Source organism: Streptomyces sp. NPDC045998, from assembly GCF_056430285.1.
This window is the reverse complement of sequence record NZ_JBWKLJ010000005.1, coordinates 223,000-279,259: the sequence shown is the minus strand read 5'-3', so window position 1 is coordinate 279,259 and position 56,260 is coordinate 223,000. Positions and strand designations below refer to the sequence as shown.

The window sequence follows — 56,260 nt, the reverse complement described above, 5'->3', positions numbered from 1 at the left end:
AGCAGGATCCGCTTGGACGCCTGGTCGGCGAGGAGGACGTCGGGCGTCCCGGCGGGGATCTCGGAAGCGGGAACCGGGACGGAGGCCGACGTCGGTACGGGGGCGGTCAGCGGCAGCGCGAGCGTGACCGCGGTGAGCAGAGCGGACCGGAGCGTTCGTACGGTGGCGATGCGCACGAGAGCTCAGCGTGCCAGAAGCATGCCCAGGAAGTGATGCTCCCCACACCTGCTCTGACAGATCATCACTTCCGGAACCGGAACCGCCGGAACCTACCGGTTTCCTGGTTTCCGATTGCCGGGCTTCCGGGCTTCCGGCTACCGGTTGCCGTACGCCGACTCGTACACCGCCGTCACCGGCGCGTGGTCGCTCCAGCGCTCGCCGTGGGACGCCGCGCGCTCGACCCAGGCCTTGACGGCGCGGGCGGCGAGGCCCGGGGTGGCCACGTGGTAGTCGATGCGCCAGCCGGAGTCGTTGTCGAAGGCGCGGCCGCGGTAGGACCACCAGGAGTACGGGCCGTCCTGGTCGGGATGGAGGGCGCGGACCACGTCGACGTAGCCGCCGTCACCCTCGGCGAGGACGCGCGAGAGCCAGGCGCGCTCCTCGGGGAGGAAGCCGGAGCTCTTCCGGTTGGCCTTCCAGTTCTTGAGGTCGGCCTCCCGGTGGGCGATGTTCCAGTCGCCGCAGATGAGCACCTCGCGCCCCTCGGACGCCGCCCGCTCCCGCAGCTCCTTGAGGTAGGGGAGGAAGGCGTCCATGAAGCGGACCTTCTCGTCCTGCCGCTCCGTGCCGACCTCCCCGGAGGGGAGGTAGAGGCTGGCGACCGTGACGCCCGGCAGGTCGGCCTCCAGGTAGCGGCCGCTGCCGTCGAACTCGGACGAGCCGAAGCCCACGCGTACCGCGTCCGGCTCGCGCCGCGTGTAGAGGGAGACGCCCGCGCGGCCCTTCGCGGCGGCCGGGGCGTGCGCGGCGTACCAGCCCTCCGGCGTGCGGACCGCCTCGGGGAGCTGGGACTCCTCGGCCCGCACCTCCTGGAGGCAGAGCACGTCGGCGGCGGTCCCGGCCAGCCACTCCACGAAGCCCTTCTTCGCGGCGGCACGCAGGCCATTGACATTGGCGGACGTCACAGTGAGCATTCCGGCACGATAACCGAGACCGGACGCCCGCATACATGTACCATCCACCGTATGCTTATCCGCCCGGTCCCCTTCGACCACCCTGACGCCGTCAAACTCAACGACGCCGTCCAGCTCGAGTACGCCGAGCGGTACGGCGACGAGGGCGATCTCACACCGCTCGACCCCTCGATGTTCCGTCCGCCGCGCGGCCTGTACCTGCTCGCGTACGACGAGCGGGACCGCCCGGTCGCGACCGGGGGCTGGCGCACGCAGGACGAGAACGACGAGGGGTACGCCGACGGGGACGCCGAGCTCAAGCGCATGTACGTGATCCCCGAGGCGCGCGGCCTGGGCCTGGCCCGCCGCATCCTCGCCGCCCTGGAGGAGGACGCGCGCGCCGCCGGGCGCACCCGCATGGTGCTGGAGACCGGCGACATGCAGCCGGAGGCGATCGGGCTGTACACGTCGAGCGGTTACGCGCCGTGCGCCAAGTTCGGCTACTACCGCGCGTACCCGAACAGCCGCTGCTTCGCGAAGTCGCTGACGCGCTCCTGACAACGAGGGCCCGCCCGTGGGACCCTGCCTCACGCACGGCACGCACGGCACGCACCGCAGGCACCACACGCGCAGCACGCGCAGCAGGCACCACACGTACCGCAGGCACCACACGCACCGCTGATCCGCACCGCTCTTCGTTCCCCCACCCTGCCCGGCCGCGCGACCGCGCCCGGGCACGGCAGAAGGAGACATGCGTGAGACGCCACCGCACCGCCACGGGCATCCTGCTGACCGTCGGAGCCCTCCTCACCGGCGCCCTGTCCGCCACCGCCGCCACCGCGGCCGCCCCGGCCGGACCGGCGCCCGCCCCGCAGGCCGAGAACGCCCCCTCCGCCCGGACCGTCACCGCCGCCGAGCAGCAGGGCGCCAGGGCCTTCTGGACCGCCGAGCGCATGCGCGCGGCCACCCCGTTGGACCTGGAGCTCACCCCGCGGGCGCTGAAGAAGCTCACGGCGCCGCGGCCGGGCAAGGAGACCACCACCGTCGCGCCCACGGCGTTCCCGCAGCCCGGCGGCGCGTGGACCGGTGGCGGGGCGGTCGTGAAGACGTCCGGGCGGGTGTTCTTCACCTTCCAGGGCCGTACCGCCTCCTGCTCCGGCAACGCCGTGACCAGCCAGAACGCCTCCACCGTCATCACGGCCGGCCACTGCGTGAAGTACCAGGGCAGCTGGCACACCAACTGGGTCTTCGTCCCCGCCTACGACAACGGCCAGGCGCCCTACGGCCAGTGGACCGCCACCAAGACGCTGACCACCCCGCAGTGGGAGGCGAGCGAGGACATCAACCACGACATCGGCGCGGCCGTCGTGGCCCCGCTGAACGGCCAGAAGCTCACCGCCGTCACCGGCGCGCAGGGGATTCAGTTCAACGGCGGCTACAACAAGCCGATGTACGCCTTCGGCTTCCCGGCCGCGTCGCCGTACGACGGTTCCAAGCTGATCCACTGCAGCGGGAACTCCTCCAAGGACTTCCTCTTCTCGCAGGACCACAGCCTGGCCTGCAACATGACCGGCGGCTCCAGCGGCGGTCCCTGGTTCACCGGCTTCAGCGAGTCGACCGGCACGGGACTGCAGGTCTCGGTGAACAGCTTCGGCTACACCTTCCTGCCGAACCGGATGTTCGGCCCGTACTTCGGCGACGTGGCGAAGGCGCTGTACGACAAGGCGCAGGTGTCCTGAGCCCCTGAGGGTCCGGCAGGGGGCCGCCCCGCCGGACCCAGAGCTCGCGGGGTCCGGCACCGCGCCCTGATCCGGCCTGATCCGAAAAGACAGGCCCTACGGCCGAAGACAGGCCCTACGGCCGCAGCGCCGCGTCCACCAGCGCGCGGATCTCGGCGCGCAGCCCACCGGTGCCGGCCTGGCCGGTCAGCCGCTCGAAGACCAGCCCGTCCACGCACGCCAGCAGCGTGACGGTCCGCCCGTCCGGGTCAGCGGCCCCGTGCGCGGCGAGCACCGCCCGTACGGCGTCGCGCGCGGGGTTCTCGCGCGGTAGGAGGACCTCCCGCAGCTCCGGCTGGTGGACGCTCTCCACCGCGCACGCGTACCGGGCGAGCGTCCGCCGCCGGCCCTCGCCGGTCAGGCGCGCCTCACTGAACCGCGCCAGGGCGTCGGCGAGTTCGTCGGGGCCCGCTTCGGGCGGGAGCGGCGCGCGCCCGGCCGCCTCCCTCAGCTCCGTCTGGTCGAGTTCGACCAGTCGTACGGCAAGGGCGGTCAGCAGCGCCTTGCGGGTGCGCAGGTACGCCGACGTCGTACCGGTCGGCAGCCCGGCGGCCGCGTCGACGGCGCGGTGCGTGAGGGCGCGCATGCCGCCGTCCGCGAGGACGGAGAGGGCGGCGTCGGCGAGGACGGTACGGCGATCCCGGGTCATGACCCCTTTCTACACCCGTAGTAGCCTTCTTCTACACCTGTAGAAAGCGCGAGGGGGAACGATGCGGCCTGGACGAGCAGTGGTGATCGGCGGCGGAATCGGCGGGCTGGCGGCGGCCCTCGGACTCGTGCGCACCGGCTGGCGGGTCACCGTCGTCGAGCGCGCCCCGGACGCCCTCGCCGACGCGGGCGCGGGGATCTCCCTCGCCGCCAACGGCATCCACGCCCTGGACGCGCTCGGCGCCGGGCCCGCCGTCCGCGCCGCCGCGCGCCGCCAGCTCACCGGCGCCACCCGCACCCCGGGCGGCCGGACGCTCGCGCGGATGGACGGCCACGCCCTCGAACGCGCCCTGGGCGCACCGATCCTCGGCATCCCGCGCGCCACCCTGCACCGGCTGCTGCGCGCGCCGCTGCCGCCCGGCGCGCTGGTCACCGGCGCGGAGGTGACGGCCGTCGACGACGACCCGGAGGCGCCGCACGCGCGCGTGCGCACGGCCGACGGGCGGACGTACGACGCCGACCTCGTCGTCGCGGCGGACGGCGTCAACAGCCGCGTCCGGGCGCGGCTGCTGCCCGACGCGCCGGGTCCGGCGTACAGCGGCTCCACGGTGCTGCGGGCCATCACGGAGCACCCGGTGGACGTGGGCGGCGCCGACTTCCAGCTGACCTGGGGGCGGGGTGCCGAGTTCGGGCACATCCTCTTCGCCGACGGGCGCGTGGAGTGGCACGCGGTGCTCAACGCCCCGGCGGGCGTGCGCCCGCGCGACCCGCTCGACGCCGTGCGCCGCCGGTTCGCCGGCTGGCACGACCCGATCCCCGCGTTGCTGGCGGCGACCGCGCCGGGCGCGGTGCTGCACCACGACATCAACGAGCTGGTCACGCCCCTGTCCACGTACGCCGTCGGGCGCGTCGCGCTGCTCGGCGACGCCGCGCACGCCATGACGCCGCACCTCGGCCAGGGCGCCTGCCAGGCGCTGGAGGACGCCGTGACCCTGGCCGCCGCGGCCATCGAGGCGCCCGACGTCCGCACGGCCCTGGCCCGGTACGACGCCGAGCGGCGACCGCGCAGCCAGGCGGTCGCGCTGGCGGCCCGCCGCGCGGGCCGGATGGGGCAGCGGCTCGCGCACCCGGCGGCCGTCGCCCTGCGCAACGCGGCGATGCGGCTCACGCCCTCCGGGGTGGCGATTCGGACGATCCTCCGTCATGCGTCCTGGACACCCCCGGAGCTTCGGCCAGAGTTGGCCAACTCGTAGGGGTGCGGGGGTCGAAACGTTCATCCTGCGCATGGACACCGCCGTGTCCCGCCGCAGACTGAACGACGAACGACACCTCCGTGAACCAGGAGTACGCCCATGGCCCCTCACCGCACCGCGGACCTCGTCTTCACCGGTGGCCCCGTCCACACCGTGGACCCCGTGCGCCCCCGGGCGAGCGCGGTGGCCGTCCGCGGCCGGCGCATCGTCGCCGTCGGCGGCTCCGAGGTCCACGGGCTGATCGGCCCGCGCACCGAAGTCGTGGACCTGCGCGGCCGGCTGCTGATACCCGGCTTCCAGGACGCGCACGTCCACCCGGTGGGCGCCGGCGTGGAGAGGGGCCGCTGCGACCTGAGCGGGGCCACGACGGCGGAGGCGTACCGCCGCCGCATCCGGGAGTACGCGGACGCGCACCCGGAGGCGGAGTGGATCACCGGGGGCGGCTGGTCGATGGAGGCGTTCCCCGGCGGCACGCCCGACCGCCGGTTCCTGGACGAGCTGGTCCCCGACCGGCCGGCCTACCTCGTCAACCGCGACCACCACGGCGGGTGGGCCAACTCCCGTGCCCTGGAGCTCGCCGGCATCACCGCCGACACCCCCGACCCTGCCGACGGGCGCATCGAGCGGGACGCCGACGGGCGCCCCACCGGCATGCTGCAGGAGGGCGCGATGACCCTCATCGCCGACCTCGTACCGGCGCCGACGCTGGACGAGCTCACCGCGGGGCTGCTGCGCGCGCAGGAGCTGCTGCACTCGCTGGGCGTCACCGCCTGGCAGGACGCGCTGCTCGGCGACCACGCGGGCATGGCCGACCCGGCACCGGCGTACGCGGCCGCCGCGCGCTCCGGCAAGCTCACCGCCCGGGTCGTCGGGGCGCTGTGGTGGGATCGAGGCCGGGGCCTGGAGCAGCTTCCGGAACTGCTGGCCCGGCGCGAGGAGTTGACGCACGGCAACCTCCGCGCCACCACCGTGAAGATCATGCAGGACGGCATCGCCGAGAACCACACGGCCGCGCTGCTCGGCCCCTACCTGACCTCGTGCGGCTGCGCCTCCGACAACTCCGGCATCTCCTTCATCGACCCGAAGGCGCTCGCCGAGTACGTCACCGCCCTGGACGCCCACGGCTTCCAGACGCACTTCCACGCGCTGGGCGACCGTGCGGTGCGCGAGGCGCTCGACGCCGTGGAGGCCGCCCGCGAGGCGAGCGGCGGCGCCACCGACACCCGGCCGCACCTGGCGCACCTCCAGGTGGTGCACCCCGAGGACGTACCGCGCTTCGCGCGGCTGGGCGCGACCGCCAACATCCAGGCGCTGTGGGCGGCGCACGAGCCGCAGATGGACGAGCTGACGATCCCGTTCCTCGGTCCGGAGCGGGCCGCCCGGCAGTACCCCTTCGGCGACCTGCTGCGCGCCGGGACGCGGCTCGCGGCGGGCAGCGACTGGCCGGTCAGCAGCCCGGACCCGCTCGCCGCGCTGCACGTCGCGGTCAACCGCGTCCTGCCGGAGGACGGCCCGGACGCGCCGGTCTTCCTGCCGGAGCAGCGCATCGGCCTGGACGACGCCCTCACCGCTTACACCGCGGGCAGCGCGTACGTGAACCACCTCGACGACACCGGCGTCATCCGCGCCGGAAACCTCGCCGACCTGGTGGTCCTGGACCGCGACCCGTTCGCCGCGCCGCCGGAGCGAATCGCCGAGACGCGGGTGCTCCAGACGTTCGTCGGCGGGGCACGCGTCTACGCGTACAACTGATCCAGGAAGGCGGCGAGCTTGCCCCGGGTCCGCTCGATCTGCTCCTCCACCGTGAGGCGCTCGTCGAAGCGCGCACCGGACTCGGGGCGCTTCTTGCCGCGCACGTAGAGGGAGCAGTCCAGGTCGGTGCACACGTACAGTCCGACCGAGTTGCCCTCGCGCCCGGCGGCCCCGGCCTTGCGCGCCGTCATCAGCGTGACACCGCTGAGCGGATGGGTGGTCAGACAGATCGAGCACAGACTGCGCCGCAACCCGGCGGCCTGCCGCGAGGCGAGACGCAGCGAGACGCCGACCACCTGCTCGCCGCGCTCGGCGACCAGGTAGGCGCGGTCGGGGGCGGACAGATCACGCCAACCGAGAAAGTCCAGGTCGTCCCACGGCCGCTCGGCGAGATCCCGCGGGAGGGGGAGGCGTGCGGCCTCGCCCTTCGAGCAATTGACGAACGAGGCACGGATGGTGCGCTCAGTGACTGCCTTCATGGTGCAGGACCGTAGCCAGCCTAGGACCATTAGGCAAAGGGTTAATTAGCCTAGGGGCGCCCGCGAGGCGCCCGAGGCGGCCTGGACCCTCGCCCCGGGCGCCCGCAGGCAGCAGGCAGCAGGCAGCGGGCTGGTTTGATCGCCGCATGAGCGATGAGATCGATCCGACCGACGGCAGACCCGAGCGGAAAGGCCCCGTGGTTTGTGGCGGCCTCTCCGTCGCCATCTGGTTCTGCTGCCCCTACTGGATGCTCGTCTGGGCCCTCGCGCTCCCCCTGGGCCTCGTGGGCTTGGTGTGGGGCTGCATCGAACTCCGCACCGCGTCCAGGCTGAACGCCGACCGCTCCCGCGCCGTCACGGCTCTTGCCCTTTCCGCCGTGGGTACGGCGGCGGCCATCGCCTACTTCGTCTTCCTGGCCACGCACCCGGACCTGCCGATTCAGGGATAGGCCAGGGACGGCCGGAACGGAGGCCAGGGCGAACCTTCGGGATCGCCCTGGCGACCGCTTCCGACCGCTGTTGCCCTTGCCCGACGCGCCGCTGGAACGGCACAGCGGTTCCTAGACGGCGATCATGACGCTCGGTGGCGCTTAGGCCCCGCATACCCCAGGCCACCGGCCACCGCAGTGACCACGGCAAGCACGTCCGCGCATAGTCCGAGATGCTCAGGGCTCCCGGGAATTGCGGCAAAGACGATCACAACGACAACGATGACGACCCAGACGGGCGGGCCGGCCCACAACCCTGCAAGGGCACCCTTGGCTGCCGAGAAGGTACTTTGGAGGTAGTTCATCGGTCTCCCTAGGACACGAGTGGACACGGGCGGCTCCTGGGCCAACAGGGGCCGCCCTTCGTTCAACCAGCATGGTTCACCCGCCATTTGACAGTTGTCAGCGTCGTGCTGACAGGCATGCGTCAGGATGCTGGTATGACGCCGCCGCAGCATGACCGGTTGAAGAATCTGCTCCTGGCCCTCTCCGACGCCGCGCTTGATCTAGCGGCTGACGGGGTGGCGCTGGCGGACCCGCGAGAGGGTGCCGCTCTTGCCCTGACGATCGGCCCAAGCCTCCAAAGCAAGGCCGCTCATGTCGAGGTGCTGGCGTGTGCAGTTCTGCGGCATGCAGGTGTGTCGTGGGATGTCATGGCGGGGAGGTATGACGTCACGCGTCAGTCCCTGCACCGGAGACTGTCTGCTCGTGCCGACGAGGCCGCGGAGAATGCCCAGAAGCACGGACACCTTCGTGAGGCGTTTGTTCAGCATGGTCTCGGTCGCCTTAAAGGTTCAGCCGACCGCCTGGTGCGTCGCTTCGAAACGGAACTGGAAGTAGCTCCGGCCATCTGGGAAGCACGCCGGAAGACCCCGGGATGGTGGTGGGGCGAGGGTGATGCCTGAGGTCGGCGCGGGTTTGGCCACACCCGGGTCGGAGCGGGGCCTAAACAGGAGCGCGCAGGCCCGGGCTGAACGGGCCGGCTGATCCTGGTGCTGGGCTTCCGGCGCGGCGAAGTGCTCGGCCGCACGTGAGAGCGTGCGCCTGGACGCCGCGACGAGGAAGGTCTGCACCCACGTGCCATCCGAAGCGGCCCGCAAGGCGCTGCGGAAGCGCGGTAAGCACCTGGGCCGACACGATGTAGGGCAAGACAAAGCCCCCGCCCGGTTTCCCCGGCGGGGGCTTTGATGTGCGTGGACCTGAGGGGATTTGAACCCCTGACCCCCTCGATGCGAACGAGGTGCGCTACCAGTCTGCGCCACAGGCCCTTGCGACGTGTGAAACATTAGCATCCCGATCGGGCTGCTTGGAAATCCGCTCCCCGCCGGCGGCGCCGAAGGAGACCCGCGTCACTCGTTGGCCGCGCGCGGGCGGTCCTCGTCCGCGTACTGGTCGAAGAGCGGCGTGCGGCCGTGGTCGCGCGTGCGGCGCGGTGGGGGCGGCGTCGCGCTCGGGTTCGGGTTCTGGCGGGTGGGCGGGGGCGGGGTCGGCTCGGCCACGGAGGAGCGGGCGGCGCTCCAGGTCTCCGGGTCCGTGACGTCGACGCCGCCCGTGGCCCGGGGGGCCACCGGGGCGGTGACGTAGGTGGGGAGCGGGACGGGGACCGGGTCCCAGCTGTCGCCGCGCGCCGGGCCCCGGTCGCGCTGCTGGTCCACCCACTCCGCGTGGTCCGTCTGCTCCACCAGCGCGCGGCGGCCCGCCTCCTGCGGGGAGACCGCGGGCGCCGGCTCCGGCTGCGGGCCGGCCGACTGCGGATCGGCGGGCTCCTGCTCCGGGGCGGGCCGGGGGCGGCGGCGGCTTTCGCGCAGGCGCTGCGCGGCGGCCTCGGCGCGGCGCCGGTCCATGACGTACACGAAGCGCCGCCGCTCCTGGGCGCGCAGGTGCACGATGTACGCGCTCAGCAGGACCGCCGGGACGCCCGGGGCCCACAGGAACGCGAGGCCGCCGACGGCCGCGACGATCGCGCCGAAGGTGAACGCCAGGAACAGGACCACCGTGGTGCGGCGGCGGCGGGCCAGGACCCGGGAGCGGCGGGCGCGTTCGGCGGCGGCGCCGGCCGCGCGCGGACGGCCCGCCGGGCGGGGCCTGGCGGGCGGGGCGTCGGGGACCTCCAGGCGCGCCTCCGTCAGAGCCGGGGGCGCGGCGAAGGCCCGGACGTCGACGGAGCTCAGATGCTCCGTCTCGGCGTCCGGGTCGGCCTCGGGCCCCACCTGTCCGGCGGTGCGCCGGTCCAGCTCCTTGGCGTACCGGCGCTCCATCCCCGCCCGTCCGGACAGGAGCCGGATGGCGGTGCTGAAGCGTTCCGTCGGACGGGCCTCGTTCAGCTCGTCCTGCCGTCGGAGCCACATCGGCACCAAGTAGGCGGCCCAGGCCCCGACGATGACTGCGTAAATGAGGCCGCTGCTGCTCACATCCCACACCGTAGAGGGGTTCGCAGCAGGCCATCGGCCAATTGGGCCGGTGTGTCGCACGATCTGGCTGATATCACTGAATTTTTTTGTGATTGATCGGACCGGATCTGGTCGCCTCACGCTTTAATTCGAACAAATATTTTATTTAACGCGGTGTTCCCGGTCGGACCCGGTGCCAGCGGCGCAGCAGCCCCTCCGGGACCTCCTCGGCCGTGAGGGCGAAGACGAGGTGGTCGCGCCAGTCACCGTCGATGTGGAGGTAGCGAGGGCGCAGCCCCTCCTCGCGGAATCCCAATTTCTCGACGACCCGGCGGCTGGGCGTGTTCTCGGGGCGAATACAGACTTCGATCCGGTGCAGTCCCACCGAGCGGAAGCAGTGGTCCACGGCGAGCGCCACGGCGGTCGGCATGACGCCGCGCCCGGCGACCTCGCGGTCCACCCAGTACCCCACGTGCCCCGAGCACATCGAGCCCCAGGTGATGCCGGCGACCGTCAACTGGCCCACCAGCCGCCCTTCGTACTCGATCACGAAGGGCAGCATCCGGCCCGCGTTCGCCTCCGCGCGCAGATGGCGGACCATCTGGCGGTACGTGGGGCGCTCCACCAGCGGGCCGCCGGGGGCGGGCGGCGGGATGGTCGCCTCCCAGGGGCGCAGCCAGTCGCGGTTGCGCCGGTTGACCTCACGCCAGGCCCGCTGGTCGCGCAGCTTTATCGGGCGCAGGGCGACCCGTCCGTCCACCAGGGTCACGGGCCAGGCGGGGTTCATGACGGTCTGGGGTGGTCGCCGCCGCGCAGCTGGTCGACCGCGTGGACCAGGATCCGGCCGAGGACGGCCAGGCCGTCGCGCACGCCGCCGGTGGAGCCCGGCAGGTTCACGATCAGGGTGCCGGCGGCGACCCCGGCGAGCCCCCGGGAGAGGGCGGCCGTCGGGACCTTGTCGCGGCCGTACGCGCGGATCGCCTCCGGGATGCCGGGGATCTCGTGGTCGAGGACCCGGCGGGTGACGTCGGGGGTGCGGTCGGTGGGCGAGATGCCGGTGCCGCCGGTGGTGACGATGGCGTCGTACCCGGCGGTGACCCCCTCGCGCAGGGCCGCCTCCACGGGGTCGCCGTCGGGGACGACCACCGGGCCGTCGACGGCGAAGCCCAGCGCGGTGAGGCCCTCGACGATGAGGGGGCCGCCCTTGTCCTCGTACACCCCGGCGGACGCCCGGTTGGAGGCGGTGACGACGAGGGCGCGGTACGCCCGGTCCCCGCCCTCCGGCTCGGGCTGAGGCCGGTGGGCCTCTGGTGCGTCGTGCGCGCCGTGGACGTGGCCGGCCCGCGGGGTCACTGGGCCGCTCCGTCCGCCTCGCCGGCGCGCCGGTAGTCGCCGGACTTGCCGCCCGTCTTCTCCTCCACCCGTACGTCGGTGATGACGGCCGCCTTGTCGACGGCCTTCACCATGTCGATCACGGTCAGCGCGGCCACCGACACGGCGGTCAGCGCCTCCATCTCGACGCCCGTGCGGTCGGTGCTCTTCACGGTCGCCGCGATCTCCACCGCGTCGTCCGCGACCGTCAGGTCGACCTTGACGCCGGAGACGGCCAGGGGGTGGCAGAGCGGGATCAGGTCGGGCGTGCGCTTGGCGCCCATGATGCCCGCGATCCGGGCGGTGGCCAGTGCGTCGCCCTTGGGGACGCCCTCGCCGCGCAGCAGCTCGATCACGCGGGGGGAGACCAGGACCCGGCCGGTGGCACGGGCGGTGCGGGCGGTCACGTCCTTCCCGGAGACGTCGACCATGCGGGCCGCTCCGGCCTCGTCGATGTGCGTCAGGCTGCCTTGCGTACTCACTGCTGAACTCCGCCTCGCGTGTTCCGGCGCCGATTGCCCCGCCACGGCCATTGTCGCGCCGGCGGGGGCCGGGGGTGGTCCCCCGGGAAGGCACAGCGGCAGACACCGTACCGCCACACCCGTCCCGTCAGCCGATGAGGACCACTTCCAGCTCGGCGCCCGGCTCCACGGTGGTGGTGTCCTCCGGGACGACGAGCAGCGCGTCCGCGTGCGCGAGGGCGCCGATCAGGTGCGAGCCGGCGCCGCCCACGGGGGTGACGGTGCCCGCTTCGGCGTCGTACCGGCCGCGGAGGAACTGGCGCTTGCCGGACGGCGACGACAGGGGCTTGTCGGCGGCGAGGGCGGCCCGCACACGCGGGCGCTGGACGTCCGGGCGGTCCTTGAGCCCCATGAGGGCCCGGATGGCGGGGCGGACGAACAGCTCGAAGGAGACGTACGAGGAGACCGGGTTCCCCGGCAGGGCGAGCAGCGGGGTGTGCTCGGGGCCGATGGAGCCGAAGCCCTGGGGCTTGCCCGGCTGCATGGCGAGCTTGCGGAAGTCGATGCCGCTGCCCGGCTCGTCCTGGTCGCCGACCGAGGACAGGGCCTCCTTGACGACGTCGTACGCGCCGACGCTGACGCCGCCGGTGGTGACGAGCATGTCGGCACGGATCAGCTGGTCCTCGATGGTGGCGCGGAGGGTGTCGGCGTCGTCGGTGACGGCGCCGACCCGGTAGGCGATGGCTCCGGCGTCGCGCGCGGCGGCGGCCAGCGCGAAGCTGTTGGAGTCGTAGATCCGGCCGGGGCCGAGCTCCTCGCCCGGCTGGACCAGCTCGCTGCCGGTGGAGAGGACGACCACGCGCGGGCGGGGACGCACCCGCACGGTGCCGCGGCCGATGGCGGCGAGCAGGCCGATCTGCGGCGGCCCGAGGACCGTGCCCTCCTCCAGGGCGAGGTCACCCGCCTGGACGTCGCTGCCCCGCGCGCGCACGTGGGCGCGGGCCTCGACCGGGCGGTGGACACGGACCTCGCCGCTCGCGCCCTCGGGGGCGGCGCTCGCGGCGCGCATGGTGGTGGCGGGCGCGCCGCCGGTGCCGCCGTCGGTCCACTCGACCGGGACGACGGCCTCGGCGCCGGGCGGCAGCGGCGCGCCGGTCATGATGCGGGCGGCCTGGCCGGGGCCGACGGTGGGCAGTCCTCCGCTGCCCGCCGCGACGTCACCGATGACGGTGAGGACGGCCGGGAACTCCTCGCTGGCGCCGGTGACGTCCGCGACCCGTACTGCGTAGCCGTCCATGGAGCTGTTGTCGAAGGGCGGCAGGGCGACGGGCACCATGACGTCCTCGACCAGGACACAGCCCTGGGCGTCGGGCAGCGGCAGCTCGATGGGGTCGAGCGGGCGGATGGCGCCGAGGATGTCCTCCAGGTGGTCGTCCACCGACCAGGTCGTGCTGCTCAATCCCTACATCTCCTCGGTGACGTAACGCTGAAGCCAGGAACGGAAGTCCGGTCCCAGATCTTCACGTTCGCACGCGAGTCTGACAATCGCCCGGAGATAGTCGCCCCGGTCACCGGTGTCATAGCGGCGGCCCTTGAAGACCACGCCGTGGACCGGGCCGCCGGCCTCCTCGTCGGCGACGAGCTTCTGGAGGGCGTCGGTGAGCTGGATCTCGCCGCCCCGGCCCGGCTCGGTCGCGCGGAGTATCCCGAAGACCGCGGGGTCCAGGACGTAGCGGCCGATGATGGCGTAGTTGCTGGGCGCCTCGGCGGGGTCGGGCTTCTCGACGAGGTTGGTCACGCGGACGACGTCGGAGTCGCCGGTCGGCGCGACGGCGGCGCAGCCGTACAGGTGGATCTGGGAGGGCTCGACCTCCATGAGGGCGATGACGCTGCCGCCCTCGCGCTCCTGGACCTCGATCATGCGCTGGAGCAGGGGGTCGCGCGGGTCGATGAGGTCGTCGCCGAGGAGGACGGCGAAGGGCTGGTCGCCGACGTGCGGGGCGGCGCACAGGACGGCGTGGCCGAGGCCGCGCGGGTCGCCCTGGCGGACGTAGTGCATGGTGGCGAGGTCGTTGGACTCCTGGACCTTGCCGAGGCGCTCCTGGTCGCCCTTCTTGACGAGGGCTTCCTCCAGCTCGTAGTTGCGGTCGAAGTGGTCCTCGAGGGGACGCTTGTTGCGGCCGGTGATCATCAGGACGTCGCAGAGGCCGGCGCCCACGGCCTCCTCGACGACGTACTGGATGGCGGGCTTGTCGACCACAGGGAGCATCTCTTTGGGAGTGGCTTTCGTGGCCGGCAGGAACCGGGTGCCAAGGCCTGCGGCCGGGATGACAGCCTTGCTGATCCTGTGGTGCGACTGAGTCATGCGGAGCACCCTATCGGGTTGGTATGGGCGGATGATTAGCGTCCGGTTAACTTCCCTCCCATATAGGCGTATACGAGGGGTTTGAAAGTTCATGATGACCGGCAGCATGTCCGAAAAGACCGCTCTGCGGCGCCAACTGCTCGACGCGCGGACCCTTCTGACCAGTGAGGACGTCGAAAAAGCGGCCTTGGTTCTCGCGGAGCTGGCCCTCAAGCTGCCCGAGCTGCGACGGGCGCGGACGGTCGCCGCATATGTGTCGGTGGGGAGCGAACCGGGCACGCGCGCGCTCCTCGACGCGCTGCGCGCCCGGGGCGTACGCGTCCTGCTGCCGGTGCTCCTGCCCGACAACGACCTCGACTGGGCCCTCTACGAGGGCCCTGAGCGGCTCGTACGGGCCCGGCGGGGGCTCCTGGAGCCATCGGGGCCTCCGCTGGGCGTGGACGCCGTCCTGGAGGCCGACACGGTCCTGCTGCCCGGCCTCGCGGTGGACCCGCGCGGCATGCGCCTGGGGCGGGGCGGCGGTTCGTACGACCGGGTCCTGGCCCGCTTCGTACGGGCCGGGGAGGATCCGTACCTGGTGGTGCTGCTCTACGCGAACGAGGTGGTCGAGCGGGTCCCGGAGGAACCGCACGACCACCCCGTGCACGCGGTGGTGACGCCGGACGTCACGCTCCGGTTCAGGCCCTTCCGGGGCCTGATGGCGTGAGCGCGCCCGGCGCCGCCGTCACGGCGTGAGCGCCCCGCCGCCGTCACGGCGTGAGCGCCCCCGGCGGCGCCGTCACGGCTTGAGCACCAGCCGGTCGACCGTCCCGGCGTCCACCGCCCGGTCGGTGTAGGCCCAGTCGAGCAGCTCGCCCTTCGCCCACAGCTCCGTCTGGTCGGTGTAGTGCGAGCTGTACGCGTGCCCGGAGGCACCGGACAGGTTGATCCACCGGGACTTGTCCCAGTCGCCGACGTTCACCACCATCCGCATGGACGGGACCCAGACGACCTCGTAGCCGCCCGCGGCGTTCCAGCCGGTGGCGTTGACCGCGCCCTCGCCGCCGGACAGGTTCCAGGGGCCGCGGTTCAGCATGAACTGCAGGAAGCCCGGGCCCTCGGTGCCGAGGGTCTTGTTCTTCAGGGTCAGCTGGTGCAGCCGGCCCCAGCTCCAGCTGCCGACGTCCTTGCCGAGCTTGGCCGTCAGCTCCCAGCGGGCGTCGACCATGGCGCGCTTGAGCAGCTGGTCACGGGTGGCGGTGCCCTCGTCGATGCGGCTGGCCGGCGACTGCCACCACGCGTTCTTCTCGTCCTTCAGGAGCGGGCGCACCACCTCGTACCACCGGTCGCCGCCGTCGGGCTGGGCCGCGTCGGCGGCGCGCTGGCCGCACTCGCGCACGAGCTTGTTCTGCTCGTCGATGGGGCCGGTGGAGTCGGCCGGGCGCACGTTGAGGCACTCGCCCTTGACCCGCAGCTCCTTGGGGAGCTTGTCGCCGAAGGCGAGCTTCAGGACGTTGCGCCAGACCGCGTTGAAGTAGGCGGCCGCGCCGGAGTCGGCGTCCTGGGTGTAGTCCCAGCCCTCCAGGAGCTTCTGGGCCTCACGGACGTACGGGTCGTCGATGTCGATCTTCAGCAGGTAGGGCGTCAGCATCTCGGCGATCTCGCTGCTGTTGTCCATCTGCATGGTGCGCATGTCGTCGGTCGAGATCTTGCCGCCGTCCTTGATCTTCGACTCGATGAGGTCGTTGATCCGCTGGCTGCGCGAGCCGTAGCTCCAGTCCTGGGTGAGCAGGTACGGGTACTTCTCCGCGTCGATCACGGCCTGGTTGGCGGTCACGATGTAGCCGCGCTCCGGGTTCTCCTCGTACGGGAGCTCCTCGAAGGGGACCGACTCCTTCTTCCACTGGTACTTCGGGTCCCAGCCGGGCGCCGGCATGGTGCCGTCGTGGCCCTCGGCGCGGACGGGGATCCTGCCGGGCGCCTGGTAGCCGATGTGGCCCTCGGCGCCCTTGGCGTCGGCGTAGATGAGGTTCTGCGCCGGCACCTCGAAGTCGCGGGCGGCCTCGCGGAACTCCTTGAAGTCCTTGGCCCGGTTCAGCTCGAAGACGGCGTCCATGGACTTGCCGGGGTCCAGGGCGGTCCACCGGAGGGAGACCGCGTAACCGTCACCGCGGTCCGGGGCCGAGGCGGTCACGGGGGCCTTCTCGCCGACCTTCTCCAGCTCGTTGCTGCGGTCGGAGACCAGGGGGCCGTTGTTGGTGGTCCGGACGGTGATGGTCCGGCTGCCGCCGCCCGCGATCTTGATCGTCTCCTCGCGGGTGGTGAAGGGCACTTCCTTGCCGCCGTACTGGTAGCCCCGGTCGGAGACCTTCTGGAGGTAGAGGTCGCTGACGTCGGCGCCCAGGTTCGTGAAGCCCCACGCGATGTCCTGGTTGTGACCGATTATCACACCGGGCATACCGGAGAAGGTGTACCCGGCGACGTTGTACCGGCACTTGTCGGACACGGCACGACAGTGCAGGCCCATCTGGTACCAGAGGGACGGCAGCTGGGGCGCCAGGTGCGGGTCGTTGGCCAGGAGCGGCTTACCGGTGGTCGTGTACTTGCCGGAGACGACCCAGGAGTTCGACCCGATGCCGCTGCCGTTGGGGCCCAGCAGCGCCGGGATCTCGTCGAGCGACGTCGACAGCGAGGCCAGCTGCGCCTGGAAGCCCTCAGCGGCCCCCTGCGGGGTGCCCGCGCCTCCGTCGGCACCCGAGGCCCCGGAGGCGCCGGCGGAAGCCCCGGAGGCCCCCTCGGAGCCCGTCGCGCCGCCGTTGCCCGTGCCCGGGTCCGCGCCGGTGTCCGTGCCCGTGCCCGTGTCGGACGGCTTGGCGGACGGGTCGAACTCGCCCTTGGCGTCGTCCACCGCGCCCTTGTCCACGATCGGCCGGTGCAGGTTGTACGGGTACGCCGGGTACAGGTCCTTGATCTGCTGCTCGCTGAGCCGGCTGGTCATCAGCGAACGGTCGATCTCCTGCTTCATGTTGCCGCGCAGGTCCCACGCCATCGCCTTGAGCCAGGCCACCGAGTCGACCGGCGTCCAGGGCTCGATGGCGTAGTCGTTGCTGAAGGCGAGGGCGGCGTACTCGACGGAGACGTCACGGCCCTCCTTGCCCTTCAGGTAGGCGTTGACGCCGTCCGCGTACGCCTGGAGGTACTTCTTGGTCTCCGGCGACAGCTTGGTGCGGTACTCCTCCTCGGCCACCCGGTGCCAGCCGAGCGTGCGCAGGAAGGCGTCCGTGTCGACCTGGCCCTTGCCGAACATCTCGGAGAGCCGGCCGGATGTCATGTGGCGGCGTACGTCCATCTCCCAGAACCGGTCCTGCGCGTGGACGTACCCCTGCGCGCGGAACAGGTCCTCGTCGGTGGAGGCGTAGAGCTGCGGAACGCCGTACCCGTCGCGCTTGACGTCGACGGGGGCGCTCAGGCCCGGGAGGTCGATGGTGCCGGTGGTCTGCGGGAAGGGGGCACGCACCGTGCTGACGGTCCAGTAGGCCCCGTAACCGACGCCCGCGACCAGCGCCAGCACCAGAGCGAACACGAGCAGGCGGGCGCGTCGCCCCTTCTTCTTGGTGGAAGCGGCGGTGGTGTTGGCGGGCATCGCTGTCCTTCGAGGCGCAGGCTGGTCCTGGTGTGCTTTGGAGCAACCATAGGCGCAGCGCTCACCGGGCCCGGACGCGGTGTCAGTACCAGCCCCCCTCGGGGGCCCTCACCGACCCTCACCAGGCCCTCCGCGAGAGTGCGCCGCCGGAGGAGAAGGCGTCAAGGAAACGTTAAAGATTAGGTAAGGTAACGAAGTAACCCGCGGCCGGCACGGCGAAACGGTCCGGCACGTACGTGAGGGGAAGGATCGGCCACTGACTGTCCACCAGCTCAACGAACTCCTGCTCGTCTGCTCGCTCGTCCTGCTCATCGCCGTGGCGGCGGTGCGCATCTCGTCCCGCAGCGGGCTGCCCAGCCTGCTCCTGTACCTGGGGATCGGCGTCGCCATCGGACAGGACGGCATCGGCAACGTCCACTTCGACAACGCCGGACTGACCCAGGTCATCGGGTACGCGGCCCTCGTGGTGATCCTGGCCGAGGGCGGCCTGGGTACGAAGTGGCGGGAGATCAGGCCCGCGCTGCCGGCTGCGGCCGTCCTGTCGACCGTCGGCGTCGCGGTGAGCGTGGGCGTCACGGCCGCGGGTGCCCACTACCTGGTCGGCCTGGACTGGCGGCAGGCGCTGATCATCGGCGCGGTCGTCTCCTCGACCGACGCCGCGGCCGTCTTCTCCGTCCTGCGCAAGGTGCCCCTCCCTTCGCGCGTGACGGGTGTCCTGGAGGCGGAGTCCGGCTTCAACGACGCCCCCGTCGTCATCCTGGTGGTGTCCTTCTCCACGGCCGGCCCGGTCGACAGCTGGTACGTCCTGGTCGGCGAGATCGCGCTGGAGCTGGCCATCGGCGCGGCCATCGGCCTGACGGTGGCCTTCCTCGGTTCGTTCGGGCTGCGGCACGTGGCCCTGCCCGCCTCCGGTCTGTACCCGATCGCCGTGATGGCGATCGCGGTGGTGGCGTACGCGGCCGGCGCCATGGCCCACGGCAGTGGCTTCCTCGCCGTCTACCTGGCCTCGGTGGTGCTGGGCAACGCGAAGCTGCCGCACGCGCCCGCGAACCGCGGGTTCGCGGAGGGCCTGGGCTGGATCGCCCAGATCGGTATGTTCGTCCTGCTGGGACTGCTGGTGACCCCGCACGAGCTGATCGACGACTTCTGGCCGGCGGTCGTCGTCGGACTGGTGCTGACCGTGGTGGCGCGGCCGCTGTCGGTCGTGCTCAGCCTGGTGCCGTTCCGCCTGCCCTGGCAGGAACGGGCCCTGCTCTCCTGGGCGGGCCTGCGCGGCGCCGTGCCCATCATCCTGGCGACCATCCCGATGGTGGCCGGGATCGAGGGCAGCGAGAAGATCTTCAACATCGTCTTCGTCCTGGTCGTGGTCTACACGCTGATCCAGGGCCCGACGCTGCCGTGGCTCGCCAAGGCCCTGCGGCTGCGCGACTCCGGCGAGGCGGCCGACCTGGGCATCGAGTCCGCGCCGCTGGAGCGGCTGCGTGGGCACCTGCTGTCGCTGTCCATCCCCGAGGCGTCCAGGATGCACGGCGTGGAGGTCGCGGAGCTGCGCCTGCCGCCGGGGGCCGCCGTCACCCTCGTCGTACGGGAGGGCAAGAGCTTCGTACCGTCACCGGCGACCGTGCTGCGGCGCGGGGACGAGCTGCTGGTGGTGGCGACGGACCCGGTACGGGACGCGGCGGAGCGGCGGCTGCGGGCGGTCGGGCAGGGCGGCAAGCTGGCCGGATGGCTGGGTACGGGGTGATGCGCCCGGGAGCCGACGGTGGTCCGGCGGGTCCGACCCAGCACGGCCGCTTGATCACAGGTGAACAGAAGATGAAGTCGGCAATTTCACAGGCGCCACCCTGCACTCCCCCTGTATCATGAAGGCACACTGATCGACCGAACCAGATCGACCAACTCTGCCTGACGCAGAGCTGGCGCGACCGTATGGCGGCCGTGAAGCCCCTGAAGCAGCCTGAGGCTGCGGGCACCGGTATCTACCGCAGTTCCGCGCAAGAGGACAGCTCTCGGCGGCTCCCGACATCCCGGGGAGCGCCACCAGGCGGCAGAAAGGCACGGGCCGTGGCATCCACGGTCAACACCACTGACGCTGTCAAGCGTCCCGGCTACGGACAGCTCCTGCGCATCCCCGGCGCCTGGACGTTCCTGCTGCCGGGCTTCGCCGCGCGGCAGCCCTTCGCGATGCTGACCATCGGCATCGTCCTGCTGGTCCAGCACACCACCGGTTCGTACGGCAGCGCGGGTGCCGTCGCCGCCGTCACCGGTGTCTCCATGGCGCTGTTCGCGCCGCAGAGCGGCAAGCTCGCCGACCGCTTCGGACAGCGCGCCGTCCTGGTCCCCGGCGTCCTCGTCCACACCGCGTCCGTCTCCGCGCTGACGGCGCTGGCCCTCGCGGGCGCGCCCCTGTGGGCCCTGTTCGCCGCGGCCGTGCCGACCGGCGCCTCCGTACCGCAGGTCGGCCCCATGGTGCGGGCCCGCTGGGCGGCGCGCCTGGAGGGCTCGCCCCTGATGTCGACGGCGGCGGCCTTCGAGTCCGTCACCGACGAGTTCACGTTCGTCGTGGGCCCGGTCCTCGCGACCGCGCTGTGCACCGGCGTCCACCCCGCCGCCGGCCTGATCGCCGAGGCGACGCTGACGCTCGCCGGCGGCCTCCTCTTCGCCGCCCAGCGGCGTACCCAGCCGGCGTACGGCCTGGCGGCCGGCCTCTCCGGTGCCCAGGCGCGCGCGGAGCGTGTCTCGGCGCTGTCCATCCCGGGCGTACGGGTCCTGGCGGTCGCGTTCCTCGGCATCGGCTCCGTCTTCGGCGGGATGCAGGTCTCGCTGACCGCGTTCACGGAGGAGATCGGGAACCCCGGCGTCAACGGTGTCCTGTACGGGCTCTTCGCCGCGGGCAACATGCTGGCCGGCCTCGCGGTCGGCGCGATCGCCTGGAAGACCGGACCCCGCCGCCGGCTGATCCTGGGCTACGCGGCACTGACCGTGACCGCCTCCCTGCTGTGGACGGCGCACTCGGTGGTGCTGCTGGGCGCCCTCGGCCTGATCGTGGGCCTGTGCATCGCGCCCGCACTGATCACCGGCTACACGCTGGTCGAATCGCTGGTGCCGGCCTCGGCCCGTACCGAGGCGTTCACCTGGCTGACCGGTGCCGTGGCGCTGGGCCAGGCGGCCGCCGTGACGGTGGCCGGACGGCTCGCGGACGGATACGGCGCGAGCACCGGTTTCCTGGTCCCGCTGGCCGGTACGGCGCTGGCGCTGGCCACCCTGGTGGCACTCCGGTCGCGGCTCGCGCCGCGCACCGTGGGACGCACCGTGGCACGTGGCGTCGGTCACCGAGTGCCGGTGACGGTGGACTGATCCCGCGGAATGCGTCACTATTGACTCTCGTTAGCACTCAATGAGTGAGAGTGCCAGGAGGAAGACACAGTGCCGACCTACCAGTACCAGTGCACCGAGTGCGGCGAGGGCCTCGAGGCGGTGCAGAAGTTCACCGATGACGCGCTGACCGAGTGCCCCGGCTGCCAGGGACGCCTGAAGAAGGTGTTCTCGGCCGTTGGCATCGTCTTCAAGGGCTCCGGCTTCTACCGCAACGACAGCCGTGGCGCGTCGTCGAGCAGCTCGCCCGCGTCTTCTTCGACGTCTTCGGCGAAGGGCTCGTCCTCGGAGGCGAAGCCGGCCGCGTCGAGCGCCTCGACTTCGTCGAGCACGTCGAGCGGGAGCACCAGCTCCGCCGCCTGACCTTCCTCCTTCACGCGCCTTTGCGGGGACCCCGCCGTTTCGTACGGCGGGGTCCTCGGCGTTTCCGCCCCCGACTAGGGTGACCCGCATGGCGAATGTGAACGCGGAGATCCGTGCAGAGATCGGCGTGATCGGTGGCTCGGGGTTCTACTCCTTCCTGGAGGACGTCACCGAGGTCGAGGTCACCACTCCCTACGGGAGCCCGAGCGACTCGCTGTTCTTCGGCGAACTGGCCGGGCGGCGTGTCGTGTTCCTGCCACGGCACGGCCGCGGGCACCACCTGCCGCCACACCGCATCAACTACCGCGCCAACCTGTGGGCTCTGCGGTCCGTCGGCGTGCGCCAGGTGCTGGGCCCGTGCGCGGTGGGCGGGCTGCGTCCGGAGTACGGGCCGGGGACCCTGCTCGTACCGGACCAGCTGGTGGACCGTACGAAGGCGCGGGCGCAGACGTACTTCGACGGGGAGCCGCTTCCGGACGGCAGCGTGCCGAACGTCGTGCACACCACCTTCGCCGACCCGTACTGCCCCGAGGGGCGCAAGGTGGCGCTGGCGGCGGCGGACGGCCGGGGCTGGCAGGCGGTGGACGGCGGAACCATGGTCGTCATAGAAGGCCCCCGCTTCTCGACCCGGGCCGAGTCGCGGATGCACGCGGCGTTGGGCTGGTCGGTGGTGGGGATGACGGGGCACCCGGAGGCGGTGCTCGCCCGTGAGCTGGCGCTCTGCTACACGTCGATGGCGCTGGTCACGGACCTGGACGCGGGCGCCGAGACGGGCGAGGGCGTCTCGCACACCGAGGTGCTGCGGGTGTTCGGCGAGAACGTCGGGCGGCTGCGGGAGGTGCTCTTCGACGCGGTGGCGGCGCTGCCGGAGACGGAGAGCCGGTCGTGTCTGTGCACCCGGGCGCACGACGGGTGGGACCTCGGCATCGAGCTGCCGTAAGCGCCGGTAATCCCCTCGGGGGGCGGCGTTTTCCACAAGCCCGTGGTCGTCCACAGGCTCCAGCGGGATCGGTGAGGACGCGGGATCGTGAGGGCGCCGGCGGAAGACCGCCGGACGTCCGTCCTCACGACCACGGGTGGTGCCCCATGTCCGTCCCCTCCCCCTCCTTCCACCTCTCCCCCTCCGCCTCCCGCCCGCCCGTTCCGGAGTCCTGCGGCGTGCCGCACTTCGCACCGCTGCGGGTGCCCGGCGGCCGGCACCGCCTGCGCCGGGCCGTGCGGCGCAGGCGGCGGGCGATCGCCGCCGGGCTGGTGGTGACGGCCGCGGCACTGGCGGTTTCGGACGCGGTCACGGCCCCGGAGGGGAAGGGGGTGTGCGCCGATGCGGACCGGCTCGCGTCGCACTGAGTTCCTGGGGCGTCGCCTGTCCGTGTGTACGGACTGGACGGTCACGCACCGTGCACGGCGTAATGGCTGCGCCAACCGCACATCCGACGAAGGGCACCGTGGTGAGCCAGGAGAAGAAGCAAAGCCTGCTGGAGGGTTTCAAGGCCTTCCTGATGCGGGGCAACGTGATCGACCTGGCGGTCGCGGTGGTGATCGGCGCCGCGTTCACCAACGTCGTCAACGCGGTGGTGCGGGGTGTGATCAACCCGATCGTCGGCGCCTTCGGCACCAAGGACCTGGAGAGCTACCAGTCCTGCCTGAAGGGCCCGTGCCGGGTGAACGAGAGCGGGGACGTCGTCAGCGGCATCCCCATCCTGTGGGGCTCGGTGCTCAGCGCCACGCTGAGCTTCCTGATCACGGCCGCGGTCGTCTACTTCCTGATGGTGCTGCCCATGGCCAAGTACCTGGCGCGGCGCGCGGCACTGCAGAAGGAGAAGGCGGGCGTCAAGGAGACGCTGGAGGTCACCGAGCTGGAGGTGCTCAAGCAGATCCGCGACGAGCTCGTCGCCCAGCGGGGCCGGCCGAGCAGCTAGACATTCTCCAGGAGACCGCAGCCCGAGGCCGGGGCCGCTCGGGTCCCGGCCCGGGTGTCGGCTCGGGCGCCGGCTCAGATGTGGTGCGGCGGCTTCTCGTCGAGGAAGCGCGCCAGATCGGCGGCGCCGTCGCCCTCAGGAGTCCGCTCGCCCCAACCACGGTCCGTGTCGTCCGCCGACTGCTGGTCGAACGGATCGTCGAAGTCCAGCGCCGGCTTCTTCTTCGACGGCGCCGGCTCGGACTTCGCAGCTCGCGGGCCGGGGGTGGGGGCGGTGCTCATACTCCCAGCGTACGCCGGTGCGACCGGCGTGCCGAGGCGGCCGGCCCCGTCGCGGGCCGCCGACTACTCGGTGGGCGCGGGCGGTTCCGCGGGGCCGCGGTCGCCGGTGGGCGCGGGCGGTTCTCCGGGCCCGGGGTCGCCGGTCGGGGCGGGCGGCTTCCCCGGCTCACCCGGCTCCGGCTCCGGCTGGGGCTCCGGCTGCGGCTCCGGCCCCTCGGGCGCGGGGGGCGGCGGGGGGTTACGTGGTGGGGTGGGCACGCGATCACCGTAGGGGGAGCACCAGGCCCTTCGCCCGTTGAGGGGACTTCGCGGGTGACGGCGTACCACGGTCGGCGTCCGCGCCCGAGGGCTCTGCTGTCCTGGGACGATGACCTCCACTCCTCCCCCGCGGCCCGTGCGCCCCCTGGTGTCGCGCCGTCGCGACGAGGCCCATCGCGCCGCCACGCCCCTCGAGCTCTTCTTCGACCTGTGTTTCGTCGTGGCGGTCGCCCAGGCCGGGGCGCAGCTCGTGCACGCCGTCGCCGAGGGGCATGCGGGGGAGGGCGTCGTCAGCTACGCGATGGTGTTCTTCGCCATCTGGTGGGCGTGGATGAACTTCTCGTGGTTCGCGTCGGCGTACGACAACGACGACGTGCTCTTCCGGACCATGACGCTCGTCCAGATCGCCGGGGTCCTCATCCTCGCCGCCGGGGTGGCGCGCGCCTTCGAGGAGCACGAGTTCCTGGTGGTGTGGCTGGGGTACCTGGTGATGCGGCTCGCGCTCGCCTCGCAGTGGCTGAGGGCCGCCCGGGGCGCCTCCGGGGCCGAGCGGACCATGGCGCTGCGGTACGCGGGTGGGGTGGCGGTCTGCCAGGTGGGGTGGACGGCGGTGCTGTTCGTGCCGGAGGGCTTCAAGCCGTGGGTGTTCCTGGTGATGGCGCTCGCGGAGATGGCCGTGCCTCCGCTCGCCGAGCGGGACTTCGCGAGCAGCTGGCACGCGCAGCACATCGCCGAGCGGTACGGGCTGTTCACCATCATCGTGCTCGGCGAGACGGTCGCCGCCGCGACGATCGCCGTGAAGACGGGGGTGGAGGAGCACGACGCACTGGGCGGGCTGATGCCCATCGCCGCCGGCGGACTGCTGCTGATCTTCGCCGCGTGGTGGGTCTACTTCGTGGTTCCGGCCCATCGCCGCCTGCGCTCCAACCGCGAGGCGTTCAGGTGGGGGTACGGCCACTACCTGGTCTCCGCGTCGGCGGCGGCGATCGGCGCGGGGCTCGAGGTGGCGGTCGAGCAGGCCGTCGGCAAGGCCCACGTGTCGGACGTCGCCGCCGCGGCCGCCGTGACGCTCCCGTCCGCGTTGTTCCTGCTGCTCGTCTGGGCCCTGCACTCCCGCTACTTCAAGACCGGCATCGCCCAGCAGCTCGTCCTGCCGAGCGCGGCGCTGGCGGTCCTGCTCTGTACGTTCGCGGGGCGCTGGGCCGTCCTCGCGGCCGGGCTGGTCGCGGCGGCGGCGGTCGCGACCGGGGTGACGCTCACCTGGCGCAGCGCCACGCGTGGTACGTAGGGGGGATGGCAACCAATGACGCACTGACCGATGTCGCCGGGCTCCGGGTCGGGCACGCGCGTGTCGCGGGCGACCGCGCGCTCAGCGGCACCACCGTCGTCCTGGCGCCCGAGGGCGGGGTCGTCGCGGCCGTGGACGTACGGGGTGGGGGCCCGGGCACCCGGGAGACGGACGCGCTCGACCCGCGGAACGTGGTCCAGCGCATCGAGGCGGTGGTCCTGACCGGCGGCAGCGCGTACGGGCTGGAGTCGGCGGCCGGGGTGATGGCCTGGCTGGAGGAGCGGGGCCGCGGGGTGCGGGTGGGGCCCGGGCCGACGCACGTGGTGCCGGTCGTGCCGGCCGCGTGCGTGTTCGACCTGGGCCGGGGCGGCGACTTCGCGGCGCGCCCCGACGCCTCGACGGGGCGTGCGGCCGTGGAGGCGGCGGCCGCCACCGCCGAGCGGGCCCCGGTGGAGTGCGGTGCGGTGGGTGCCGGGACGGGCGCGGTGGTCGGTGCCATGAAGGGCGGTGTCGGCACGGCGAGCACCGTCCTGGACTCCGGTGTCACCGTCGCCGCGCTGGTGGTGGCCAACGCCGTCGGCTCGGCCCTCGATCCGGCCACGGGCGTGTTGTACGGGCGGTACGGCGACGGCTCCCGGCCGGTTCTCCCGGACGCCGGGGTGCACGCGGCGGCGCTGCGCCGCCTCGCCGAGGCGCGGGAGCGCAGCGGGGGCCCGCCGCCGCTGAACACCACCCTCGCCGTCGTCGCCACGGACGCCGACCTGACGCGCGCCCAGGCGCACAAGCTCGCCGGCACGGCGCACGACGGCATCGCGCGCGCCGTCAGGCCCGTACACCTGCTCAATGACGGCGACACGGTCTTCGCCCTTGCGACCGGCGCACGCCCGCTCACCGGGCCGGAGCGGGCCGCGGACCCGCTCGCGCTCAACGCGGTGCTGGCGGCGGGCGCGGCCGTCGTGACCAGGGCGATCGTACGGGCGGTGGAGTCCGCCGGGTCGGTGTCGGGGCCGGGTGGCGACTTCCCGTCGTACCGGGAGCTGTACGGCGTGGACTGACGGGCGGGCGGCCGGAGTTGCAGGGGGCGCGGGAACCGGTCACGTGCGCCCTTCGTTTTGCCGAAGCCGGTCGCGTTGTCGGACCCAGGCACTACCTTAAGCAAGCATCAAGTGACACGCGGCGACGGCCTGGAGTCCCATCTTGAACGTTCCGAACGATCCTCACGAAACGCCGGAGACGCACGTCGAGCGTCTCCTGGGTCGGGCGCTCAACTCCTTCGAGCTGCCCGACGCCCTCGTGGAGCGCCTGGACTCGGCGCTCGCCCACGCCAGTTCGCTGCACTCGTCGCACCACAGCGCGCAGCTGAACCGTGCGACGTACCGGCACACGTACCTGCTGGCGGACGGTTCGTCGCTGACCCTGTGGGAGCTGGTGCACAACACCGGGCGGGACGGCGCCGATCACCACGAGCTGTACACGGAGCAGTCGGACGTCCGGCTGGCGGCGTCCCGCCTGCACGGCGGCGCCGACACCGCGGGCGGCGCCTGCCCGGACCTGGCGGACGACGGCCTGGAGCTGGAGTTCGACCTGGACCTGCTGGGCGCGTTGATGTCCGACCCCCTGGAGGCCTCGCCCCCGCTGTACGAGCCGGACGACTCCGCCGACCACGCCCGGCGGGTGCTGCGCCGCGCGGAGAACGCCGACCGGCCCGGCGAGCAGGTCGCGGCGCGGCTGCGCGGCGCCTTCGCGCACCACATCAGGCAGGTGTTCGGCCGCCAGTGCAGCGTCGCGGGCCGCGAGGCGGGGTTCACGCTGTACGAGCACGGGTTCCTGCTGCTGGACGGCAGTGAGATGAGCGTGTGGGAGGTGGAGCACACGGCGACGCCGGACGGCCGCCACATGTGCGAGGTGTACGCGGACGAGCGCACGGCCCGCGCGGCGATGGAGCTCCGCGCGCGGGTGCGCCGCTGACGCGCTCCAGTGTCCGCTGACGCCACCGCCGCTGACGCGGCCCGCCCCGACGGTCGCCCACGCGAAACGCTCGGCTGGGAAACCCCGGCCGAGCGCCTGCGTGAACTACTCGCGGTCTGACCGACCGCCGGGCTCAGTGCGCGCCCGACCCCTGCTGCGGCCTGGCCGGCAGCGCCGACATCACCACGAAGATCAGCGCCAGCACCGCCACGACCCACCACAGCGCGCTCTGGAACGCGTCCACGAACACCGCGCCGAGCTGCGCGCGGACCGGGGCCGCGTCGTCGATCACACCGAAGAAGACCACCGACACCAGCCCGAGGCCCAGCGCGTTGCCCATCTGCCCGGTCGTGTTGATCAGACCGGACGCCGAACCGGCGTGCTCGCGCGGCACACCCGACAGCACCGCGTCCGTCAGCGGCGCCACGATCAGGCCCATGCCCGCGCCCATGACCACCAGCGGCGCGGTCATCTGCCAGGGCGTGATGCCGGTGCCGTACTGCCCGGCCGCCCAGATGTAGAGCAGCAGCCCGGCGGCCATCGTCAGCGCGCCCGCCTGGAGGACCTTCCGCCCGAAGCGCGGAACCAGCTTCTGCACGGACACCCCGGCCGCCACCGAGACGGCGATCGAGAACGGCACCCCGGTCAGCCCCGCCTTCAGCGGGGTCCAGCCGAGGCCGACCTGCATGTACAGCGTCCAGACCAGGAAGAAGATGCCCAGGACGACACCGAAGGTGAGCTGTACGGCGATACCGGCGGCGAAGCTCTTGACCCGGAACAGCGACAGCTCGACGAGCGGCGAACCGTCCTTGCGCGCCTTGTACTTCTCGTACGCCACGAACGCGGCGAACACCGCCAGGCTGCCCACCATGCAGAAGTGGCCCCACAGCGGCCAGCCCGTCTCGCGGCCGCGCGTCAGCGGGTACAGCAGCATCAGCAGCCCCAGCGTCGCCAGCGCCACGCCGACCAGGTCGAGGCGGAGCGCCTTCTCGGCGCGGGACTCGGTGATGAACCGGTGGCCCAGGATGAGGCCGGCGATGCCGACGGGGAGGTTGATCAGGAAGATCGGGCGCCATTCGAGGCCGAAGAGGTTCCACTGGGTGAGCAGCGCGCCGAGGAGCGGTCCGGACACGGCCCCGAGGCCGACGACCGCGCCGAACATGCCGAACACCTTGCCGCGCTCGTGCGCCGGGAAGGTGACGTGGACGATCGCCAGGACCTGCGGCACCATCATCGCGGCCATCGCGCCCTGCAGGAGGCGCGAGCCGACGAGCATCTCCGGGCTGGCGGCGAAGCCGCAGAGCGCCGACGCCAAGGTGAAGCCCGCCATCCCGAGGAGGAAGAGCCGCTTGCGGCCGTAGATGTCGCCGAGGCGGCCGCCGGTGATGAGCCCGGCGGCGAAGGCCAGCGCGTAACCGGCGGTGATCCACTGGATGGCGCCGAACGAGGCCGCGAGGTCGCGCTCGATGCTGGGGATGGCGATGTTGACGATGGTGACGTCGACCAGGTCCATGAAGGCGGCGGTCATGACGATGGCGAGCGCCAGCCAGCGCCGCCGGTCGCCGCCGCTGACGACGGCCTCGGCGGAGGCCTTCGGGTCGGCCGTCGGGGGACTGGTGGTCGGTGACAGGTCCTGCGTGAAGGTCATGCCCGTAAGCTAATCGGCTTATAGGACAGGACGTGTCCTATAGCGGCCGCATCCTGGAAGGCATGACGGACACTCCGGCACGACTCCTGACTCTCCTGTCGCTCCTCCAGACACCGCGCGAATGGCCCGGCAGCGAGCTCGCCGAGCGCCTGGGCGTCACCGCGCGCACCATCCGCCGGGACATCGACCGGCTGCGGGACCTCGGCTATCCGGTCGAGGCCCTGAAGGGCCCCCTCGGCGGCTACCGGCTCGTCGCCGGCGCCGCGATGCCGCCGCTGCTGCTCGACGACGAGGAAGCCGTCGCCATCGCCGTGGGGCTGCGGGCGGGGGCCGGGCACGCCATCGAGGGCGTCGAGGAGGCGTCGGTGCGGGCGCTGGCGAAGCTGGAGCAGGTGCTGCCGTCGCGGCTGCGGCACCGGGTCTCCACCCTCCAGAACGCGACCATCCCGCTGACGCGCGGCGACGGGGCGACGGTCGCGCCCTCCACGCTGACCGCGCTGGCGGGCGCGGTGACCCGGCAGGAGCGGCTGCGCTTCGCGTACCGCGCGGGCGACGGCGCCGAGAGCAGGCGGCAGGTCGAGCCGTACCGGCTGGTCTCGACCGGCTGGCGGTGGTACCTGGTCGCGTACGACCTCGAGCGCGAGGACTGGCGCACCTTCCGCGTCGACCGCGTCAGCGAGCCCTTCCCGACCGGGGCCCGCTTCACGCCCCGCGAGCTGCCGGGCGGCGACGGCGATGACGCGGCGCGGATGCTGTCCCACTCGGCGGCGCGGTCGCGGGCGGAGCACGAGCTGGACGTCACCTTCGCGGCCCCCGCCTCCTTCGTGGCGGCCCGCCTCCCCGACCACCTCGCCCCGACCCCCACGGGCCCCGACACCTGCCGCCTGCGCACGCGCTCCGCCGACGCGGTCGAGTGGCTGGCGGTGCGACTGGCCCTGGTGGACTGCGAGTTCACCGTCCACGGGCCGGAGGCGCTGATGTCGTACGTCGGAGACCTGGCGGCCCGGCTGGCCCGGTCGGTGGACGTTCCGCCCCCCTCCGCGGCACAGGACCCCGGGACCGAGGTGTCCTGACTGCGGCATACGGAATCGCGATGTCCATGATCACCCATTCGGCCCGTCGCGCCAGAGGGACCGGCATGATGGGCCGAATGAATGACCATCAGAGACCGGCGACCGGTCCCGCGACCGTGCGGCGCGCACGACCCGCCGACCTGCCGCGGGTCGTCGAACTGGCCGCCGAGCACGCCGCCTACGAACGCGCCGCGGCGCCCGTCCCCGACCTCGCGCAGCGGCTCCACGCCCTCCTCTTCGACACCCCGGCACCGCAACTGCGCTGCCTGGTGGCCGAGTCGCCCGACGGAGAGGTCGTCGGCTACGCCACCTGCTCGCCCGAACTCTCCACCTGGCAGGGCGCCGCCTACCTCCACATGGACTGCCTCTTCGTACGGTCCGGAACCCGCGGATCCGGCATCGGCGCGCTCCTCATGGACGCCGTGGCGGCCGAGGCCCAAGCTCTCGGCATCACCGAGATCCAGTGGCAGACGCCCGCCTGGAACGAAGGCGCGGTCCGCTTCTACGACCGCCTCGGCGCGAAGGCCAAGGAGAAACTCCGCTACAGCCTGACCACCCCCTGCCCGCCGTCCGGCTGAGGCCGGTGATCGCAGGGACAGGGCGCCGGCCGCACCGGCACGATCTCCCGGCCGGTGAGGCCCATCGACGTCGTGCCGGTGCAGTCGTGGCTCCCGCCGAAGATGCGGGCGCCGCAGCACGGCTCGCAGGGCAGAAGGAGCGTGCCCAGCACGAAAAGCCGCTGCCCGGCGGGAGGTTCGGTCATCGCGGTCCGATCAACGCGTCGAGCTCCGCCGCGAGGGTAGCGTGCAGCAGCGCCGGGTCCGTGAGGCAGCGCGCCGTACCGAGCGGCACGGCCCAGCGCAGTCCGGGGCCCTCCGTCCGCGTCACCGGCGGCACGGCGACGTACGTCGCCGTCCCCCGCACGGTCACGTAGGACCGCGGCAACTCCCACGCGTCGGCGGCACCGGGCCTCACGAGCCAGTAGAAGGTGGCTCCGAACCCGTCCTCGATCACCGCGCCGCTGTCCTCACCCAACCGCCCGAGGACACGCACCCCGACGCACGAAGGCGCCCTCACGGCGTCCCACCACCGCCCGGCGGCCACCAACTCGACATTGGGCCCCTGCGGCGGCACCCACGTCTCCCCGCGCCCCGACGTCACCGCCCCACCTCCGAGAGCCCTCGCCCGCGCGCCCGCTCCTGCGGCTCCAGCACGTAGAGCCGTACGGGTACGACCGCGGGCATCGGGGCTAGGCGGCTCCGGCTGCCGGGCGCGGGCCGCCCGACCAGCAGCGCTCTCACCCGTTCGAGTGCTCGTGATAGGAAACGCACGTCGGTCTGCTCCGTTCAGATCGGCCACGCCCCGGGGCCGTTCGCGCGGTCGCCGGGGTCCTTCGTTGAAAGGAAACCGCTGCGGGAGAACTCCGGGAGGAGCCGGACAGGGGGCCAGGGAGGGGCCAGACTTGGCGGGGGAAAGGGGGCTGCCATGGTGCGGGAGCGGAGACGGCGGTTCGGCGCGTACCTGGCCCGGCTGCGGAAGCGCGCGGGGATCAGTCAGCGCCGGTTGGCCGACATGCTGTGCGCGCTCTCCGGCGTCCAGTCGGTCACCCGGAACGAGGTCTCCCGGTGGGAGCGCGGCGCACGTGTGCCGGAGGCGTGGCTGCCCTTCATCGCGCAGGCCCTGAGCGCACCACTCCCCGATCTCGAGCGGGCCGCCGCGTACGCCAGAGGCGAGGAGCACGGCCACATTGCCGGGCCCACCGCGACCCTTGCCGAGCTGCTCCCTCCCGGCGACGCGCTCGAGTCGCTGAGGGCACGCACCGGGCGTCGCATCGGCCGCGACGCCGTGAGCCTCCTCGCGGCACGCGTTCACGGGCTCAGGCTCGCCGACGACGTACTGGCGGGAGGTGACCTCATGGCGCCCGCGTTCCGCGAGCTGAGCACCGCTGTCCGCCTGCACCGCGAGGGCACCTACACGGAGGACACGGAGCGGTCCCTGCTCGTACAGGTGGGAGAGCTGGCACAGATCGCCGGGTGGATCGCGTCCGATGCAGGACGTCACATGGATGCCGAGCGCGCCTACGCGCTCGGCATCTCCGCCGCGCGCCAGGCGGGCGACACACCGCTGGTGGCCAATCTCGCGGGAAGTCTCGCCTACCAGCACGCGAACACCGGTCGGGAGCGCGAGGGCGTCGAGCTGGCCCGCGCGGCCGTGGCGGAAGCAGGACCGTCCGCCCCCGCCAAGACGCGCGCCCTGTTTCTGGACCGCATGGCCTGGGCGCACGCCCGAGCCGGAGAGGCACAGGAGGCCATGCGTGCGCTTGGCGAGGCGCACGACGCTCTGACGGACGCGGACGGTGCGGACGAACCCGCATGGGCCTACTGGGTGAGCCGCGAGGAGCTCGACGTCATGGACGCCCGCGTCCTCACAGAGCTGCGGCGCCCCCTGCGGGCCGTGCCCCTCCTGAGCGGCGTACTCGGCCGGTACGACGCCACCCATGCCAGGGAGCTGGCCCTGTACCGGTCATGGCTGGCCGTCGCCCTCGCGGATGCGAACGAGCCCGAGCAGGCGGCCGAGGAAGCACGGCAGGTCATCGAGGTGTCCGGCGACCTGGCGTCCGAGCGTACGGCCGAGCGATCACGCGCCGTACTACGGCGCCTTCGGGAGTTCGAGGACGTCCCGGAAGTCCGCGCCTTGTTCGACGACCACGGGCACCTGCTGGTCGCCTGAGCGACAGCCGACAGGGACCGACCACCCGCATGAGGGGGTCGGGGGTGGAGCGTGGGGGGTGGTCGGACGTAAAACGACTGAACTCGCGCGAAGCGCGGTGAACGAGAGTCCGGCCACCCCCCACCGGAACCCCCGGCACCCGGCCCACGCCCACCGGGCAGCAAGCATGGCGCGACAAAAACAGCGCCGCGGCGGCGCCCCGGAGGGTTATGCCGCCGCGTCGAAGCCGGTGTCGTGGGCCATGCGCTTCAGCTCCAGCAGCGCGTGCTTCTCGATCTGGCGGATGCGCTCGCGCGTGAGGCCGTGTTCCTTGCCGACCTCCGTGAGGGTGCGCTCGCGCCCGTCCTCGATGCCGTACCGCATCCGGATGATCGAGGCCGTGCGGTGGTCCAGCTTGTCGATCAGGTCGTCGAGCTCCTCGCTGCGCAGCAGCGTCAGCACCGACTGCTCGGGCGACACCGCCGACGTGTCCTCCAGCAGGTCGCCGAACTGCGTCTCGCCCGCGTCGTCCACGGACATGTTCAGCGAGACGGGGTCGCGCGCCCAGTCGAGCACGTCGGTGATGCGCTCCGCCGAGGACCCGAGCTCCTCGGCGATCTCCGCGGGCTCCGGGTCGCGGCCGTGCTCGCGGTTGAACTCGCGCTGCACGCGCCGGATGCGGCCCAGCTCCTCCACCAGGTGGACGGGGAGCCGGATCGTGCGCGACTGGTCGGCGATCGACCGCGTGATGGCCTGGCGGATCCACCACGTCGCGTACGTCGAGAACTTGAAGCCCTTGGTGTAGTCGAACTTCTCCACCGCGCGCACCAGGCCCGCGTTGCCCTCCTGGATCAGGTCGAGCAGCGGCAGGCCGCTGCGCGGGTAGCGCCGGGCGACCGCGACGACGAGCCGCAGGTTGGACCGGATGAAGACGTCCTTCGCCCGCTCGCCCGCGGCGACCAGCGCCTCCAGCTCCTCACGGGTCGCTCCGCCCGCCTCGCTCTCCACCTCGCCGTCGAGGATCTGCTGGGCGTAGACGCCCGCCTCGATGGTCTGGGAGAGCTCGACCTCCTTCGCGGCGTCGAGCAGGGGCGTGCGCGCGATCTCGTCCAGGTACATGCCGACCAGGTCGCGGTCGGCGATCTCCCCGCCCACGGCGCGAGCACTGCTGCCCCGGTCGGTCCCGCCCCCGGCGGACCGGGTCGCGGCCGACTGACGTTGGGCGACGGCACGGGTTGCCATGCGAGCTCCCTTGCTGAGTAGGTGTCGCGACACCCTTCCGGGTGCCCTGCATCCGACGGAAACAACGACCGGAATCAGGACAGAATTCCCATGACACCCACCCATTTTCGCGATCTTGCAGTATCCTCGCGGGCCACCGAGGGAGGGCCGATGCCGCGAGGGCGAACGGATCTGCAGGTCAGAGCGGGGGCGGAGGCCGACATCGGCGCCCTCACGGAGATCTACAACCACTACGTACGTGAGACGGCGATCACATTCGACGCGGTCCCCTTCACCCCCGAAGAGCGCCTTCCGTGGCTGCGCTCCCACCCTGAAGACGGCCCGCACCGGCTTCTGGTTGCCCACGAGGGCGATCACCCGCTCGGGTACGCGACCTCCAGCCCCTTCCGGCCGAAGGCCGCGTACTCCACCTCCGTCGAGGTCAGCGTCTACCTGGCCCCGGAGGCCGTCGGCCGGGGCGTCGGCACCCTGCTGTACGAGCGGCTCTTCGACGCCCTCGCGGGCGAGGACGTGCACCGCGCCTATGCGGGCATCGCGATGCCGAACGACGCGTCGGTCCGCCTCCACACCCGCTTCGGCTTCCGCCACACCGGGACGTTCACCCAGGTGGGGCGGAAGCTCGGGCGGTACTGGGACGTCGCCTGGTACGAGAAGGAGCTCGCCCAGGCGACCCCCCAGCGCTAGGGCCGGGCCCTAGGCGACGGAGTTGAACTTCGTGCCCTCGCCCGCGTACAGCGTGGTCGTCAGCCGGCTGAACGGGGCCGTCGCCGAGCCGGTCGAGCGGTAGACGTACGTACCGTTCGTGCCGTAGGCGATCAGGTCGGGGCGGCCGTCGCCGGTGACGTCGCCGGCGCCGACGAGCTGGGAGAAGGCGTTCCAGCCGCTGCCGATCCGGACGCGGGTGGCGAAGCCGCCCGTGCCGTTGCCCTGGTAGAGCCAGAGCACGCCGGCGGAGTCGCGGGCGACGAGGTCGCCGGCCGTGCCGCCCACGATGTCGCCGACGGCGGTGATCTGGTTGTAGATCTGCCAGCCGCCGCCGACCTTGACGCGGGTGGCGAAGGGGGCGGTCGGGCTGCCGGTGCCCTTGTAGAGCCACAGCACGCCGGAGGCGTCGGTGGCGAGCAGGTCGGCGCGGCCGTCGGCGGTGAGGTCGCTGCCGCCGGTGAGCTTGTTGTAGATCTGCCAGCCGGTGCCCACCTTGGCGCGGGTCGTGAAGGTGCCGTCGCCCTTGCCCTGGTAGAGCCACAGGACGCCCGAGGTGTCGCGGGCGACCAGGTCGCCGACGGGGGTGCCGGCGAGGCTGCCCGTGGCCTCGATCTGGTTGTAGATCTGCCAGCCGGAGCCGACCCTCGTCCGCTGGGCGGTCTTGACCTGGCCGCCCGACGGCCAGTCGAAGAGGTCGTCCCGCCACAGCACGCCGGAGGCGTCCCGCGCGAGGACGTCCGTCGAACCGTTGTCGTTGAAGTCGTGCGGGTTGGTCTGCCGCGTGACCTGGAAGCTCCCCGAGACGGTCGCCGGGGCGCCGACGCCGTCGGCCGGGGTGGCGGTGGCCTGCCAGGTGTAGGCGCCGTTCGGGGCGCTGACGCCGTCCAGGACGCCGTCCCAGGCGAAGGCGAAGCGCTTGTCGGCGACCGGCTGCGCCAGGCGCTGGGTGTGCTTCCTGCCGGTGGCCGTGTGCGTGAGCGTGACGTCCACGGTGGCGTTCGCGCGGGAGAGGGTCCACTCCATCGGGACCGTGGTGCCGGGCGTCTCCAGGTTCACCGCGGTGGGGACCTTGGACGCCGTCACCCGGACCGGCATGACCCGGCCCGTGTCCGCCACCAGCGTGGCGGTCGGGCGCCCGTCGTCCCCGGGCCAGATGCGGAACAGCCCGTCCGCCTCGGCCGTGGCACCGCGCACGAGCAGGGCGCCGTCCGGCGCCTGGGCCACGCTGGAGAAGTGCTCCAGCAGCTTGTACGGCTCGGCGGTGGAGCTCTTGACGTTCCGCGCGTACAGCGGGCTCGGCGCCTCGCCGGCCGCCGCCGCCGTGCCGGGGACGCCGTAGAGCAGCGTGTCCCGGAGGACGCCGGCGATGACGGCACCGCTCAGGGAGCTGTCCAGGGTGTACGTCCGGTGGACGTACGTGCCCTCCACGCGGAGGGTGGCGGCCCCGCTCCGGTACTCGACCCAGGACTCGTAGTCCGCGCTGAAGGCGCCCGTCGAGGCCTGGGTCCACAGGGCGGTGTTCGCGCTGTCGCCCTCCTTGACGGTCGAGTCGGGGTCGACGTTCTTGCGCGTCGCCCAGAACTCGGTCTTGCGGGTCGCCGGGCTCGGGAACACGCGGTTGCTGCTGAGGAGGAGCATGGCGTCGCTCGAGGAGGCGACGACCTTGAAGTCGAGGCCGTAACCGCCGCCCATGCGCAGCGTCTTCCTGGCGAGGCCGTCGACCGGGGTGAGCTGCCACAGCTCGTGGTAGTCCTGGTTGCCCGTCGGGACCCGTACGAAGAGGTTCGCGCCGACCACGCCGACGAGCTTCGCGCCGGGCTTGAATTCGGCCGCCAGGTCGAAGGAGGCGGACAGGGTGCCGCCGTCCGCCATGTCCCGCAGGTAGACCGTGGTGCCGCCGTCGCTGGTCACGACGATGTCGGAGTTGCTGCCGTGGCCGACGGTGCCGGTGGTGATCGGCAGCACCGAGCCGTCGGCGTACCTGTGCCACTCCAGGACGGGGTTGCCGGTGTCGTCCTCGCGGGACGTGAGGTAGCCGGTGTCGCCGGTGCTGACGATCTCCGCGTCGAGCGGCAGGGTGGCCGCGGTGACGGCGGCGGCGGTGGCCCCGGCCTGGGCGGCGGCCACGGGAGCGGCCGCCGGAGCGGCCACGGCGCCGGGCGCGGCGAGGACGCCGGCACCGACCGTCACGGCGAGGACGGTGGCGACGGAGGCACCGAGCCGGCGTCGGGTGGTGCGTACGGAAGACAAGTAAGTCCCTCCTGATGAGCGAGCGGTACGCACATCAGTGCGCACCGCCCGCTCAGACCGACGAGGCGGGAGGGAGGTTGTACGCGTCACCCGCACTTTCACCGGACCCGAACTGGAGCGACCGCTTCGCCAGGCCCATCCAGAACCCCTCGATCACGCTCCGCCCGGCGGTGAGGTCCGCCGTCGCGTCCGCGGCGCCCAGCGTGACGAACAGCGGGGCGAAGTGCTCGGTGCGCGGGTGCGCGAGCCTCCCCGCCGGGGACTTACGCGTGAAGTCGAGCAGCGCGTCCACGTCGCCGGCCTCCAGGGCGAGGCGGCCCCACTCGTCGAACTCCGCGGACCAGCCCGGCACGCCCTGGTGGCGCAGCGCCGCCAGGTTGTGGGTGAAGAACCCGCTGCCGACGATCAGTACGCCCTCGTCGCGCAGCGGCGCCAGCTTGCGTCCGATGTCCATCAGCGCGGCCGGGTCGAGCGTCGGCATGGAGATCTGCAGGACGGGGACGTCGGCGTCCGGGTACATCTCGACGAGCGGTACGTACGCCCCGTGGTCCAGGCCCCGGTCGGGGATGTCCTGTACGGGGGTGCCGGGGCCGCGGAGCAGTTTGCGTACGGCCTCGGCGAGGTGCGGTGCGCCGGGGGCGGCGTACCGGACCTGGTAGTAGTGCGCGGGGAAGCCCCAGAAGTCGTACACGAGCGGCACGGTCGTGGTCGCGCCGAGTGCCAGCGGGGCCTCCTCCCAGTGGGCGGAGACGACGAGGATCGCGGCGGGCCGGGGCAGGCGGGCGGACCAGGCGGCGAGCTCACCGGGCCAGACGGGGTCGTCGGCGAGGGGCGGCGCGCCGTGGGAGAGGTAGAGGGCGGGCATCCGAGCCATGACGATCGACTCCCGGGTCGATGGTTCCGACCTTACGCCGGACCAGTACTTGAAACTTAAAGCTCTACACGACCCGACCGTAACAGCTATCTAGTTAAACTTTCAAGAGAAGTAGAGTGGGACGCATGAGCGACGACCACGACGGCCCGCGCTGGCTCAGCGACGACGAGCAGCGCGTCTGGCGCGCCTATCTGCACGCCACCACGCTGCTGGAGGACCACCTCGACCGCCAGCTCCAGCGCGACGCCGGTATGCCGCACATCTACTACGGCCTCCTCGTCCAGCTCTCCCAGGCACCGCGCCGCCGGATGCGCATGACCGAGCTCGCCAAGGACGCCAAGATCACCCGGTCCCGCCTCTCCCACGCCATCGCGCGCCTGGAGCGGAGCGGCTGGGTGCGCCGCGAGGAGTGCCCCTCCGACAAGCGGGGCCAGAACGCCTACCTGACGGACGAGGGCTACGAGGTCCTCAAGCGCAGCGCCCCCGGCCATGTCGCCGCCGTACGGCAGGCCATGTTCGACCGGCTCAGCCCCGAGCAGGTCGAGCAGCTCGGCGAGATCATGCGGCTGATGGCGGAGGGGCTCCAGCCCTCGGAGCCGGGGGCGGACCTGCCCTGGCGGCGTTAGGGCCTGTCTTCCGGAGCTTGCCGACTGCTGCACCGGCTACGCCGTCAGCGCCACCCCCGCGTACGCCGCCGTCGCCACCAGCACCCACGCCGCGAGACCCAGCGTCGCCATGCGCGCGCCCGTCCGGGTCGCCAGGGTCGGGAGGTGGACCGCGGTGCCGAGGGCGAACAGGGCGGCGGTGAGGAGCAGTTCCTGGGCCGTCGCGGCGGCCGTGAGGGCGGGGCCCGGGAGCAGGCCCGTGGTGCGGAGCGCCACCATGGCGAGGAAACCGGCGACGAAGAGCGGGACCAGCGGGGGGCGGCGGCCGTCGGGGGCGGGGCGCGGGTCGTGGCGGCGTGCGGCGACGACCAGGGCCGCCACCAGCGGGGCCAGCAGCGCCACCCGCAGGAGTTTGACCAGGACGGCCTCGCCGAGGGCGGCCGGGCCGGCGGTCTGGGCCGCGGCCACCACCTGGCCCACGTCGTGCACCCCGGCGCCGACCCACCGCCCGAACTGCCCGTCCGTCAGGCCCAAGGGGCCCTGGAGCAGCGGCAGTACGGCGATGGCGAGCGTCCCGCACAGCGTCACCACCGCGACGGCGGCGGCCGCGTCGTCCTCGTCGCTGTCGCGCACAGCGCCCACCGCGCCGATCGCGGAGGCCCCGCAGATCGCGTACCCCACGGCGATGAGCACCGGCTGGTCGCCGGGGAGCCGCAGCCGGCGGCCCAGCCACCAGGTGCCACCGAAGGTGGCGGCCACGACGGCGAGCACCATCGCGACCGTGCGCCAGCCGAGGCCCAGCACGTCGGACAGGCTCAGTTTCAGCCCGAGCAGCACCACTCCGAGCCGCATCAGCCGCCGGGCGGCCAGGGCCAGCCCGGTCCGGCACCGGCCCCGGCCGCGTACGGCGGTGCGCAGCCCCGGGGCGTGCGCGGCGGCGACACCCAGGACGACCGCGGCGGTGAGCATCGGTACGGAGGGCAGCGCGCGGTGCACCAGCCAGGCGGCGCCCACTCCCCCGGCGGCGAGCGCCAGCCCGGGCAGCGGCCCGGCCGTCAGGGCGACGGGAGCCGTCCGCGCGCCGAGGAGGGCCATCACGCGTCCACCGGCAGCCGGTAGACGCGCCGGATGCTCGTGGAGAGCCGCGTGATGTCGGCTCCGTACACGTGCAGGGACACGGCGGTCTCGGTGCCGCCGTTGCGTACGAGGTGGATGTCGCCGGGCGGCGCGAGCGCGGCGACCGTGCCCCGCGCGTTGACCACGTCCTCGGTGGCGACCAGCCGCGCCGCGGCGCCGTCCGGCACGAGCCGGAAGCGGCGTTCGTGCTCCTCGCCCCGGTGGACGCCGGTCACGCACCAGGCCACGTGGTCGTGGACGGGTGTGGCCTGGCCGGGCAGCCAGACGAGGGCGACGAGCGAGAAGGAGCCGTCGGGCTCGGCGTGCAGCACGTGCTGGCGGTACCGGGCGGGGTCGCCCTCGCACTGGGCGTCGGTGAGCAGGTCGGACGTGCCGAGGTGCGGGGCGAGGCGCTCGGCCACGAGCCGGGCCGTCGGCCCGGGCGGCAGGCCCCGGGCCGCGGCGGCGCGCACCTCGCCGACGAGCGTGCGCAGACGGGCGGTGGCCGTCGGTTCCGGGGAGGTGAGGGAGGTGAGGGGGGTGAGGGGGGTGAGGGGGGTGGTCGTCATGGCGGCAGCGTCCGGCCGCCGGACCGGGCCCGTCCAAGGAGGGTTCGTTGCCGGGGGGCCAACTCCCCCTTATGGAAGGCGGCTTCAGCAGCCGACCTTGGCCTCCGCCGCGGCGACGATCGCCTCCAGCGCCAGCGCGGTGGCCGGGATCCGCAGGTGGTCGCGGAGGACGTACGCGTACACCTGGCGGCGGGTGTGCGGTTCGACCATGCGGCCGGTGACCTTCGCGTGGCACAGGAACGACAGCACCAGCGCCGGGACCAGCGCGACGCCGATCCCCGCCGCCACCAGGCTCTGCAGCACCAGGTTGTCGTCCGTCGTGCAGGCGATGTCGGGGGTGAAGCCCTCCTCGGCGCAGACGTGCAGGAAGTTCGCGCGGCAGCGGGCGCAGCCGGCGATCCACCGCTCGTGCCGGAGGTCGCCGACGTGGACCGCGCGACGCCGGGCCAGGGGGTGGCCGGTGGGCAGGAGCACCGTGAGCGGGTCCTCCAGGAGCTTGTACTCGGCGAGTTCGTCCGGGACCTCGGCGCGCAGGCCGGGGTAGGTGAAGGCCAGCGTGATGTCGCACTCGCCCCGCGCGGCCATCCGCAGCGACTCCGGCGGCTCGGCCTCCGTCAGCTCGATGCGGATCCCGGGGTGTTCCTCCGCCATCCGGGCCATCGCCTCGGGCAGGATCGTCGCCCCCGCGCTGGGGAAGGCGCACACCCGTACGCGCCCGGAGCGCAGGCGCGCGATGGCGTCGATCTGCTCCTGCGCGGCCGCGAGGGTGTCGAGGATGGTGCCGGTGTGGCGGGTGAGGGCCTGGCCCGCCTCGGTGAGGCGCAGGCCGCGGCCGACGCGGGTGAACAGCGGTGTGCCGACGTCCCGCTCCAGCGCCTTCATCTGCTGGCTGACGGCCGGCTGGGTGTAGCCGAGGCTGCGGGCGGCTGCGGTGTACGAACCGGTGCGGACGACCTCGTGGAAGGTCTTGATGTACCGGGAATCGAACACGGTCGAAAGCATAAGGAGAAATTGGGTGCGGGAAAGGACCGTTCCCGGCCGTTTCCGCAACCCGTACGGCCCCCCGCCCCTCACCCGTCCGCGGAAAAACCCACGATCGGGCCACCCGGCGCGCGCCCGCGCCCCGTCCGGCCCAGGCTGATCGGACAAGAGCGCAGCGCGGAACCGGCCGCCTGCCGCGGACCGAAGGCGACCAGCACCTATGGAGCGGACGCGCCGGCGGATACGCAGACCGGTCGCCCTCGGGGCGGCCACCACGCTCGCCCTCGCCACGCTGGCCACGGCGAGCTCGACCCTCCCGGACCCCTCCCGCGCCTCCGCGGGCCCCGTCGCCGCCGAGAACGCCACCGACGAACTCGCCGCCCTCGGCCCGTGCCGGATCTCGGCCACCGTGGGCGTACAGATGTCGGAGGGCATCCCCACCCCGTCCGGTTACGCCCGCTCCACCGGCGAGGTACGCGCCCTCAACCTGATGATCGACTTCCCGGACGCGCCCGGCGAGGGCCCGGCGATGGAGCGGTACGCCGAGTTCTTCCCGCAGACCTCCGACTGGTTCCGCGTCAGCTCGTACGGGCGGCTCGTCTACCGCCCCGAGGCGCCCCTCCCCGACTGGCTGCGGATGCCGATGCCGTTCGCCGAGTACGGCATAGAGCGCGGTTCGCCGTACGAGCCGGGCTACCGCAAGCTCGTCGAGGACATCGTGGAGGCCGCCGACCCGAAGGTCGACTTCAGCGCGTACGACCTGGTCAACATCCTGGTCACGCCCAACGCCGGGCCCTCCGCGCTCGACACCGTCCTGTCCGTCACCTTCTCCGGCAACACCGAGGCCCCGCACGCGGACGGCACCCCGCTCGCCCACACGTCCTTCGTCTACAGCCGCCAGGACGACGGCTCCGGCACGTACCACGAGACGGGCTTCCGCGTCCTGCCGCACGAGAACGGCCACGTCTTCGGCCTGCCCGACCTCTACACGGCCGACGGCGGCGGCGCGGTCGGGCACTGGGACATCATGTCCGAGGACTGGGGTGCCAACAACGACCTGCTGGGCTGGCACAAGTGGAAGCTCGGCTGGCTCGACAACGACCAGGTGCGGTGCGCCGCCGCCCCCGGCAGCCGGGTCTACGACCTCGCCCCGCTCCCCCTCCGCGGCGACGGCACCAAGCTCGCGGTCATACCGCTGACGGAGGAGACGGGGTACGCGGTCGAAGTCCGCACCCGGGACGGCAACGACGAGGCGGTCTGCGAGCCGGGCGTCCTGATCTACCACGTACGGTCGGACGTGAACACCGGCGAGGGCCCGGTCACCGTCCTGGACAGCGACCGCGACAGCGGCGGCTGCACGCGCCGCCCCAACGTGCACGCGGAGCTGTCGGACGCGCCCTTCCGGCCCGGCGAGTCCTTCGTCGACCGGGAGAACGGCATACGCATCACGGTGCTGGCCGAGAACCGCCGCTCCGGCACCTACCGGATCCGCGTCACCCGCTCGGGAACCACGTCCTGAGCTCCCGCTTGAGCACCTTCCCCGTGGCGTTGCGGGGCAGCGGCCCGTCCTGCACGAGGACGTGGGCGGGCACCTTGAAGGCGGCCAGGCTCCGCGCCGCGTGCGCTCGCAGCTCCTCGACGTCCGCCCCGGCCCCCGCCCGGAGCCGGACCACGGCGGCGACCTCCTCGCCGAGCACGGGGTGCGGGACGCCGAGCACCGCCGCCTCCAGCACGTCGGGGTGGGTGTGGAGCGCGCCCTCGACCTCGACGCAGTACACGTTCTCGCCGCCGCGGATGACCATGTCCTTCAGCCGGTCGACGACGCTGACCCGCCCGTCGTGGACCGTCGCCAGGTCGCCGGTGCGGAGCCAGCCGTCGTCCGTGAACGCCTCGGCCGTCGCCTTCTCGTCGTTCCAGTAGCCGCGCACCAGGGTCTGGCCGCGCAGCCACAGCTCGCCGACCTCGCCGTCGGGCAGCGGCCGCCCGTCCGGGCCCGCGACCCGCACCTCGGTCACGGGCGTCGGCCGGCCCGCGGCGCCGGGGAAGTGGCGGTACTCGTCGCCGTACGTGGCGAGCACGCCGCCGCTGGTCTCGGTGAGGCCGTAGCCGTTGCGGGGCTCGACGCCGGCGGGGCAGCGGGCGACCAGGCTGGGCGGGGCGGCGGAGCCACCGGTGTTGAGATGCGTGAGGGGGCCGAGGCCCCGCCCGCTCTCCTCCGCCGCGTCGAGGAGCTGCAGGGCGGTCGCCGGGACCCCGGCGTAGTGCGTGACCCCGTGCGCGTGGATCAGCTCCAGGGCCTTGGCCGCGTCCCACTTGCGCAGGAGCACCAGCGTGCCGCCGGTCGCCATGGCGGAGTAGAACGCCGTGAACGCCGCGACGTGGAAGAAGGGGAACGTCATCAGCGTCACCGGCGCCGGCCCCAGCCCCGGCACCTCGCCACGCCGCAGCGCGGCGTCCGCCGCCTGGTAGCGCGGGTTCATCGCGGCCCCGGCCTGCGCGAGGTGCGTGGCGACCGCGCCCTTGGGGCGGCCGGTGGTGCCGGAGGTGTAGATGATGGTGGCGTCGTCCTCCGGCCGGACCTCCACGTCCGGCGGGCCGAGCGCCGGATCGGGCGCGGGCAGGTCCTCGTACCGCTCGAACCCGTCCGCCGTGTCGCCGGGGCCGGAACCGCCGTGGAAGACCACCCCGGGCACGCCCGCGCCCCGCGCCCACTCCCGTACGCGCGCGACCCGCTCCCCGTCGACCAGCAGCACGCCCGGCCGGCAGTCGTCGAGGGCGTACGCGAACTCCTCCTCGGTCCACCAGGCGTTCAGCGGTACGGCGACGAGACCGGCCAGCTGCGCCGCCCAGAAGGCGATCTGCCACTCGGGGTGGTTGCGCATCGCGACGACGGCCCGGTCGCCGCGGCGCAGCCCGTACACCCCGGTCAGCCGCCGGGCGAGCGCGCAGGCGGCCGCGAAGAACTCCGCGTACGTGTAGCTCCGGCTCTCGGCGACGAGGAACGGCCGCTCCCCGTGGGCCCAGGTGACCTCGACGACCTCGCGCAGGGTGCGCGGCCCGGCTGCGTACACGAGCCGGCCGTCCTCGCCCGCCGTGACGGCGAAGGGCGCGCCGGGCGCGGTCAACGCGGCGGCCGGGTCGTCCGTGGACCGTTCGGGGTGCGACACCCTCGCCCTCCTAAGCGCTTGCTCAGTCTCTGTCCGGCGACGCTATGCGCGACCGCACCACCCCGTCAAGCAAGTGCATGCAGAGGCCAATCATTTTCGGCCGCTCCGTCGCGGACCCATGGTGGTGGTCCCACCACACCCCGGTCGCCGGCCCGGACCCGTACCGGCCGGCCCTGATCCCCTCCCGTGGTGGTCCGGCCACCGCTGCGGGCGGCGATCGGGTCCCCGTGCCACCTCCTCGGCGGGGGCTCCCGGCGACCAGGCTGGCTCCCGGTTCGGTCAGTCCACGGACGCGGGAACAGGGGGGCGTGGTGAGAAGAGCTGCCTTCGCACGACATGACGTAAGGCCCGGGCACGGGTGGGCCGGGACCGCACCGGAGCGCGTGGTGGCGGAGCTGGCCGGCGCCCTGTTCCCCCCGGTCCTGCGCAGGAAGGACCAGCGCCGGAGGGCGGAGCAGTACGTGCGCGGGCTGCTCGCGGTCGACGGCCGCAAGTCCATGCGCAACATCGCCCGCGTCGTCGGCGGCTCCGCCGCCGAACAGGGCCTGCACCACTTCATCACGGACTCCACCTGGGACTGGGCGGCGATGCGCGCGGCCCTCGCCCGCCACCTGCAGCACGTCATGCCACCGCAGGCGTGGGTCGTCCAGCCGATGTCCATCCCCAAGGTCGGCGAGCACTCGGTGGGCGTGGACCGCGGGTGCACGCCGCGGCCCGGCCAGTCGGCCGGCGGCCAGCGGGCCTTCGGGGTGTGGTTCGCCTCCGAGGGGGCGAGCGCCCCGGTCAACTGGCGGCTGCACCTGCCGCCGCACTGGCTGCGCGAGACGGAGCGCCGCCGCCGGGCGGACATCCCCGAGGAGGCGGTGGAGGAGACGCTGGAGGAGGGCGCCGCCGCGGCGGTCCTGGACTCCATGCCGTTGTGGGGCCTGCCGCGCACGCCGGTGGTCCTCGGCGGCGCGGCCGCGGAGGTGCGCGGGACCGTGCTGCGGTTCGCCGCCGCCGACGTGCCGCTGCTGATGCGGATCCCCGCGACCACGGGGCTTACCGTGGCCGATCCGTCGATGCCCGGCTTCGGCGCGAACCGGCTGACCGCCCACCAGATCCTCGACTCCGTCAAGGCGCTGCGCCGGCCGGTGCGGTGGGTGTCGCCCGAGGGTGGTCCGGCCACCGTGCGCGGCTCCCTGGTGGTGGCCGCGCGCGTGGCGCTGCCCGATGCCGCCGGGCCGGTACGACCGCGGCCCGGTCGCCCCGGCGGGGCGGCGCGGTCCCGGGGGCTGCTGCTGCTCGGGGAGTGGCACGACCCGCGTCGCCCGCCGGCGGAGTTCTGGCTGACCGGCATGGACCGCACGCCCGTGCCCGCGCTGCTGCGGCTGACGAAGCTGTGCCGGCGGGTGGCGGCGGACAGTCTGGCGGTGGGCGGGCAGGTGGGCCTGCGGGACTTCGAGGGCCGTTCGTTCCACGGCTGGCACCGGCACATCACGCTCGCCTCGGTGGCGCACGCGGCACGGATCCTGGCCGACGCGAGCGGGCCGGCGTACCCGGGCGCTCTGGGGGCCTAGGGGGTGCCCGCCTGATGCCGGCCCCGCCCACCGCCGGGGCCGTCCGGTCCTCCGGAGCCGTCCGGTCCGCCGGGGGCCAGCGTGTGCCGGGCCCGCTGGAGCCGCAGCGCCAGCTGCACCTCCAGCGCCCGTGCGGGCTCCTGCCAGTCCGCGCCGAGGAGTTCGGTGATCCGCTCCAGCCGCCGGGAGACGGTGTTCGGGTGGACGTGCAGCAGCTCGGCCGCCCGGGTGGGGCTGCTGCCGGAGGTGAAGTAGCACTCCAGCGTGCGCAGGAGCTCGGTGGACTGCTGGCCGTCGTAGTGCAGTACGGGTCCGATGGCGGTGCGGACGAAGCCGTCGACGTCGTGCTGGTCGGACAACAGAAGCCCGAGGAAGCCGAGTTCGCGCGGCGACGCCGTACCGCCGGTGCCGCCGAGCGCCGTGAGCGCGTCGAGGCAGCGCTGCGCCTCCCGGTGGGTGCGCCGGACGGCCTCGGGTCCGGTGACCGGGCCCGCCGCGCCGGCCGTCACCGGGTGGCCGAGCACCGAGGACAACTCGCGGGACACCGCCTCGGCGGCGGCACCGGGGTCACGCCCCGGCAGCAGCAGCGCGATGCGGCCGCCGTCCGCGTACTTCAGCCCCGCCATCCGGTGCGCGTACGACGACGCCCACACCACCGCCCGGCCCTGCGACCCGCCCTCGGGCCGGGCCACCACCACGACGTGCGGCTCGGCGAGGTCGACCGCGAGCCGCCGGGCCTGCGCGGCCAGGTGCCCCGGCGACAGCGGGGAGGCGTGGAGCAGGGCGTGGAACAGCTCGTCGCGGACCTGGCCCTCGGCCACCGCCGTACTGCGCTGCATCAGCAGCAGGACGGCGACGGTCTGGGCGACCAGCGCGAGCAACCGCACCTGCGTGTCGGGGGCTTCCGGGGCCGTGCGGTGCAGGACGAGCGTGCCGAGGTCCTCCGTGCCGCCGGTGACCGGGCACGCCCACAGGTCGTCCGCGCACCGCACGGGGCCCCGCTCGGCGTGCGCGTCGGAGCACGCCCGGTCGAGCCGCTCCTCGGCCGTCCCGGCCGGGAAGCCGGCGCTGTGGGCGAGGGGCTCGCCCACGGTGTCCCGCACCAGCAGGGCGCCGTCCAGTTCGGCAGCGGCCCGGTCCAGCAGGGCGGGCAGGCCGGCGCCGCCCAGCACCAGGTCGATGAGGCCGCTGTGGGTGCCGTGCAACCTGGCCGCGTCGGCGGAGGAGTTCCGGGCCCGGGTCGTGTCCCGCTCCAGCTCGGTGACCTCCGCCCGGACCCGATCCAGCAGCCGGGTCCGCTCGATGGCGACGGCCGCGAGGTCGGCCAGCGACGTCATGAGGGAGATCTCGTCGGGCGCGAAGTGCCGGACGTCGCGGTCCGCGACGTACAGCACGCCGAACGTGGCCCGTTCGTGCTGCAGGGGCACGGCGAGGATGGCGTGCAGCCCTTCGGTGCGCACCACCCCGTCGATCGTCTCGTTGTGCGTGAACCCGTCGTCGTTCAGGTAGTCGGGGGTCCAGAACGGCGCGGACCGCTGCCGCGCGTGCGCGCCGACGCCGCCTCCCGCCGGGACCGTGAACCCCACCGTGATCGCCGACGCGTGGCCGTCCGCGGCCCGTACGTGCGACAGACCGTCCTCGGCGTGGAGGCTCACCCAGGACATGTCGAGGCCGAGCAGGAGCCGGGCCCGCCGGGTGATGACCTTGAGCAGGGTGTCCAGGCTGTACGGGAGGGTGAGGTCGCGCGCGGTGTCGACCAGTGCGGCCAGGCCCGCCTCGCGCTGCCGGCGCCGGCTGAACAGCTGCCGCACGGACAGCGCCCGGTCCTTCGCCGCGGCCACCCGGGCCAGTTCGTCCTCGGTGGCACCGGCCGCGCGGGCCTGCCGTACGACGTCCTCGATGCGCTCGGCGGGCGCTTCCGCGGCCAGCAGGTCGAGCATGGCGAACGCGTACCCGTCGAGCGGCCTGCCCCCCGGCAGCATGTCCCGGACCCTCCCCCGGGCCGGGAAGATCCCGGCCGATGGGCAACGTAGACCGCCCCCGGGGATTGGTCAACAAGCGTCCGGGCAGCCGGATACCGCCCGAACCCCCAGGTCCGCGAGGTCCCGCAGGACGCGCTCGGCGTCCCGGTGGCGGCCGAGGAGGGTGTCGCCGCCCAGGCCGCCCCGCTCGGCCGCCGCTTCGAGGGTGTCGAGGGTCAGGGCGTGCACGGTGTTCCAGCCGACCAGGGCGGGCACGTGCGCGGGCCCGGTCCCCGTCCAGACCAGCATCGGCGGCCGGGCCCCCGCCGCCCGCAGCGCCCGCCACCGCGCGCCGCAGAGCCGCTCCTCGCGCGTGCGGTGCAGCAGGCGGGCGGTGGCCTGGCCCGCGGTGTCCCGCAGCGCGTGCCCGGCGCCGCCCGGCAGCCGGTCGAGCCGGGCGTTGACCGCCGCGTCCAGCGGGCCCACGGGGCAGGAGGCCGCCGTCGCGACCCCGGCCACGTCCACCCCGTGGGCCAACGCCCGCTCCAGGCCCGCGAGGTGCGCGTCCAGGACCGCCGCGTAGTGCTCCGCCGAGTGGACCCCCGTGGACTGCACCCCGATGCCCTCCGCGAGGCACGCCGTCGCGGCCGCCCGGCCGGCCCGCGTGGCCGGCAGCCGCACCAGCAGGTTGGGCCGGTCGATCCCGGCGCACACCGTGCGCGCGGCGGCGACCAGCGGCCCCGGCCCCGGCCCCGACTCCGGCTCCAGCTCCGGTCCCGCCTCCGACGCCGGCTCCACCGCGACCGCGACCGCCACGAACCCCCACTGCGGGCCCGGCGCCCCGGGCACGTCGAGAAGCCCGTCGCACGCCGCCCGCACCGCGTCGAGCGGAACACCGCGCGGAAGGCTGAGTCCGCCGAACCGGCGCCGTACCGCGGCGATGTCCGGCGTCCGCGGCGACGCCGGCACCAGCCACGGCTGGACCCCCTCGGCGGCCAGCTCCCTGAGGCACCGTTCGGCCCGCGCACTGATCACCGCACGACGGTAGGCGGGCGGCCGCGCCGCGCGGGCGGATGTTCGGGGACTCCGTCAGGTCGCGGGCGGCTCGATGTCCGCGTCCAGCCGCACCCACCCCCGTACCGCCTCCGTCGTCGGATGGTCGTGCCCCATCGTCGCCCGCGCCCGCCGCAGCGCCTCCTCGTGCAGCTCCTCCGCCTCGTCCTCCGCTCCGGCCGCCCGCAGGTCGATCGCCAGGTTGGAGGCGCAGCCGATCGCGTCGTAGTAGTCCGCGCCGAGCACCCGCGTGAACCCGTCCAGGACCTCCCGCTCCAGCCCTATCGCCTCCTCCGCCCGCGCCGGGCCGCCGTCCGCGCCGAGGTCGGTGGCGTGGTTCATCGCGCTGCACAGGGTGTACGGGTGGTCGGGCCCGAGCACCTCCCGGTACTGCTGCACGGTCCGGCGCGACAGCGCCAGCGCGGCCGCCCGCTCCCCCGTCAGCCGCAGGTAGATGGCGAGGTTGTTGGCGCAGGCGAGGGCGAAGGGGTGCCGCCCGCCGAGCTGTGTGCGGTGGCGGTCCAGGGTGTCCTCGGCCAGGGACCGCGCGATCCCCGCCCGCCCGGTGGCCACCAGCGCGCAGGCGAGGTTCATGGCGGCCGCCAGGGTGTCCGGGTGGTCGGGCCCGAGCACCGACATCGACGCCTCGTGGATGTCGGCGCTGAGCGCCCTGGCCTCCTCGTAGCGGCCCAGGCGGCGCAGCGTGGCGGCGAGGTTGCGGGAGGCCCGCAGCGTGGCGGGGTGGCGCTCGCCGGTCTTCTGCCGGAAGGCCTCCACGGTCTCGCGGATCAGCTTCAGCGCCTCCGTCTGCGCGCCGGTCTCCCGCAGGTCGCGCGCGTAGTTGCTGGCCGAGTTGAGCGTGTCGGGGTGGTTGGGCCCGCTGACCCGCAGGCGCGCCTGCCACACGCCCCGGTCGATCTCGCGCGCCGCCAGCCGGTCCCCGACCAGGTACAGCGACACGGCGAGGTTGTTGGCGGCGAACAGCACGCGCGGGTGGTCGTCGTCGAAGACGCGGCGGCAGAGCGTGTAGGTCTCCTGGTCGATGTCGCGGGCCTGCGTGTAGGCGCCCTTGTTGCGCAGGTCCGCGCCCAGGTTGGCGGCGGCCACCAGGGTGTAGTGGTCGTCGGGGCCGAGGACCTCGCGGGCGCGCCGCAGGGCCTCCTCGTCCATGGCGTACGCCTCCTCGATGCGCCCGCTGGAGCGCAGCACGTTGGCGTACTGGGTGCGCAGGTAGATCACGAGCGGGTCGTCCTCGCCGAAGACGGGCACCCAGGCGGCGAGGGCGCGTTCCGCGGTCTCCTGCGCGGCGGAGTAGTCCGAGCGGCGCCACAGGTAGCGCACGGACTCGGCGATCCAGCGGCGCACCCGGCTGTCCCGGCTGGTGAAGGCGCGCGACGGCCGCAGGTGCGGCAGCAGGGAGGCGTGGCGGTCCCAGAAGGCGGGGTCCTCGGCGTTGCCGGGGTTGGCCTCGGCGAGGATGGCGTGGACGTGCGCGCGCAGGGCGTCCCACTCCTCCTGCGGCACCTGGGAGCGCAGCACCTCCTGCACCAGCCGGTGCAGGGTGATGGTCTTGTCGCTCTGGTTGGTGCGGGCGAGGCCGTAGCGGTTGATCTCCGCGAAGAGGGTGCCCATCCGCATCGGGTCGATCAGCCGCGGGTCGTGGCGGGCCAGCAGCTCCCCGGCCCGGTTGCCGTACAGCGCCCACATCGGGATCGGGTCCGGCCCGAAGAAGGCGCACAGCTCCAGGAGTTGCGCGGCGGCCGGCATCGACTCGCGTACGGCGCGCAGCGACAGCAGCCAGGTGGCCGCCGCCGAGCGCGGATAGGCGGTGGCCGACTCCTGCTCCAGCATCGCCGCCAACTGCGTGGACAGCAGCTCCAGATAGGTCTCCACCGGCATCGCCGACTGCTCCAGCCACGCCGCCGCCTGCGCCACGGCCAGCGGCAGGTCGCCGAGGGCCTCCGCGACCTGGCCCGCGTCCGGGTCCGGCAGGTCGGGGTTCTGCGTCTGGAGGAGCCGCACCGACTCGTCCCGGGCGAAGACGTCCACCTCGATCTGGGTCGCCCGCTCGCCCCAGGTGCGGTTGCGCGAGGTCACCAGGACGTGTCCGGGGCCGGTGGGCAGCAGCGGGGCGAGCGCCTCGGGCTGTTCGGCGTTGTCGAAGACGATCAGCCACCTGCGGTACGGGCGGCCCTGGCGCAGCGCCTCCAGGACGGCGTTGGACGTCACGGTCACGTCCTCGCCCTCGCCGGACGGCAGCCCGAGCCGGGGCGCGAGGGCGGCGAGCCCCTGCCGTACGAGACCGGGCTGGCCCGCGTTGACCCACCACACGACGTCGTAGTCGGCGGCGAACCGGTGCGCGTACTCGATGGCGACCTGCGTCTTGCCGACGCCGCCCATGCCGAACACGGCCTGCGGCGGACCGCCCAGCGGACCGCCCGCCGCGAATCCGTCGCGCATCTCCTCCAGCACCCGCCCGCGCCCGGTGAACGCGGCGTTGCGCGGCGGCACCTGCCACACCGGCGGCGGTGTGCCGGGGTAGCGCGGGCTGCGGTCCTCGTCGGGCGGGAGCGGCCGGAGCGCCCCGTCCCCGGCCGTGACGCCGGGCCGGCCGACGGCGGCCAGCAGCGCGGCCTCGGCCTCGTCGGCGCCGTCCCGTTCGACGAGGTCGACGGCGACGAGGTCGGCGAAGGGCGCGGGCAGCGGCGCCGCGTGGATCCGGATGGGGATCAGCATCCGCTGCGAGGCCTCCGGGTCGCGGGCCGCGACCGCCTTCCACACCTCGTGCGCGTGCGGCAGGCGCACGTAGTCCGGGGAGAGCAGCGCCACGATCCGCCCGGAGCCCTCCAGCGCGCGCCGCACCTCCGTCAGCGCCCCGGAGCCCGCGTGCTCGGCCGCGCCGCTCAGCGCCACCTCGTAGCCGAGGCCGGTGAGCCGGGAGGCGATCCACTCGGCCCACATGCGGTCGGCGGGCGCGTAGCTGAGGAACAGGTCGGAGGGGATCGGCGGCTTGGTCCGCTCGTACGAGGAGAGCAGCGCCCGGCGCATCGTCTCCGGCATCGCCCGCTGCCGGGTCACCCGGCCCTCGGTGATGCGCCCGGTGAGCCGCTCGGAGGCGGCGAGCAGGCTGCCGCCCTGGTGCGGCCGGTCGCCGACGGGCGCGGGGATCTCCTCGTACGCGAAGAAGGGCCGGTACGGGATCTCGACATCGCCCCAGTAGCGGTCGCGCTCCTCGCGGCTCATGGAGCCGAGGAAGGACGCGAAGCGGCCGCGCGCCAGGTCGCGGCCGGCCTCCAGCTTCTTCTGCTCGGCGTACTCCACGCGCATGGGCGCGGGCAGGATGCGCACCGGGCGGCGGCCGACCTGGGCGCGGATGGACTCGGCGACCGCCGCCGCGCCCTGGATGGACTGGGCGCTGAGGGTGAAGCAGTCGACCACGACGTCCGGGAGGATGACGGTGCAGATGCCGGCGATGTCGGAGAGGCCGGTGCGGCTGTCGATGAGGACGTAGTCGTAGCGGCCGCGCAGTTCGTCGCGGAGGGCGGCGAGGAAGGTGGCGCCCTGCAGGCGGGTGTAGAAGTGGTCCCAGTCGAAGGTGGAGACGGCGGCCGAGTACCCGTCGTCCTGGAGCCCGGCCGGCAGGAAGTCCAGCCGCCCCCCGCCGTCGAGGTCCACGCCGACGCCGACGATGCAGCGGTCCACGTCGCAGCGGTCCCGGAACCAGGCGGAGCGGTCCTCGTAGCCCTCGGCCCCCGGTTCGTCGGCGCGCAGGGCGTAGTCGCGGATGAGGTCGATGACGCCCTCGGTGGAGCTCAGTTCGGGGTCGACGAGCAGCGGGTGGAAGTACCGGTGCAGGCCCGGGGCCTCCAGGTCCCAGTCGACCATCAGCACCCGCAGCCCGTTGCTGGCGAGGATCCAGGCGGTGTTGACCAGGGCCATGGTGCGGCCCACCCCGCCCTTGAACGAGTAGAAGGTGACGACCGTGCCGGGCGCTGCCTGTGTGGCGGAGCTGCTCATCGTGGAGGCCCTCCCTCGCCGCCGGGCTCACGCCGCTGCGGTGGCTCGTACGGGGTGTAGGGGTGGTACGGGTTGTACGCGATGCGCGGCCCGCGCTCGTCGGGCCGGCGGGGCGGCGGCTCGTGCCGCTGCCGGGCCTGCGGGGCGGGGGCCTGCGGGCGGCGCGCGGCGGAACCGCCGGTCGGCCCCCGCAGGATCGGCCGGGCCGCGGGCGCGGTGTCCGCCTCGCCGTCCGGGCCGAGCGGCGGCCCGACGGTGGCCTGCCGCTTTCGGATGAGGTTGTTCTGGGCGGACGACACCATCTGCCCGAGCGCCCGCTTGAAGTCGGGGAAGCAGACCCGCAACTGGAACTGCCGGTCGTGCGTGCCCCGGGACGCCTTGCGCTCGAAGATCTCGGTGACACCGCTCCACAGCTCGTGGTGGTCCCGCTCCTCCTGCGGGTGGCACGGCACGAGGACGCCCGTCGCCGGGTGCTCGGTGCGGTCGAAGTCCTCCAGCTGCCGCCGGTAGGGCGCGGCGGGGGCGCTCCACGCGTCCACCAGCAGGATGGTCACCTGGTCGTCGCGCCACGCCTGGCTGAGCTGCCGGGTGAGCCCGGTGCGCACCTCGTGGTAGGCGGTGCCGTAGCCCTGCGCGGTGACCAGCCGCTGGGCCTGCTGGTAGAGCGGGTACTCCTCCTGCGGGTGGTACGGGTTCCAGTCGAGCCCGGCCCGGCCGTAGTACGGCGCGCCGCGCCGGGCCTCGGGCGCGGTCTCCGCGGTGCTCGCGGCGACGAAGAACCGCACGGTGCTGCCCGGCCGGACCGGCTCGGTGCGCGGCTGGAACGACAGCGGCTCGTGGGCCAGGCGCACCGGGTGCTCGGGCGCGGGCAGCCTCTCGTTCCGGGCGACGTCCAGCACGCGCTGCGCGATCAGCCGGACGGCGTTCCGGTAGTCGTCGCCGCCGGGGTCGCGCTGGAGGAGCCGCTGCAGCCCGGCGTCGGCGTACCAGGACCCGAGGCCGTCGGTGACGTACTGGATGTGCGCGACCTCCTGCGGCACCTCGACGGGCTGCCACAGCACGGGTATCAGCGACGAGGAGCCCTTCCGCGTCCGCACGAAGTACTGGTTGGCGCGCCGCAGCATCACGCCCGCCTCGCGGGAGCACCACTCGCTGCGGAAGTACGCCGGGGAGTAGAGCGCCACCATGGAGTGGCAGCTGCCGAGGGCCCGCTCCAGCTGCTCGCTCCAGTGCTCGCCGAGCCGGATGGAGCTGTGTCCCGGAAGCCGACGGGCACCTGGGCGGAGGAGTCGGACAGCTCGATGATCTGGGCGCACAGGTCGTCGTAGAACTGGTGCACGTAGGCGTCTTTGTCGTCGACCCTGGCGTAGCTCAAGAAGAAGTACGGCCCCACCACGCCCCCAGCTTTTTCGTGGCAACGATCAGCGCACGCCCCCGGCACCGGGGGGATACCCCCGCCGCCCACGCCTTATTGCGGCGCGGACACAAGCGGCGGGTGGAGTGTCACGTTATGGCCAGAACTCGCCTACGGGCTGCCCCACGCGACCATCGTCCGCCGCAACTCTGCCACGAACTCCCGTCCCACGTCCGTCAGTTCACCGGAACCGAGCAGCGTCCCGGCCGCCTCCAGCGTGCGCCCGCACCAGTGCGCGTACTGCTCGCGCGCGTACGCCCCCCGCTCCACCCGCCAGAAGTCCGAGACGCCCAGGTGCGCGTACGTCCCCTGGAGCAGCGCCCCCGCCGGCCGGGGGTCGGCCCGCCACGGCGCGTGGTAGCGGGTGCCCGAGTCGGGGCCGTGCAGCGGTACGAGGTCGAGCAGCGCGCCCAGTTGGACGTGCAGGAACTCGTGGACCAGCGCCAGCGCCAGCCGCTCCGGGTCGGGCGGCAGCGACACCCCGACCGCTCCGTAGGCGCGGCGCACCGCCGAGGAGACACCGGTGCCGTCGGGGCGGGGGCGCAGCGGCACGAGCGTCGTCAGCCCGGCGGCGACGGCCTCGGCGTACCAGGGGTGCCGGTGGGCCAGCACCTGCCAGGCCGCCGCGAGGGCCCGCTCCCAGCGGTGCAGCTCCCCGGCGCCGAGGGGCCCGGGCACGGGCTCGCCGTGCGCCTCGCGGTACGGCCCCCGGTCGGCGATCCGCAGCGTCAGCGCGTGCCCGGCGGCCTCCAGCCGCACCGGGTGCCCCGCGCCCGCCAGCAGCTCCGCGAGGCCGCCGAGCCGCGGGTCCGCGCCGTCGTCCGCGTACAGCGCGCGCAGGCACTCGGCCGCCCACAGGTCGACGTACGGCTCCAGCAGCGCCGCCTCCCAGCGGGCGCGCGAGCGGCGGCGGAGCCGCTCCAGCCCGTCGTACGTCTCGTCGAGCCGCGCGGCGCGGACGGCGCGCGGCCGGCGCTCCTCGGCGGCCCGGCGCACCGCGCCCAGCAGCAGCCTGCGCTTGGACAGCTGCCCGGCGCGCAGGACGGCGACGGCCGCGGCGCCGCCGCGCCCGCGTGCCAGCGCGAGGAAGGTGTCGCGGGGGATGACGTGCGGCCGCGCCCGGCTCACCGGGCCGCACCCAGGTCGTGTCCGAGGGCGGCGAGGTCGCGTTCCAGCGCGTCCTGGATGTGCCGGATGAGGGCCGCCATGTCCTGGCAGTACACCGTCGGATGGCCGAAGGGCTCCGCGCCCCCGGCCGCCCGGTACCGGTGGGCGTAGAGCCCGCCCCCGCAGACCCGCTCCAGCGGGCAGCGGCCGCACACCGCCGCGCGCGGGGGCGTACGGAAGGCGGGGTGGCGGTCCAGGTCCGCGAAGGAGTGCCGGAAGACGTCGAGCCCGGTGGCGGCGGCCCCGTCGTACGCCACCTTCAGGCTGTCGGCCAGCTCCAGGGTGCCGTCGGTCTCCACGACCACCAGGTCGGGGGCGGCGGTGCCGACCATCTCGCTGGCGGCGCGGCCGCCGAGCAGCGCCATGATGAGCTCTTCGAAGAGCCGGATGCCGGTCTCGCGCCGGGGCGCGCCGTACCAGCGGTCGAAGACGGCGCGGAGCCAGTCGGCGTACGGAGTCGGCGGCGGCGCCGGTACGGGCGCCGGTACGGGCGCCGGTGGCGGTGCCGGTGCCGTCGTGCCGTCCGGCTGCGGGGGCGCCGCGGGCAGCACTCTGCCCTCCAGGCCCGGCGGTGGGGCGCTCCAATTGCCGTGCGGCAGCAGCAGGTCCATGCGGGGCGGCGCGAACTCCAGCAGCGCCTCGTAGGTCTCGACGGGGTCGTGGGCCAGGTCGACGGTGCACAACACCCCCGCGTACAGGTGCCGGTTCTCCGCCGTGGCGAGCGCCCGCAGCCCCTCGGCGACGGCCGCGTGGCTGCCGCGGCCGTCCGCGAACCGCCGGTTGCGGTCGTGGTTCCGCGCCGTGCCGTCCAGGCTCACGCCGACGCGCACCTCGTGCCGGCGCAGCACCCGCAGGAGCGCCGACTCGCGCAGCAGCACCCCGTTGGTCTGCAGCCCCAGCGCGACATCGGGGCCGCTGCCGAGCGCCTCGCGCAGGACGCTCAGCGTCTCGTCGAGGTGCCGGGCACCGACGAGCAGGG

Annotated in this window: 50 protein-coding genes and 1 tRNA gene (2 of these 51 running past the window's edge); 23 read left to right on the top strand and 28 right to left on the bottom strand. The window is 73.5% G+C overall.

Features of this window, described 5'->3' with window-relative positions; translation table 11 throughout:
- Together AC07FJ_RS17750 and AC07FJ_RS17745 are read right to left on the bottom strand one after the other, a co-directional pair.
- Positions 1 to 176, bottom strand: the beginning of a protein-coding gene (locus AC07FJ_RS17750; protein ID WP_479049906.1) for a DUF6528 family protein. It extends 859 nt beyond the left edge of the window; only the first 176 of its 1,035 coding nucleotides appear in the window; the start codon lies at positions 174 to 176; its stop codon lies beyond the left edge, outside the window.
- 138 nt (positions 177 to 314) lie between these two features.
- Positions 315 to 1,133 (bottom strand): exodeoxyribonuclease III, encoded by an 819-nt coding sequence (locus AC07FJ_RS17745; protein WP_479049904.1) that lies wholly within the window; start codon positions 1,131 to 1,133, stop codon positions 315 to 317.
- 51 nt (positions 1,134 to 1,184) lie between these two features.
- Between AC07FJ_RS17745 and AC07FJ_RS17740 the strand changes: the two genes are divergently transcribed.
- Positions 1,185 to 1,670 carry a GNAT family N-acetyltransferase gene (locus AC07FJ_RS17740; RefSeq protein WP_479049902.1) on the top strand — a complete coding sequence of 162 codons (486 nt, stop codon included), beginning with the start codon at positions 1,185 to 1,187 and terminating at the stop codon, positions 1,668 to 1,670.
- Positions 1,671 to 1,867: 197 nt separating this feature from the next.
- Entirely contained in the window at positions 1,868 to 2,851 is a 984-nt protein-coding gene (locus AC07FJ_RS17735) for a trypsin-like serine peptidase (RefSeq protein WP_468297855.1), read from the top strand.
- Between the two features lie 115 nt (positions 2,852 to 2,966).
- Here the strand turns inward: AC07FJ_RS17735 and AC07FJ_RS17730 are convergent, their stop codons facing one another.
- Entirely contained in the window at positions 2,967 to 3,539 is a 573-nt protein-coding gene (locus AC07FJ_RS17730; RefSeq protein WP_479049900.1) for a TetR/AcrR family transcriptional regulator, read from the bottom strand.
- A 61-nt stretch (positions 3,540 to 3,600) separates the two neighbouring features.
- On the opposite strand from AC07FJ_RS17730, the gene AC07FJ_RS17725 reads away from it, so the two are divergent.
- On the top strand, positions 3,601 to 4,791 hold the full coding sequence (locus AC07FJ_RS17725) for an FAD-dependent monooxygenase (protein WP_479049898.1): 1,191 nt from the start codon (positions 3,601 to 3,603) through the stop codon (positions 4,789 to 4,791).
- 99 nt (positions 4,792 to 4,890) lie between these two features.
- Positions 4,891 to 6,543, top strand: coding sequence for an amidohydrolase (locus tag AC07FJ_RS17720; protein WP_479049896.1), 1,653 nt, complete (start codon positions 4,891 to 4,893; stop codon positions 6,541 to 6,543).
- Here AC07FJ_RS17720 and AC07FJ_RS17715 read toward each other — a convergent pair.
- Positions 6,528 to 7,022, bottom strand: a complete 495-nt coding sequence (locus AC07FJ_RS17715) for an FBP domain-containing protein (protein ID WP_479049894.1) — start codon at positions 7,020 to 7,022, stop codon at positions 6,528 to 6,530. The two genes, AC07FJ_RS17720 and AC07FJ_RS17715, sit on opposite strands and share 16 nt — an antisense overlap.
- Before the next feature lie 146 nt (positions 7,023 to 7,168).
- On the opposite strand from AC07FJ_RS17715, the gene AC07FJ_RS17710 reads away from it, so the two are divergent.
- Together AC07FJ_RS17710 and AC07FJ_RS17705 are read left to right on the top strand one after the other, a co-directional pair.
- Positions 7,169 to 7,471 (top strand): hypothetical protein, encoded by a 303-nt coding sequence (locus AC07FJ_RS17710; RefSeq protein WP_479049892.1) that lies wholly within the window; start codon positions 7,169 to 7,171, stop codon positions 7,469 to 7,471.
- Between the two features lie 449 nt (positions 7,472 to 7,920).
- The gene (locus tag AC07FJ_RS17705) at positions 7,921 to 8,415 is read left to right on the top strand and encodes a hypothetical protein (protein ID WP_479049890.1); all 495 of its coding nucleotides are present in this window, start codon (positions 7,921 to 7,923) and stop codon (positions 8,413 to 8,415) included.
- Between the two features lie 289 nt (positions 8,416 to 8,704).
- Here the strand turns inward: AC07FJ_RS17705 and AC07FJ_RS17700 are convergent.
- From AC07FJ_RS17700 to galU, 7 genes are all read right to left on the bottom strand, one after another.
- Positions 8,705 to 8,778: transfer RNA gene (locus tag AC07FJ_RS17700), tRNA-Ala, on the bottom strand.
- Positions 8,779 to 8,859: 81 nt separating this feature from the next.
- A complete protein-coding gene (sepX, locus tag AC07FJ_RS17695) occupies positions 8,860 to 9,921 on the bottom strand; it encodes a divisome protein SepX/GlpR (protein ID WP_479049888.1) in 1,062 nt (353 codons plus the stop codon).
- Between the two features lie 145 nt (positions 9,922 to 10,066).
- Positions 10,067 to 10,669, bottom strand: coding sequence for a GNAT family N-acetyltransferase (locus tag AC07FJ_RS17690; protein WP_361418456.1), 603 nt, complete (start codon positions 10,667 to 10,669; stop codon positions 10,067 to 10,069).
- Between the two features lie 14 nt (positions 10,670 to 10,683).
- Positions 10,684 to 11,253, bottom strand: a complete 570-nt coding sequence (locus AC07FJ_RS17685; RefSeq protein WP_479049886.1) for a MogA/MoaB family molybdenum cofactor biosynthesis protein — start codon at positions 11,251 to 11,253, stop codon at positions 10,684 to 10,686.
- Positions 11,250 to 11,753: a cyclic pyranopterin monophosphate synthase MoaC gene (gene moaC / locus AC07FJ_RS17680; RefSeq protein ID WP_479049884.1), complete on the bottom strand. Its 504-nt coding sequence runs from the start codon at positions 11,751 to 11,753 to the stop codon at positions 11,250 to 11,252. Before moaC ends, AC07FJ_RS17685 begins: the two co-directional genes overlap by 4 nt.
- 127 nt (positions 11,754 to 11,880) lie before the next feature.
- The gene (gene glp / locus AC07FJ_RS17675) at positions 11,881 to 13,191 is read right to left on the bottom strand and encodes a molybdotransferase-like divisome protein Glp (RefSeq protein ID WP_361418071.1); all 1,311 of its coding nucleotides are present in this window, start codon (positions 13,189 to 13,191) and stop codon (positions 11,881 to 11,883) included.
- A gap of 3 nt (positions 13,192 to 13,194) precedes the next feature.
- Complete coding sequence (gene galU, locus AC07FJ_RS17670) at positions 13,195 to 14,097, bottom strand: UTP--glucose-1-phosphate uridylyltransferase GalU (protein WP_479049882.1); 903 nt, start codon at positions 14,095 to 14,097, stop codon at positions 13,195 to 13,197.
- Positions 14,098 to 14,191: 94 nt separating this feature from the next.
- Between galU and AC07FJ_RS17665 the strand changes: the two genes are divergently transcribed.
- The gene (locus AC07FJ_RS17665) at positions 14,192 to 14,803 is read left to right on the top strand and encodes a 5-formyltetrahydrofolate cyclo-ligase (RefSeq protein WP_479050196.1); all 612 of its coding nucleotides are present in this window, start codon (positions 14,192 to 14,194) and stop codon (positions 14,801 to 14,803) included.
- A 72-nt stretch (positions 14,804 to 14,875) separates the two neighbouring features.
- Here AC07FJ_RS17665 and AC07FJ_RS17660 read toward each other — a convergent pair whose 3' ends face one another.
- Positions 14,876 to 17,719 (bottom strand): penicillin acylase family protein, encoded by a 2,844-nt coding sequence (locus AC07FJ_RS17660; protein WP_479049880.1) that lies wholly within the window; start codon positions 17,717 to 17,719, stop codon positions 14,876 to 14,878.
- A 256-nt stretch (positions 17,720 to 17,975) separates the two neighbouring features.
- Here AC07FJ_RS17660 and AC07FJ_RS17655 point away from each other — a divergent pair, with 256 nt between their 5' ends.
- The 6 genes from AC07FJ_RS17655 (at position 17,976) to AC07FJ_RS17630 (ending at position 23,376) form a co-directional block, all read left to right on the top strand.
- Complete coding sequence (locus tag AC07FJ_RS17655; protein ID WP_479050194.1) at positions 17,976 to 19,463, top strand: potassium/proton antiporter; 1,488 nt, start codon at positions 17,976 to 17,978, stop codon at positions 19,461 to 19,463.
- A 320-nt stretch (positions 19,464 to 19,783) separates the two neighbouring features.
- The gene (locus AC07FJ_RS17650) at positions 19,784 to 21,076 is read left to right on the top strand and encodes an MFS transporter (protein WP_479049878.1); all 1,293 of its coding nucleotides are present in this window, start codon (positions 19,784 to 19,786) and stop codon (positions 21,074 to 21,076) included.
- 69 nt (positions 21,077 to 21,145) lie between these two features.
- Positions 21,146 to 21,457, top strand: a complete 312-nt coding sequence (locus AC07FJ_RS17645) for an FmdB family zinc ribbon protein (protein ID WP_479049876.1) — start codon at positions 21,146 to 21,148, stop codon at positions 21,455 to 21,457.
- A gap of 88 nt (positions 21,458 to 21,545) precedes the next feature.
- A complete protein-coding gene (locus tag AC07FJ_RS17640) occupies positions 21,546 to 22,397 on the top strand; it encodes an S-methyl-5'-thioadenosine phosphorylase (RefSeq protein WP_479049874.1) in 852 nt (283 codons plus the stop codon).
- A 146-nt stretch (positions 22,398 to 22,543) separates the two neighbouring features.
- Entirely contained in the window at positions 22,544 to 22,804 is a 261-nt protein-coding gene (locus tag AC07FJ_RS17635) for a hypothetical protein (RefSeq protein ID WP_479049872.1), read from the top strand.
- Between the two features lie 62 nt (positions 22,805 to 22,866).
- Positions 22,867 to 23,376, top strand: a complete 510-nt coding sequence (locus AC07FJ_RS17630; RefSeq protein ID WP_479049870.1) for a large conductance mechanosensitive channel protein MscL — start codon at positions 22,867 to 22,869, stop codon at positions 23,374 to 23,376.
- 74 nt (positions 23,377 to 23,450) lie between these two features.
- On the opposite strand, the gene AC07FJ_RS17625 is transcribed toward AC07FJ_RS17630, so the two are convergent.
- Positions 23,451 to 23,657, bottom strand: coding sequence for a hypothetical protein (locus AC07FJ_RS17625; protein WP_361418047.1), 207 nt, complete (start codon positions 23,655 to 23,657; stop codon positions 23,451 to 23,453).
- Positions 23,658 to 24,024: 367 nt separating this feature from the next.
- Between AC07FJ_RS17625 and AC07FJ_RS17620 the strand changes: the two genes are divergently transcribed.
- The 3 genes from AC07FJ_RS17620 (at position 24,025) to AC07FJ_RS17610 (ending at position 27,171) form a co-directional block, all read left to right on the top strand.
- Positions 24,025 to 25,203: a low temperature requirement protein A gene (locus tag AC07FJ_RS17620; RefSeq protein WP_479049868.1), complete on the top strand. Its 1,179-nt coding sequence runs from the start codon at positions 24,025 to 24,027 to the stop codon at positions 25,201 to 25,203.
- 5 nt (positions 25,204 to 25,208) lie between these two features.
- Entirely contained in the window at positions 25,209 to 26,258 is a 1,050-nt protein-coding gene (locus tag AC07FJ_RS17615; protein ID WP_479049866.1) for a P1 family peptidase, read from the top strand.
- 142 nt (positions 26,259 to 26,400) lie between these two features.
- A complete protein-coding gene (locus AC07FJ_RS17610; protein WP_479049864.1) occupies positions 26,401 to 27,171 on the top strand; it encodes a DUF6227 family protein in 771 nt (256 codons plus the stop codon).
- Between the two features lie 133 nt (positions 27,172 to 27,304).
- Here the strand turns inward: AC07FJ_RS17610 and AC07FJ_RS17605 are convergent, their stop codons facing one another.
- Positions 27,305 to 28,819 carry an MFS transporter gene (locus tag AC07FJ_RS17605; protein ID WP_479049862.1) on the bottom strand — a complete coding sequence of 505 codons (1,515 nt, stop codon included), beginning with the start codon at positions 28,817 to 28,819 and terminating at the stop codon, positions 27,305 to 27,307.
- A gap of 62 nt (positions 28,820 to 28,881) precedes the next feature.
- On the opposite strand from AC07FJ_RS17605, the gene AC07FJ_RS17600 reads away from it, so the two are divergent.
- Positions 28,882 to 29,892, top strand: coding sequence for a helix-turn-helix transcriptional regulator (locus AC07FJ_RS17600; RefSeq protein WP_479049860.1), 1,011 nt, complete (start codon positions 28,882 to 28,884; stop codon positions 29,890 to 29,892).
- Between the two features lie 77 nt (positions 29,893 to 29,969).
- The gene (locus AC07FJ_RS17595; protein WP_479049858.1) at positions 29,970 to 30,470 is read left to right on the top strand and encodes an N-acetyltransferase family protein; all 501 of its coding nucleotides are present in this window, start codon (positions 29,970 to 29,972) and stop codon (positions 30,468 to 30,470) included.
- Positions 30,471 to 30,651: 181 nt separating this feature from the next.
- Here AC07FJ_RS17595 and AC07FJ_RS17590 read toward each other — a convergent pair whose 3' ends face one another.
- Positions 30,652 to 31,053 (bottom strand): hypothetical protein, encoded by a 402-nt coding sequence (locus AC07FJ_RS17590; RefSeq protein ID WP_479049856.1) that lies wholly within the window; start codon positions 31,051 to 31,053, stop codon positions 30,652 to 30,654.
- A 324-nt stretch (positions 31,054 to 31,377) separates the two neighbouring features.
- Here AC07FJ_RS17590 and AC07FJ_RS17585 point away from each other — a divergent pair, with 324 nt between their 5' ends.
- Complete coding sequence (locus AC07FJ_RS17585) at positions 31,378 to 32,622, top strand: helix-turn-helix domain-containing protein (RefSeq protein WP_479049854.1); 1,245 nt, start codon at positions 31,378 to 31,380, stop codon at positions 32,620 to 32,622.
- A 207-nt stretch (positions 32,623 to 32,829) separates the two neighbouring features.
- Here AC07FJ_RS17585 and AC07FJ_RS17580 read toward each other — a convergent pair whose 3' ends face one another.
- The gene (locus AC07FJ_RS17580) at positions 32,830 to 33,843 is read right to left on the bottom strand and encodes a sigma-70 family RNA polymerase sigma factor (protein WP_361417951.1); all 1,014 of its coding nucleotides are present in this window, start codon (positions 33,841 to 33,843) and stop codon (positions 32,830 to 32,832) included.
- A 150-nt stretch (positions 33,844 to 33,993) separates the two neighbouring features.
- On the opposite strand from AC07FJ_RS17580, the gene AC07FJ_RS17575 reads away from it, so the two are divergent.
- Positions 33,994 to 34,527: an N-acetyltransferase family protein gene (locus tag AC07FJ_RS17575; protein ID WP_479049852.1), complete on the top strand. Its 534-nt coding sequence runs from the start codon at positions 33,994 to 33,996 to the stop codon at positions 34,525 to 34,527.
- Positions 34,528 to 34,536: 9 nt separating this feature from the next.
- Here AC07FJ_RS17575 and AC07FJ_RS17570 read toward each other — a convergent pair whose 3' ends face one another.
- Both AC07FJ_RS17570 and AC07FJ_RS17565 read right to left on the bottom strand, forming a co-directional pair.
- On the bottom strand, positions 34,537 to 36,798 hold the full coding sequence (locus AC07FJ_RS17570) for an FG-GAP repeat domain-containing protein (RefSeq protein WP_479049850.1): 2,262 nt from the start codon (positions 36,796 to 36,798) through the stop codon (positions 34,537 to 34,539).
- Positions 36,799 to 36,850: 52 nt separating this feature from the next.
- Entirely contained in the window at positions 36,851 to 37,672 is an 822-nt protein-coding gene (locus AC07FJ_RS17565; protein WP_479049848.1) for a dioxygenase family protein, read from the bottom strand.
- A gap of 125 nt (positions 37,673 to 37,797) precedes the next feature.
- Here AC07FJ_RS17565 and AC07FJ_RS17560 point away from each other — a divergent pair, with 125 nt between their 5' ends.
- Positions 37,798 to 38,298, top strand: coding sequence for a MarR family winged helix-turn-helix transcriptional regulator (locus AC07FJ_RS17560; RefSeq protein WP_361417939.1), 501 nt, complete (start codon positions 37,798 to 37,800; stop codon positions 38,296 to 38,298).
- 36 nt (positions 38,299 to 38,334) lie between these two features.
- Here AC07FJ_RS17560 and AC07FJ_RS17555 read toward each other — a convergent pair whose 3' ends face one another.
- The 3 genes from AC07FJ_RS17555 to AC07FJ_RS17545 form a co-directional block, all read right to left on the bottom strand.
- A complete protein-coding gene (locus tag AC07FJ_RS17555) occupies positions 38,335 to 39,372 on the bottom strand; it encodes a YeiH family protein (RefSeq protein WP_479049846.1) in 1,038 nt (345 codons plus the stop codon).
- Complete coding sequence (locus tag AC07FJ_RS17550) at positions 39,372 to 39,962, bottom strand: cysteine dioxygenase family protein (RefSeq protein WP_479049844.1); 591 nt, start codon at positions 39,960 to 39,962, stop codon at positions 39,372 to 39,374. The genes AC07FJ_RS17555 and AC07FJ_RS17550 overlap by 1 nt, the downstream gene beginning before the upstream one ends.
- Before the next feature lie 84 nt (positions 39,963 to 40,046).
- Positions 40,047 to 40,952, bottom strand: coding sequence for a LysR family transcriptional regulator (locus tag AC07FJ_RS17545; RefSeq protein ID WP_479049842.1), 906 nt, complete (start codon positions 40,950 to 40,952; stop codon positions 40,047 to 40,049).
- Between the two features lie 211 nt (positions 40,953 to 41,163).
- Here AC07FJ_RS17545 and AC07FJ_RS17540 point away from each other — a divergent pair, with 211 nt between their 5' ends.
- Positions 41,164 to 42,462: a M6 family metalloprotease domain-containing protein gene (locus AC07FJ_RS17540; protein WP_479049840.1), complete on the top strand. Its 1,299-nt coding sequence runs from the start codon at positions 41,164 to 41,166 to the stop codon at positions 42,460 to 42,462.
- Here the strand turns inward: AC07FJ_RS17540 and AC07FJ_RS17535 are convergent.
- Positions 42,437 to 44,110 carry a class I adenylate-forming enzyme family protein gene (locus AC07FJ_RS17535; protein ID WP_479049838.1) on the bottom strand — a complete coding sequence of 558 codons (1,674 nt, stop codon included), beginning with the start codon at positions 44,108 to 44,110 and terminating at the stop codon, positions 42,437 to 42,439. The genes AC07FJ_RS17540 and AC07FJ_RS17535 overlap by 26 nt on opposite strands.
- Before the next feature lie 308 nt (positions 44,111 to 44,418).
- On the opposite strand from AC07FJ_RS17535, the gene AC07FJ_RS17530 reads away from it, so the two are divergent.
- On the top strand, positions 44,419 to 45,669 hold the full coding sequence (locus AC07FJ_RS17530) for an IS701 family transposase (protein WP_479049836.1): 1,251 nt from the start codon (positions 44,419 to 44,421) through the stop codon (positions 45,667 to 45,669).
- Here AC07FJ_RS17530 and AC07FJ_RS17525 read toward each other — a convergent pair.
- The 6 genes from AC07FJ_RS17525 to AC07FJ_RS17500 all read right to left on the bottom strand — a co-directional run.
- Positions 45,666 to 47,651 (bottom strand): helix-turn-helix domain-containing protein, encoded by a 1,986-nt coding sequence (locus AC07FJ_RS17525; RefSeq protein WP_479049834.1) that lies wholly within the window; start codon positions 47,649 to 47,651, stop codon positions 45,666 to 45,668. The two genes, AC07FJ_RS17530 and AC07FJ_RS17525, sit on opposite strands and share 4 nt — an antisense overlap.
- 69 nt (positions 47,652 to 47,720) lie before the next feature.
- Positions 47,721 to 48,665 carry a transaldolase family protein gene (locus AC07FJ_RS17520; protein WP_479049832.1) on the bottom strand — a complete coding sequence of 315 codons (945 nt, stop codon included), beginning with the start codon at positions 48,663 to 48,665 and terminating at the stop codon, positions 47,721 to 47,723.
- 54 nt (positions 48,666 to 48,719) lie between these two features.
- Positions 48,720 to 52,700: an FxSxx-COOH system tetratricopeptide repeat protein gene (gene fxsT / locus AC07FJ_RS17515; RefSeq protein ID WP_479049830.1), complete on the bottom strand. Its 3,981-nt coding sequence runs from the start codon at positions 52,698 to 52,700 to the stop codon at positions 48,720 to 48,722.
- The gene (gene fsxC / locus AC07FJ_RS17510; RefSeq protein ID WP_479049828.1) at positions 52,697 to 54,016 is read right to left on the bottom strand and encodes an FxsC protein; all 1,320 of its coding nucleotides are present in this window, start codon (positions 54,014 to 54,016) and stop codon (positions 52,697 to 52,699) included. Before fsxC ends, fxsT begins: the two co-directional genes overlap by 4 nt.
- Positions 54,017 to 54,225: 209 nt before the next feature.
- Positions 54,226 to 55,242 (bottom strand): aKG-HExxH-type peptide beta-hydroxylase, encoded by a 1,017-nt coding sequence (locus AC07FJ_RS17505; RefSeq protein WP_479049826.1) that lies wholly within the window; start codon positions 55,240 to 55,242, stop codon positions 54,226 to 54,228.
- Positions 55,239 to 56,260, bottom strand: the 3' portion of a protein-coding gene (locus tag AC07FJ_RS17500) for a radical SAM protein (protein ID WP_479049824.1). Its footprint extends 220 nt past the window's final position; only the last 1,022 of its 1,242 coding nucleotides appear in the window; its start codon lies off the right edge, out of view; the stop codon is at positions 55,239 to 55,241. Before AC07FJ_RS17500 ends, AC07FJ_RS17505 begins: the two co-directional genes overlap by 4 nt.

What these genes read in the sequence shown, in the direction of transcription:
- AC07FJ_RS17745 (WP_479049904.1), bottom strand. Translation starts at nt 1,133, where the DNA reads ATGCTCACTGTGACGTCCGCCAATGTCAATGGCCTGCGTGCCGCCGCG.
- AC07FJ_RS17740 (WP_479049902.1), top strand. Translation starts at nt 1,185, where the DNA reads ATGCTTATCCGCCCGGTCCCCTTCGACCACCCTGACGCCGTCAAACTC.
- AC07FJ_RS17730 (WP_479049900.1), bottom strand. Translation starts at nt 3,539, where the DNA reads ATGACCCGGGATCGCCGTACCGTCCTCGCCGACGCCGCCCTCTCCGTC.
- AC07FJ_RS17725 (WP_479049898.1), top strand. Translation starts at nt 3,601, where the DNA reads ATGCGGCCTGGACGAGCAGTGGTGATCGGCGGCGGAATCGGCGGGCTG.
- AC07FJ_RS17720 (WP_479049896.1), top strand. Translation starts at nt 4,891, where the DNA reads ATGGCCCCTCACCGCACCGCGGACCTCGTCTTCACCGGTGGCCCCGTC.
- AC07FJ_RS17715 (WP_479049894.1), bottom strand. Translation starts at nt 7,022, where the DNA reads ATGAAGGCAGTCACTGAGCGCACCATCCGTGCCTCGTTCGTCAATTGC.
- AC07FJ_RS17710 (WP_479049892.1), top strand. Translation starts at nt 7,169, where the DNA reads ATGAGCGATGAGATCGATCCGACCGACGGCAGACCCGAGCGGAAAGGC.
- galU (WP_479049882.1), bottom strand. Translation starts at nt 14,097, where the DNA reads ATGACTCAGTCGCACCACAGGATCAGCAAGGCTGTCATCCCGGCCGCA.
- AC07FJ_RS17665 (WP_479050196.1), top strand. Translation starts at nt 14,192, where the DNA reads ATGACCGGCAGCATGTCCGAAAAGACCGCTCTGCGGCGCCAACTGCTC.
- AC07FJ_RS17660 (WP_479049880.1), bottom strand. Translation starts at nt 17,719, where the DNA reads ATGCCCGCCAACACCACCGCCGCTTCCACCAAGAAGAAGGGGCGACGC.
- AC07FJ_RS17640 (WP_479049874.1), top strand. Translation starts at nt 21,546, where the DNA reads ATGGCGAATGTGAACGCGGAGATCCGTGCAGAGATCGGCGTGATCGGT.
- AC07FJ_RS17635 (WP_479049872.1), top strand. Translation starts at nt 22,544, where the DNA reads ATGTCCGTCCCCTCCCCCTCCTTCCACCTCTCCCCCTCCGCCTCCCGC.
- AC07FJ_RS17630 (WP_479049870.1), top strand. Translation starts at nt 22,867, where the DNA reads ATGGCTGCGCCAACCGCACATCCGACGAAGGGCACCGTGGTGAGCCAG.
- AC07FJ_RS17625 (WP_361418047.1), bottom strand. Translation starts at nt 23,657, where the DNA reads ATGAGCACCGCCCCCACCCCCGGCCCGCGAGCTGCGAAGTCCGAGCCG.
- AC07FJ_RS17620 (WP_479049868.1), top strand. Translation starts at nt 24,025, where the DNA reads ATGACCTCCACTCCTCCCCCGCGGCCCGTGCGCCCCCTGGTGTCGCGC.
- AC07FJ_RS17615 (WP_479049866.1), top strand. Translation starts at nt 25,209, where the DNA reads ATGGCAACCAATGACGCACTGACCGATGTCGCCGGGCTCCGGGTCGGG.
- AC07FJ_RS17605 (WP_479049862.1), bottom strand. Translation starts at nt 28,819, where the DNA reads ATGACCTTCACGCAGGACCTGTCACCGACCACCAGTCCCCCGACGGCC.
- AC07FJ_RS17600 (WP_479049860.1), top strand. Translation starts at nt 28,882, where the DNA reads ATGACGGACACTCCGGCACGACTCCTGACTCTCCTGTCGCTCCTCCAG.
- AC07FJ_RS17595 (WP_479049858.1), top strand. Translation starts at nt 29,970, where the DNA reads ATGAATGACCATCAGAGACCGGCGACCGGTCCCGCGACCGTGCGGCGC.
- AC07FJ_RS17585 (WP_479049854.1), top strand. Translation starts at nt 31,378, where the DNA reads ATGGTGCGGGAGCGGAGACGGCGGTTCGGCGCGTACCTGGCCCGGCTG.
- AC07FJ_RS17580 (WP_361417951.1), bottom strand. Translation starts at nt 33,843, where the DNA reads ATGGCAACCCGTGCCGTCGCCCAACGTCAGTCGGCCGCGACCCGGTCC.
- AC07FJ_RS17575 (WP_479049852.1), top strand. Translation starts at nt 33,994, where the DNA reads ATGCCGCGAGGGCGAACGGATCTGCAGGTCAGAGCGGGGGCGGAGGCC.
- AC07FJ_RS17565 (WP_479049848.1), bottom strand. Translation starts at nt 37,672, where the DNA reads ATGGCTCGGATGCCCGCCCTCTACCTCTCCCACGGCGCGCCGCCCCTC.
- AC07FJ_RS17560 (WP_361417939.1), top strand. Translation starts at nt 37,798, where the DNA reads ATGAGCGACGACCACGACGGCCCGCGCTGGCTCAGCGACGACGAGCAG.
- AC07FJ_RS17555 (WP_479049846.1), bottom strand. Translation starts at nt 39,372, where the DNA reads ATGGCCCTCCTCGGCGCGCGGACGGCTCCCGTCGCCCTGACGGCCGGG.
- AC07FJ_RS17550 (WP_479049844.1), bottom strand. Translation starts at nt 39,962, where the DNA reads ATGACGACCACCCCCCTCACCCCCCTCACCCCCCTCACCTCCCTCACC.
- AC07FJ_RS17540 (WP_479049840.1), top strand. Translation starts at nt 41,164, where the DNA reads ATGGAGCGGACGCGCCGGCGGATACGCAGACCGGTCGCCCTCGGGGCG.
- AC07FJ_RS17525 (WP_479049834.1), bottom strand. Translation starts at nt 47,651, where the DNA reads ATGCTGCCGGGGGGCAGGCCGCTCGACGGGTACGCGTTCGCCATGCTC.
- fxsT (WP_479049830.1), bottom strand. Translation starts at nt 52,700, where the DNA reads ATGAGCAGCTCCGCCACACAGGCAGCGCCCGGCACGGTCGTCACCTTC.